Raw genomic sequence first — 57,671 nt, 5'->3', positions numbered from 1 at the left:
AGTTTAATAAAAAAAAGCTACCACTCAAACTGAAAAGTTGTGTGAACTATTTTAAATTTTTCTTTTAAATTGTGATTTATTTTATGTAAAATCTCTTCATAATCATCTAAATATTTTTTATCGATTTTCACATGAGCTGTCATATTATACATATCTTGAGTAATTTCCCAGATATGAACATCATGTAATTCTAAAACTTTTTCATTTTTTTCAATATACTCTTGAACTTCTTTTACATCAACAGGAGAACTTTCAAGTAAAGTATTTGTTGAACTTTTCAAAATATCAATTGCCCATTTTGCAATCACAAGAGCTACAATAACAGCTAAAATAATATCTATAAAATACCATGAAGTAAAATAGATAACTATATAACCTATGATAATTGCAACTGAAGATAAGGCATCTGTTAGCATATGAATAAATGCTGATTTTAAATTTATATTATCTTTATCGCCTTGCATTAAAATAACACCAGTAATAATATTTACAATAAGACCAATAATTGCAACTATCATTGCTGTTTTTATATCAATAATTTGTGGATTTAAAAATCTTTCAATAGCTTCATAAATAATCCAAATAATTGATAATACGATAGTAATTCCATTTATAAATGCAGCTAATACCTCAGCTCTATAATAACCAAATGTTTTAGAAATTGGTGCTGTTTTACTTGCAATTATTATTGCAAATAGTGAAACAATCAAAGCAAAAGAGTGAGTAAACATATGAATTGCATCAGAAATCAAGGCTAACGAGTTTGATAAAAATCCATAAAAAAACTCCAAAAACATTGTTATCATTGTTATTCCAAGAGCCCATTTTAAAACTCTTTTATCAGTTCCTCTATGATCGTGAGTATGTCCTGCTACTCCATGATCGTGTCCACAACCATGTTCATGAGAATGTATATGATTTTCTTGTTTTGCACTAAATACAAATTTTTGTTCAATATTTTGTTCTAAATTCTTATTTGATAATTTATGTTTATTATCATGATGGTGGTGATGTTCTGATTCTTTATTTAAAAAAGGTTTATGTTCATTTAATCCAAATCCACAATTTGCCATTTTATATCCTTTTATTTTCCATATACTTTTATAATTTCAAGCAAATTATCAATTTGTGCTTCTGCATCTGCTTGAGTTCCATTTTTAATATTTTCTATCATATGCCCTTTTGCAAAATGTTCAACATATGAAGTAATCATCCCTGTAACGGCTCCTTTTATCGCCGTTAATTGCCTAATAGTTTCATAAGGATCCTCTTCTAATTTAAATTTTTCATCATCAAATTTATTTTTTAAAGAGTGTATTTGTCCATGAATTCTGCTTATTCTATTTTGTAATTTTTTTCTTTCTACATCACAACAATATGCCACATCAATTCCTTTTTTTTATTTTATATACCATAAGGGGTATAGTATAACTTTAAAACTTAAATTTTTATTTAATATTCATTCTCAATTCTTTAAGATGCAACTAAGTTGCAAAATATATAATTGCATTGCAACTTAGTTGCATTAATTTATATTATAAAAGGAAAATAATGAAATCTAATCATAATAAAATCAAAAAACTCTCTCTTACACTTCTTGTTCCATGCATTTCATTCGCACAAACAACAGTTCTTGATGAAATAGAAATAAAAGAAAAAAAAGAGTTAAAAACAAATTCTATGAATATTGATTTAGAAAAAACTGAACAAGAACAAGCAAACTCTTTTAAAGAAATTTTTAAAAATAATTCATCAATTGAAATTGGTGGAGGTGCTATAAATGTGCAAAGAATATATTTAAGAGGAATTGAAAGTTCAAATTTGAATATTTCTTTAGATGGAGCCAAACAAGGTAAAAATATGTTTCAACATAGAAGTAATGAACTAGGAATTAATCCTGATTTACTAAAAATTGTTGATATAAAAACAGCACCTGATGCAACTAAAAATTCTGCTTTGGGTGGAAGTATAGAAATGAGTACAAAAGATGCCCAAGATTTTGTAAAAGGAAATAAAAATTATGGCTCTATTTTTAAAACAGGCTACAATACAAATGCCAAACAAAAATATGGAAATGCAACAACTTATCAAGTTTTTAATGATTATGTAGGAGCTTATGCAAGTGTAAGTGGAGTAAATAGCGATAATTATAAAGATGGAAATAATAATGAAGAGATAGCAACAGCTTATCATGATAGAGATTATTTATTTAAAATAAGTATGCTAAATGCAAATGATCACGATTTAAGATTAACTATAAATCATAATGAAAACAGTGGTGATACAAGATGGAGAGGAACAGAATATAGACCACTGCCATCAGAGCTTGAAAAGATTGTTTCTTCTACTACAAACTATGCTTTACAACATAACTATAATCCTAATAATTTAATAAATTTAGATACAGATTTAAATTTAACAAATATAACTTTAGAAAGAGAAGATGAAAATCAAAAATATGAAAATCAGAATATTGGATTAAAAGTACAAAATCATTTTGATTTTGATATTTCTTCAAGTTCAAATAGAGTATCACTAGGAGCTCAACTTCAAAAGGAAAATGGTGAAGGTCCACTTATTCCTCATAATTTAGATAAAAATATTACTCAATATTCAGATTTAGATTCATCAACAAAGTCATTATTTGTTCAAAATAGAACACAAATTAACTCTTTAGGTATAGATTATGGTTTAAGATTTGATAAATATGATTTTGAAACTGGTTTAGGAAAAGCAAGTGATGATACATTTTCTCCAAATATGGGAGTTGATTATTCAATAACTCCTAATTCTTTAATATACGCAAACTATGGAAAAGCAAGTAGAATGAGTGGTCTTATTCCTTTTACGTGGGCTTTAAATACTAAAAAAGGTTCTACTTATTCAAAAGATTTAGAAGCAGAAAAATCTACAAGATATGAAACAGGATATAAATATGAAAAAAGAGATACTTTTTTAAATGATGATTATATAACTTTCAATGTGAATATTTTTAAAACAACCATAAAAGATTTGATAGTATCAAAAGATACTAATTGTAAAAATGGTATTTGCGGAAGTGGAGAAGGAGGAAGAACTTTACAAGATATTTATAATCGTGAAGATGACTTTGAATCAAAAGGTTTTGAATTAAAACTTTCTTATAACTACGATATTTTTTCAACAAGTTTGGCTTATACTCAAATTGATACAAATAATGTAAATAGCGATACAAATGGTGTTGCTAATATAAATGAAGATCAAAATATAAGAAGAGTTGGTGGATATGATAGCAAAAAATTTATTTGGAATAGTGGTATTGAAATTACAAAAGATTTAGCTATTGATTATACTTTAAACGCAGTTGCAAGTTCTGATGTTTTAGATAGTAATAACAATGAAATAAATAGAGCAGGATATACAACTCACGATATAAATATGAAATATAAACTAAATTCAGATTGGACTTTATTTTTTGCAGTTAATAACTTGACAGATAAACAATATGCAAAAGCCACAACAATATCTACAAAAAATCAAGCAGATGTTTATAGATATGAAATGGGAAGAGATTATAGATTTTCTGTAAAATATGAGTTTTAAATATCTAGTATAATGTACTAGATATTTTAATAATAGTAATTTCTACTTTTCATAACATCTTTTGGGCGAAGACCAAAAAATTGAAAAAAAGCATTTGAAAAACTTTGTTGATATTTATATCCAACAAAGTTTGCAATTTCCAAAATAGAAAATTCACTTGTTTCTAAAAGCTGTTTTGCATGAATCATCTTATGCTCAAGAATCATTTGTCCAACAGTTGTATTAAAAAGTTTTTTAAATCCAAATTTTAGTTTAAATTCATTAATAGCTACTTTTCTAGCAAGTGTTGATAAATCTGGAAAATCGTGAGTTAAAAGTACAATATCTCTTGCTTTATAAAGTGCTTGTATATCTTCATTTGAAAGTTTTATTTTTTCACAATTACACTCTTTCTTACAAAAACATTTCTCAAACTCTTTAATTTGATTATAAATTATTTCTAATACTTTACTTTGTAAATAGATATTGTGTAATTCATTTGTAAAAGGTGAATTAAAAAGTTCATTTGCTAACTTTATATTAAGAGAATTATCTACTCTATGTATAAAAGAGGAAGAAGTTTTTATCTTATCAAGTAAATACGAATAAGTTGATAATTGCTTTTCTAAAAAGTCATTCTTTATAGATATTGCAAGTCCTTTAGAAAAAGAGTTTTTATCTAATGCTGTCATAGAATCAGCTTCATCTATATACTTTATATAAGTATCATTTTTTTTGAAAGTTTCTATTTTATCATCAGTATTTGACTGATATTGAACTTTTCCATCAAGTATTATATTTATAAATAAACTGTCAACTTTCGAATTTGTTTGTATCGAAAAATCTTTATTTGCTTGAGCATGAGTTTTAAATAAATATATATCATCACTTACTATCTCTTTTTTACAATTCATATAACCAAAATTATCTGGAAAAGTTAAATTAAACTCTTTATTTGAGGAAGAACTCATAAATTCACTTATATCATCTATTGTAAAATTGTGAGACATTTTTATCCTTTTATATTAAAAAAAAATCCATATATATTAAATTTACTCTTGAAGCTGATAATAGCTATCATTATAATTCAAACTTATTTAAAATTTGATGAAAAGGAAACAATATGTTAAAAAAGAAGAATATTATCTTATTTTCTTTATTTGTAAGCTCTTTATTATTTGCAAATGAAACAACAAAACTTGAAGAAATAACAGTAAGTGCAAATAAAATGGAAGAAAATATACAAGATGTTCCACAAAGTATAACTGTAATTGATGAAGAGACAATAGAACAAAAAGGAATTAAAAATATCTCTGATGTAATAAAAGAAGTTCCTAATATGAATATTATGGCAAATACGGGAATGGGAACAACTACTTCATTTAGAGGATTAAACGCTTCTATGTTTACAAATAATAACCCTGTTGTTATTTATATAGATGGTGTGCCATATTATGATAGATTTGATTTTAATCCAAGTTTAGCAAATGTTGAACAAATAGAAATTTTAAGAGGACCACAAGGAACACTTTATGGAAAAGATGCAATTGGTGCAGTTATAAATATAACTACAAAATCCCCATCAAATGAATGGCATGGAAACATTGGTGCAGAGTATGGAAATGATAATACTTTTAATACAAAATTAAATACAAGTGGAGCAATAATAAATAATAAATTATTTGCTGGGATTAATGGTTCATATAATCATTCAGATGGTTGGATTACAAATCATTATCCTGGAATGAAAGAAGATGCAAATGAAAAAAATGATAGAAAAACAAGCGGTTTTTTACTATATAAACCAACAGATGAACTTTCAGCAAAATTAACATTAGCAGATAACTATACAAAAAACTATTTTATGGATGGATTTAGTTCAGATCCAAGTCTTGACATAAATAGCTTAAAACGAAAAGATGCCGAAAATGCAAATTATGATGTGCCTGCTTGGGATAAACAAAAAGTAAAATCACAAGCATTAAATTTATCTTATGAACTAGAAAAAGTAAAAATTGATTCAACATCAACTCATAAAAAGTTTGATCTAAATGCAGAATTTGATTCAGATAATAGGGCAGATAATGCTAATGATGGATTAAGACAATGGAACTATACAAAGGTTGATACTTATTCTCAAGAGCTTAAATTATCAAGTAAAAATCAAGATATAAAATGGGTAACAGGTTTATACTTTGATAAAGAAAATAGAAAACAAGGTCCTTATGGTGCAGAACAACTCTATCTTGGAGCTGTTTATGTAGGAGATGCATACTCAGATTCTGATAGCAAAACTCAAGCTATTTTTGGTCAAACAATGATTCCATTAGGAGAAGATTTTGAACTTACTTTAGGTGGAAGATATCAAAAAATAAATAAAGAAATAGATGTTGTTGCAAAATCAAGTTGGGCAGGTATGTCAATACCTGATGTATCATATGAAGATGAAAAAACTTGGAATACTTTTTTGCCAAAAGCTGCACTTTCATATAAAATCAATGACAATTTAACAACCTATGTATCAGTTTCAAAAGGTTATATGCCAGGAGGTTTCAACTACTATCCTTCAACATCAAACGGTCAAGACAATACATTTGAGCCACAAAAATCTACAAATTATGAAATTGGAGCAAAATATATAGGAGATAGCTTTGCTTTAAATACAAGTATTTTTAGAATGGATATAGAAGATATTCATGTTTATAAACAACTTATGGGAGGGACTGTATTTGCTACTAGTAATGCTAAAAAAGCTCACTCTCAAGGTATAGAAGTAGATGGAACATACTTTTTAACTGACAATTTAAGTCTTTTTGGAGCAGTTGGATTAATCCAAGCAAAATATGATGATTATGATAATGGAACTAGAAAGTATGATGGAGAAAAGATAGAAAATACTCCTTCTTATACAGCAAACTTTGGAATATCATATTTAGCTAATAGTGGACTTTATGGTAGATTAGATTTTAATGCTAGAGGAAATACAAGTTATCTTGATGGAGGAAATAATGATAGATTGATTAGAGCAGATGGAGGAATAACTGCAAATACTAAAATCGGTTATAGAATCAAGAACTGGGATATTTATAGTTATGTAAATAATATTACAGACGAAGATTATGTAACTTCATACATGTCAAAATCTGGTTCTTCATGGGTTGGGTTTAATGATCCAAGAAGATTTGGAATTGGAGCAATTTACAAATTTTAATACTTATTAAATAAAAAATAATCCTTTTAAACTAAAGTAGATATTGATATATTTTATCAATATCTATAAACTTTTTATCTTAAAAATTTTTAGGAAATATTTATGAAAAAACAAAAAGTAGGACTTTGGGCTATTATGTCCCCAGTTAAATTCAAAATTAGATTAGCTATGTTATTAGCTAGTATTGGTGCGATAAGTTTGATTTCAAGTTTATTACTTCTTTCTCTTACCTTATCAAATATTTTAATTAACACTCCTTTGATTATTTTTTGTATTGAATTGGATTTAATCAAAACTATACTTTTATTAGCAATTCTAACAATTATCGCTTTTGTATCAAGATTAGCAGGATTTATAGTTTCACATTTAGGAGCTTTTCACTTAGAACAAATATTAAGAACAAACTTATCACAACATTTAGCAACCGTTCCTTTAGGATATATTATCTCAAATGGTTCAGGAACTTTAAAAAAAGTTATGCAAGATGATGTAAAAACTTTACATACTTTTGTTGCTGATAGTACACCAATGATTGCAAAAAGTATAGTTGCCCCAATAAGTACTTTAATCATACTTTTGATTATTGATTATAGATTTGCTCTTGCAACTCTTAGTGTATTTATTTTAGGTTGGATTACTATGGCATTTTCCATGAGAGATTCAAAAACTTTACGAATAAAATATGAAAAAAGTCAATCAAATATAAATAAAGCTGTTATTGAGTTTGCTCAAGCTATGCCAGTTGTACGAACTTTTGATGATGGAACAACTTCATTTAAAAGATATAACGATGCTTTATTGGAATATAAAACAAACCTTCAACATTGGATGAATATAAGTGCTTTTAGTGCAAAACTTGGAATGATTATTTTAAGTCCACTTCCTACACTAATTGCCGTTCTTATTACTGGTATTTATCTTTTAAATTTTGGAACTCTTGAATTATTTGCATTTATAAGCGCCCTATTTTTAAGTACAGGTATGGCAGATGCAATGATGCCACTTATGTGGATAAATAACCATATAAAAAAATCTCAAGCATCAGCACTTAGAATTCAAGAAGTTTTAGAAATAAAATCTCTTGAAATTCCAAAAGAGACAAAAACTATAAAAACCTATGACATTGAATTTGAAAATGTATCTTTTAAATATGACAGCGTTGAAAAATATGCTTTAAAAAATATAAGTTTCAAGGCAAAAGAAGGAAGTGTTACTGCGCTCGTTGGTCCAAGTGGCGCGGGCAAAAGTACAGTTGCAAAACTAATTCCTAGATTTTGGGATGTAACTAGTGGTGAAATAAAAATTGGTGATGTTAATATAAAAGAACTAAGTAGTGAAACTTTGATGAACACAGTCTCTTTCGTATTTCAAGATACTTTTTTATTTCAAGATACAATTTATAATAACATCAAAATGGCAAATGAAAAAGCAACTAAAGAAGATATAGTAAATGCTTGTAAAGCTGCACAAATTCATGATTTTATACAGAGTCTACCAGATGGTTATGAAACACTTGCAGGAGATAGAGGAACAAATCTTTCAGGTGGACAAAAACAAAGAATCACAATAGCAAGAGCAATTTTAAGAAATACTCCAATTATTGTTTTAGATGAAGCAACAGCTTTTGCAGACCCTGAAAATGAAGAAGAGATAGTAAAAGCATTAGCAAATTTAACTATAAATAAAACAGTTATTATGATAGCTCATCGTCTTTCTACTATAAAAGATTCTGATCAAATTATTGTATTTGATGAAGGAAAAATATCAGAAATTGGAAAACATGATGAACTTTTAGAGAAACAAGGTATCTATTCAAAACTTTGGAGCAACTATGAAAAAGCTAGTTCTTGGAACCTAGAAAAAATAGAAGATAAAAAAGGAAAAAACAATGTATAAAGAAAAAATTTCTTCATTTTGGAACTCTTATAAAATCACTCTTGAAGTCGCAAAAGGAAAAGAAGCTTTAATAAAAAGAAGTTATTTATACTTTATCATCTCTTTTATTTTTCAAGGTTTGGCATTTGCATTTTTTTATCCTTTATTAAATACTATTTTTAGTGATAATTTTGATTTAAATAAAACTATATTTTGGTTTGGTGTAATTGTACTTTTAAGTCTTTTTTCTTTTATTTTTAAATGGCTAGCAAGTAATTTTAACTATTCAGGAGATTTAGTTGAAACAACTCATGATTTAAGAGTAAGATTAGGTGAAAAGATAAAAACTATGCCTTTACAAAAATTGTACTCATATAGAACGGGCGAACTAAATTCAATATTAGCAAGTGATGTTGATGCTTCTGTTTTACATATGGGAATAATTGCAGGAATGTTTTTTGAAATAGCAATTGTACCTTTTGTTATTATAGTTGCTACATTTTTTATAAACCCAATACTTGCAATTGCGTTATTAATTGCCATTCCTTTATCAATTCCTATTTACAAATGGAGTAGAAAAGAGACAAAATGGGAGAAAACAGAAGTTACAAAAGCAAACGCAACACTTGAAGCTGATACTGTTGAATATTTACAAGGACTACCTGTTTTAAGAGCAGTTAATCAAATTGGACTTAATGCAAAACAACTTCAAAAATCAATAGCAACTGTAAGAGAAGTTCAAAAAAAAGGATTATTTGCTTCTTCTATACCAATGGTTATAATGAATACCTTAATAGAGTTTTTGTTTTTATTTATTTTAACAATAGGAACAATATTTATCTTAAAAGGTGAATTAACTCTGGCAACCCTTCTTGCTCTTTTAATCATTCTTTCAAGACTTAGTGAACCTTTGGCAAATTTTTTAGCAGTTACTGCTGTTTTAGATATTATGGAAGCTGGATTTAGAAATATCAAAAAATTACTTGATATAAAAGAGTTTGAAATACAAAAACCAATACAAAACCCAAAAAACTTTGATATCACATTTGATAATGTCTCATTTAGTTACGATAGCAACAATCAAAAAGTTTTGCAAAATTTATCTTTAAATATCAAAGAAAATTCTCTTACTGCAATAGTTGGTCCATCAGGAAGTGGAAAAACAACTATTACAAAACTTATTATGAGATATGCAGATCCTTCAAATGGAGATATAAAAATTGGAAATATCAATATACGACAAATGAAACAACATACTTTGATGAGCTATATTTCTGTTGTTTTTCAAGATGTATATTTATTTGATGACACCATTTTAAATAACATTAAAATGGGAAAACCAAATGCCACAAAAGAAGAAGTTTTAGTTGCTTCAAAAGCTGCTTTTGTACATGAATTTGTTTCAAGACTACCAAAAGGTTATGATACAAAAGTTGGAGAAATTGGAGGTAGTTTAAGTGGAGGAGAAAGACAAAGAATAAGTATTGCACGGGCAATACTAAAAGATTCTCCTATTGTAATATTAGATGAACCAACTAGTGCACTTGATACTCAAAGTGAAGTGGCAGTTCAAGCTGCTTTAGATGAGTTAATCAAAAATCGTACTGTCATTGTAATTGCTCATAGACTAACAACTATTTCTCATGCAAACAATATTTTAGTTATTGAAGATGGAAAACTAAAAGAGAGTGGAACTCACGAAAATTTAGTTTCATTAAAAGGGAAATATTACTCTATGTTTGAAGCTCAACAAAGAGTAAAAGAGTGGAATATAAACAATAAAGGAACTTTGTGAAAAAAAAATTAACTTGGTCAGCTATGACCTTGTTGTTTAGTTTATATACTACTCAATTTTTAGGTTTAGGCTTTTTTATGGAAGCCTTTATTGGTATTTTAAGACAAAATGGAGTTCCTTTAGAGAATCTTGGATTTATCTATATGCTTGGACTTTTTTGGGTATTTAGATTTTTGTGGGCTCCTTTTATTGATAGAATATATTTCAAAAAAATGGGTCATTATAGAGCTTGGATAATAATTTTTCAATCCTTAATGGTAATAACAATATTTGCAATTTCAATTTTGCATATAAATGAACACTTAAATATCATTATTTTTTTAGCAATATTTTTTGCTTTTTTTGCAGCTTCTCAAAATATTGCACTTGATGCTTTTGCATTTAAAATAACTTTCAAAAAAGAACGTTCAATAATAAATGCTATAAAAACATCAGGAGGATTGATTGGTATGGCTTTAGGTGGAGGAGTTGGACTGATACTATATTCTAAAATTGGTTGGCATTTTACTATGTTTATCATGACAATAGTTACAGCAATTTCTCTTCTTCAGATAATATTTTTTTCAGAACCAACAATGAAACATGATTATTTTATAGAAAAAATCAACTATAAACAATTTTTTACTTTTTGGAAAACAAAAGAAAAAAAACTTTGGTTTATTTTACTATTTGTATATCCAGTTACTATTAGCTCAGCTTTTGGACTTACAACTCCACTTTTAGTAGATTTAGGTTGGGCTTTAGACAAAATTGGTTTTGCAGTTCATATAGTTGGATATGGAATAGGATTTCTAGCATCTTTTGGTGCTTCTTATGTTATAAATAAATTTGGTAGAAAAAATATTTTAATTTTTGCTGCTTTTGGACAAGTTATAGGAATTTTAATGATGTTATTGCTATTTAATCATCATAACAATGATATTTTAGTGATGTTTGTAATAGGATTAGTTTTCATGTTTTATACTCCATCACAAGTTTTAATGAACACTATTATGATGGATTTATCTTCAAAAAAAACTCCAGCTTCTCAGTTTGCAATTCAACATAGTATTTATATGTTTTCAGGAATATTTTTTAGTTCTATGTCTGTTTCAATGTCTGGAATTTTAGGTTATGAAAAAATCATATTAATTTGTGCCGTAATTGGCTTAATATCTATGTATTTATCAACAAAAATAGAATATATAATAAAAGGAAAAGAATGAAAGAAATTAAACCTTTAATGGTTATTACAATTTTATGTGTATCATCAATGATGGCTTTTTTAGCAGTTGTTGGTCCAATAGTGCGAAATTTAGGCTTACAAGAGTGGCATGCTGGAGTTATGGTTGCACTTGCTGGAATTGCATGGATTTTTTTATCAAGATTTTGGGGCAAAAAAAGTGATATTTATGGAAGAAAAAACATTTTATTACTTGCAATTTTTGGATTTTTTATCTCTTATTTACTTTTAGCAATATTTGTAAATTATGCAGTTATAACTCCTCCACTTGTTATTATCTCTCTTTTAGTTTTAGTAGCTACAAGATTATTAATAGGAGTATTTTATTCAGCTGTTCCACCAGTTTCAAATGCCTTAATTGCAGATAAAGTAGAAGCACAAAAAAGAACTTCTTATATGGCAAGTCTTGGAGCATCAAATGGTTTGGGTATGATTTTAGGACCAGTCCTTGGTGGAGCATTAGCAAGTTTTGGACTAGCAATTCCACTTTATGCAGCTGCAATTTTGCCATTACTTGCAGTTTTTATGGTTCTTTTCTTTTTGGAAAAAGACAAAAAGATACAAAAAACAAAAGATACACCTTTACATTTTTTTGATAAAAGATTAAGACTTCCAATGATTGCTTCATTTATTACTATGTTTAGTATTGTTACTTCACAAGTATGTTTAGGTTTTTTCATCTTAGATAAATTTCAAATGAATGAAATAGATACTGCAAAAACTACTGGATATATTTTGGCAATAATTGGTGTTGTATTTATAGCTACACAAATTGTAGTTTCAAAACTAAAAAATGTAAAATCTATATCTTGGTTGATTTTAGGTTCAATCTTCGCAACAATAGGATATTTTTTAATAAGCCTTATATCTTCTAAAATTGAATTAACTCTTGCTTTTTGTATTGGAACTATTGGACTAGGTATGATAATGCCTGCATTTATGGCAATTACTTCAAATAGTGTAAATTCAAATGAACAAGGAATTGCAGCAGGAACTGTATCATCAGCTCAAGGCTTTGGAATAATAGTTGGTCCACTTCTTAGTACAGTTTTATATAAAATCTCTCCAGAGTTTCCTTTTTTATTCGCAAGTTTAATTTTTGCTATTTTGGTTATAATTTCGCTTTCATATAAAAAAAGAGGAATTTTATGTTAGAAGTTTTAATTTTGGCATTTGCTCTATCTATGGATGCATTTGCTGTTTCTATTGGGCTTGGAATAAAAAACAAGCAAAATTTAAAAGCTTTAGCTTTAAAAGCTGGATTGTTTTTTGGTATTTTTCAAGCACTTATGCCATTTTTAGGCTTTTTAGGTGGAATTGGATTAAGAGAGTATATTCAAGGGTACGATAAAATCGTAGCATTTATTTTACTTCTTGCTATTGGTGGAAAGATGATTTATGAAGCATTTAATGAAAATGTAGAAGAAGAGATAAGTCAAATCACAAATAAAATTTTATTAACTTTAGCAATTGCAACAAGTCTTGATGCTATGGCTGCTGGATATAGTCTTCATTTATTTAATCTAAATATATATTTATCACTATTTGTTATTGGATTTACAACGTTTATTATTAGCTATATTGGGGTTTATGTTGGAAGCCGTGGCGGTGAAAAATATGAAAGCAAAGCTGAAATTTTAGGTGGAGTTGTTTTAATATTAATAGGTCTTAAAATTTTACTTTTTTAAAATATCTTTAGGTCGTATTTTAAACTCTTTATAAAAAGCATTAGTGAAATTATTTGCAAACTTATAACCAACTTGCAAAGCTATTTCATTGATGTTATATTCACCACTTTCAAGCATATTTTTTGCAAGGTTCATTTTATGAGATACTAAAAGTTGATAAGGAGAAGTTTTATAAATCTGTTTAAAACCTCTTTTCAATTTTACCTCACTTAAATGAACCATTTTAGCTAAGCCAACAATCGACGGGGGATTTTGCAAGTTATTCAACAATATCTCTTTTGCTTTCAAAATTGCACTTCTATCATAATCATCTAAAAAAATATCATCTTCATTTTTTTGTAACTTTGAAATTTCTAAAGATAATAACTCAAAAATTTTACCTTGTTTATATATATTAGCTAACTCACCGACAAGACTGCAATTTAATATATCATTTAATAAAAACTGAGATTGAATAGAAGTTAATCTAAAATCTATCAACTGTAAATTTTGTTTATTAAAAAAATATTTTTCAACTAAGCTTTTTTGAAAATTTCTTCTTAAAAAACTTTCACTTAATATTAATCTAATTTGATTTATCTGTTTATCTTTAAACTCTCTAAAACCTTGTGTATTTTCAAAGAGTGATATTGTAGTAAACCCTTCTTTGAAAGGTATGATTTTTTTATCCCCACTATTTATATATGTAGTGTTTCCCTTGAGTGATATAGTGATTACAAATTTTCGCTCTTCTTGTTTTGCTTCTAAAAAGATAGGTTTTTCTATATTGTAATTTGTTTTTGAAAATAAAAATCCATCTTGAATATATATCTTTTCCATATAATCAGTTCCTATCTCAAGTGGAAAACTATTTTTTATGATATTTTTTTTGCTATTTAGATTTGAACTAATCAAATCCTTTAAATAATATTTAGTCATTTTTACCTTTTAGAATAGAAATAAAACCTTTTAGAATATTTTTGATATTGACTATCACTTTTCTGAAGTATATACTAGAGCAAATAAATTTTATATTAAAGGAAATAAACATAATGATAAAATCAAAAACTATTAACCTATCTTTTTTAGCTTTTATATTATTAACAAATAACCTAGTAGCAAAAGAAGAAACTACAACTTTAGAGGCAATCACTGTTACAGCTCAAAAAAAAGAAGAAAATGTACAAAAAGTACCTATTTCTGTCTCTGTTTTTGATGAAATGTCAATAGAAGATAAATCTATTGATAGTTTGGAAGATATTGCAAAATATACTCCCAACTTGATGCTTTACAATACTGGACAAGAAGGCTTAATAGTTCCTTCTATTAGAGGAATAAGTGGAAATGTTTTATCATATTCAACCCCTGTTGGGCTGTATGTTGATGGAGTTCCTACTACTAGTGCCTTTGGTTTTGATGATGCAATTGGTGATATTGAAAGAATAGAAGTTTTAAGAGGACCACAAGGAACTTTATATGGTAAAAATAGCGAAGCAGGAGTTATAAATATCATAACAAAACAACCAAATAATGAAACGAGAGGAAAAATCTTCTCAACAATAGGTAATGAAGGAAGAAAAGATATTGGATTAAATGTAAGTGGTCCAATAATAAAGGATAAATTTTATGCAGGAGTAGCTTATAAACATAAAGAAAAGGATGGATTTATAAAAAATACAGTTACAAATGAATATATAAATGACAAGAAAAGTGATTATGCAAAACTCATTTTAAGAGCTACACCAACAGATAATTTAGATGTATCATTAATATCTTCAATTAACAAAGAAGATAATGGTGACCATAATTGGGTGAGTTCAACAAACAACAAAAAAGAAGTTACTTCAAATTTAAAAGGAAGTTCTACTCCAAAAGATACAACTTTTGCTTTAAATGTAAATTATAATATTGATGAAAACTCTAAAATAAAATCAATAACTACAAAAAAAGAGTACAAAGATAAAGCGATAGTAGATGCCGATTTTACTCCTTTGACTTTAAGACATATTTATAAAAATAATGAATTAAATACAATCTCTCAAGAGTTTAGATATGAAACTATATTTAATAAAACAGAACTAATCTCAGGAATTTATTTAGATAAAAAAGATGATGACTTATATACAAGAATATTTGCACCTTTTAATCCAACAGGATTTGCAAATCCACAAGATATGAGTTCTAGAAGTATAGGGATTTTTACAAATATCATTCATCCTTTAAATGATTTTTGGGTTTTAAATGCAGGAATTAGATATGACAAAGAAAAAAAAGAGATGGAAGTTAAAAACACAACTATTGACTTAGAAAATAGTTATAGCAGTGTTTCTCCAAAAATCGGAATTCAATACAATATAAATGAAAATCAAATGAGCTATTTTACAATAGCAAAAGGTTATAGAAGTGGAGGATTTAATCCTTTTGCTACATCAAACGCACAAGCATATGATGAAGAAAATTTAATCTCTTATGAACTTGGATATAAAGGAATGTTTTTTGATAATCGTTTAAAATTTAACACAAATATCTATTTTATGGACATAAAAGATATGCAAGTAGAAGAAACACCAATGCTTGGTACTACTTATATGGTAAATGCAGCAACTGCAACTTCAAAAGGTTTTGAAGTAGAAATAGAAGGTGTAATTAGTGATGAAATAAGTCTATTTGCAAGTGCAGGAGTAAATGAAACAACTTTTGATGATTTTAAAGATTTGGCTGGTGATTATAGTGGAAATTATAACCCTCTTGCCCCAAAATATAACTTCAATATTGGAACTTTATATAGAGCAAACAATGGTTTATATGCAAGAGTCGATTTTAATGGTTATGGAAAAACATATTTTGACAAAGCCAATACGACTTCACAAAAAGCTTATAGTTTAGTTGATACAAAAATTGGTTATGAAGCAAATGATTTTGATATATATTTTTATGTAAATAATTTATTTGATAAAGATTATGATGCAATAGGTGCATATTTTAGTGGAACAACAACTATTTTAAGACCAGAACAAGAGTTTGGTATCAAATTAGCATATAGATTTTAGAGGTTTAAATGATAGAAAAGAAATATGAAAAACTTGTTTTTATTATTGTGATGAGTTTCATCATGAGTTGTATTATGAGCTTTATTGTGAGCTTTATAAATTTAGGACTTATTGATGATTTTTTTATAAAATGGATTGAAGCATGGATAAAAGCCTTTATTATTTCAATACCAATTGTTAGTGTTGTTGTACCAATTTCAAAAAAAATTGTTTTTAAAATAATAAAAGGTTAAAAATGCAAAATATAAACAACTATTTATCACTACTATTAGCTCAACAAAAAACCGAGATTTTAGAACTAGCTTTGGAGTTAAAAATCTTTAAATTAATAGAAGAGAATATAAATACAATTTTTATAATCTCTTCAAAAATAAATATAAATGAACATAAAACAAAAATATTATTAGATAGTTTAGTTTTTATGGAACTTTTGGACATAAATCAAGACAAATATCTCAATACAAAATTTGCTAAAGAATCTTTTATTTATGGAGCTTCTTCATATTGTGGTGATGTTTTTTTACATAGAAAACAGCTAGCTGAAAATGGTAAAAAAATGATGAAATCAATGTTTGAAGAAAAAAAAGAGTTAGAAGAAATAAAAATACCAAAACTTTGGGCAGATGCTTCAAAAAAGTTTTTAAAACAAGAACAAAAAAATTTAATCGCTCCAATGGCAGTTGATATTATAAAAAATCTAAAAGAGTTTTCTAGCTTAAATAAAATGTTGGATCTTGGTTGTTCTTCTGGAGTTATTGGTTTAGAAATTACAAAAAATCATCCAAATATAAAAACAACTTTATTTGATTATGAAGAGGTTACAAACATAACAAAAGAACATATAAATGAGTACAACTTACAAAATAGAGTTTTTGTTTTAAGTGGAGATATTGAAAAAAATGATATTGGAAAAAACTATGATTTAATTTGGTGTAGTAATATTTTCTATTTCTTTAAAGACAAAAAAGAGGTAATAAAAAAGATTTATGATGCTTTAAATCCAAACGGTATATTAGTAAGTTGTCATGTTGAAATCGATACAAAAAATAGTCTTGATGAGAATAGTTTTTTTTACTTTTTATCTTTAAATTTACAAGGTAAAAATATCTTAAAACCTATGGAATTATCTGATATATTTGAAGAAGTTGGGTTTAAATCAATAAATTCATACACAACATATAAAACACCTATGACACCAAGTCAAATCCATATTTGTAAGAAGTAAATTATGAATCAACTAACTAAAAAAAATATTCTGTTTTCAATTTTATTTACAGCAATTTTAACTCCTATGATTTTTTTTGTCATGGGACTTCCTATGATTTTACAAATAAAAGGTTTTGATGCATCATTAATTGGAATTTTTCAATTAGCAGGTTTACCAATGATATTTAAGTTTTTAATGTCTCCACCAATAGATAAAATAGTATTTGAAAAAAAACACTATAAAAAATGGACATTTTATATAGGAATATTATATATTTTACTTCTAACTATAATTAGTTTTTTATCTTTAGAAAATAGTATTTATCCTGTTTTTATAGCTATTTTGATAACTGCATTTATTTCAACTTTTATGGATATTCCACTTAATGCTTTGGCTATAAAAACTTTCACAAAAGAGCAAAGTTTAAGTGCAGGAAGTTATAAAATAAGTGCTTATAGTATGGCATCATTATTGGGTGGAGGAATCTTTTTACTTGTTTTTAATCATCTTGGTTGGAACTTAACTTTTATTTTAATGGCTCTTTTGGTTCTATTTTCATTATTTGCTTTGTATTTTATAGAAGAAAATGATGAAATAATATATGTAGAAAAAATCTCTTCAAAAAATATAATCACTTTTTTCAAACAAAAAGATGTTGGTATTTGGATTTTTATTTTAAGTTTCTATTTTGTCTCAATAAGTGCTCTTTGGGTATTTATGAAACCATATTTGATTCACAAAGGTGTAAAACCAGATGATGTAGCTATTTGGGTTGGAATTTATGGAAGTTTCATAGCTATTTTAGGAGGAGCTTTAAGTAACTATATTGGGAAGAAGTTTTCAAAAAAGAGTCTACTTATTATTTTTATGTTTTTTAATATTTTTAGTACAAGCCTTTTGATTTTTATTGAACAGTATAATCTAACATTTTATTATCTAATCATAAGTGTTACGTTTATAGCTTTAGCTATTGCTTTATCATCAGCTATAATTTTTTCTATGATTATGGATTATTCAAGAAAAGAATCACGTGCTATTGATTATTCAGTTCAATCAAGTATTTTTTCATTTACTAGAATAATTTCTGCTGTAATCGCAGGAATAATTGTTTCAAATTTTGGTTTTGACAAAATGTTTATTTTTGAACTATTTTGTTTAGTTTTAGTCACTTTTGTTATCTATAAAAAGTATATTTAGTAGCTGTATTAACTTTTAACTAAGTTGTATTTAGTAATATTTCATTCAATTTTGCAATTTAGTCGCGTTTAAAGGTCAAAAATATGAATACTACTTCAACAACACAACAACTAAATCAAAGACTCTTTTCGATAGATATTCTAAGAGGTTTTGTAATGGTTATTATGATACTTGATCATGTAAGAGAAACTTTTTTTCTTCATTATCAAATGATTGTTCCTATTGATATTGCATCAACAGATACTATTTTAATTATTTGTAGATTTTTAGCACATATTTGTGCCCCTACTTTTATATTTTTAACTGGACTTTCTGCATATTTATATATGCAAAAAGTTCAAAGTAAAAAAGAAACTTCTTGGTTTTTATTTACAAGAGGATTATTTTTAATCTTTTTAGAATTAACTTTGGTAAATTTCGCTTGGACATTTGAGTTCCCAATGGAAAAACTATATTTACAAGTAATCTGGGCTATTGGATTTAGTATGATTTTTCTTTCAGTATTGATTTATCTTCCAAAAAAGATTCTTTTTATTGTTGCTATTATCATCGTTTTTGGACACAATTTATTAGATTCTGTACATTTTGAAAAAGATTCTATTTTTTATATACCTTGGGCAGTTTTACATGAAAGAACTTGGATAGAGTTTTCACAAGATTTTAAACTTAGAACTTCATATCCTATTTTACCTTGGATTGGTGTAATATCTCTTGGATTTATAGCAGGAGAGTGGTTTAATAAAAATGTAAATTTCCAAACAAGAAAAAACTATCTTATAAAAACTACTCTTATTTTATTATCTAGTTTTATTGTGATTAGATTTATAAATGTTTATGGAGATACACCATATATAAATTATGATTCTATTTCAAATACTATTTTGAGTTTTATAAATGTTTCAAAATATCCTCCATCATTACTTTTTATTTTGCTTACTTTAGGAATTTGTACTTTTTTACTTATGCTTTTTGAGAAATATCAAAACTTAAAATCAATTTCATGGTTAAAAAATTTTGGTGCAGCTCCTATGTTTTTTTATCTTCTTCATTTGTATTTTTTAAAATTTTTATATCTTAGTGCAGTTGCAATTTATGGTTTAAATCAAGGTCAATATTTTGGGCTTTCGCAAACATGGCAAATGCCTTTATTATCGATTCTTTTCGCATTTATTTTATATTTTCCTACTAAATGGTATGCAAATTTAAAACAAAAAAGAAGAGATATAAAATGGTTAAAATATTTATAAAAAAATCTTATATGAGCTAAACTTAACAAATTTTTTTTAAGTTGCGACTAAGTTGCAGTAAGTAATATTCTACTTTTATTTTGCAACTTTGTTGCTTTTATACTTAAGGAAAACAGATAAAATGAAACCTATAAAAAAAACAATTACTTATTCAATTTGCTTATCGATGAGTTTGTTATCACAAACTTTTGCTCAAGAGACAACACTTTTAGATGAAATAAAAGTCTCAACTGAAAATAGCAATTATTCAACACAAAATGATAACTACTACAAAACAAAATCACAGTCAGCCACAAAAACTGATACTCCTATTAGAGAAACTCCTCAATCAGTACAAGTTGTTTCAAATGAAATTATCAAAGAACTTAACGCAGTTAAAATAGAAGATGTTTTAGATTATACAAGTGGTGTGTCAAGACAAAATAATTTTGCTGGTATGTGGGATAATTTTTCTATTAGAGGATTTGCAGGAAACGAAAATACTGGAATGAGTTTACTAAAAAATGGTTTTGCAGATAATCGTGGATTTAATGCTCCAAGAGATACAGCAAATATTGAAAGTATAGAGTTTTTAAAAGGACCATCAGGTTCTTTATATGGAAATAGTGAGCCAGGAGGAACTATAAATATAGTAACAAAACAACCAAAGTTTACAAGTGAACATTCAATTAAAACTGATGTAGGAAGTTATGATTTTTATAGAATGGCTTTAGATTCTACAGCTCCTATAAATGATAATTTAGCTTATAGATTAAATGTAGCTACAGAAAAAAAAGGAAGTTTTAGAGACCACATTGAAAGTCAAAGATATGTTGTTGCTCCATCTTTACTTTATTCTATCAATGACGATACTTTTGTATCTTATATGGGAGAATTTATTGAACAAAAAGCTCCATTTGATAGAGGAATTGCTTTAATAGATGGAAAAAATGTAATGAATCCTAAAAATTTTCTTGGTAATCCAGATGATGGTGATGTAACACTTAAAAATCAAACTCATCAACTAAAACTAGAACACTATTTTTCTGATAGTTGGAGCAGTAGAATGGGAGTTGCATATAAAAATAATAGCTTAAAAGGTTTTGGTTCTGAAGTTACTCCAGCAACAAAAATAACAACAGATAGCATAAATCTTCGTACTAGATATAGAGATTATAGCTCAGATGATATTCAATTTCAAGTTGATTTACAAAATGTTACTGATATAAAAGATGCTACAAATACTCTTTTATTTGGAGTAGAAACATATCGTTTTGAACAAGATTCAATACTTTACACTAACAAAGATACAGTAAGAGTTGATAATATTCGTTCGAATCCTACTTATACAGTTTTAAAAACTGGATTAGGAAGTTTAAGCACAGACAAATATGAAGAGCAAAAAGGCGTAGCTTTATTTGTTCAAGATGAAATAGCTTATAAAGATTTTAGATTTCTTACGGGACTTAGATATGATGAAGTTAGAATGGATAATGTAAATCATCTTGATAGTAGTTCTGTAAAACAAAATGATTATGCAGTTTCTCCAAGAGTTGGAATTACATACCTAATAGATGATATGTGGTCTGTTTATACAACATCTGGAACATCATTTAGACCAAATACAGGAACAGACATAGATGGAAAAACATTTGAATCTGAAAGAAGTGTATCAATAGAAACTGGTTTAAAATTTGAATCAGAAGATAAAAAAACTGGTGGAACTTTATCTTTATACCAAATTGAGAAAAAGAACGTGTTAACAAAAGACCCAAATGATGACTTATTTTCTATTGCAGCAGGAAAAGTTAAAAGTAAAGGTATAGAATTTGATTTTAATGGAAAAATCACAGACAATATCAAAGCAAATTTCAACTATACATATACAGATGCGAAAGTTGTAGAAGATTCTACTTATGAAGGAAAAGAACTTTTAAATATTCCAAAACACACTTCGAGTGTTCTTTTAATGTGGGAAGATACATTGTCTCTAAATAGCTCTTATGGTATAGGAACTGGTGTAACTTATGTTGGTAGAAAAGCAGGAAATGTAAATAATGATTTTTATTTACCAGATTATACAACAGCAAAAATTGTTTCTTACTATAAAGTAAATAAAGAGTTAAATTTTAGTTTAAATATTGATAATTTATTTGATAAAGAGTATATCGCAAGTAGCTATGATAGATCTTGGCTTACAGTTGGTAATCCACGAACTGCAACATTAAGTATGACTTATAAATTTTAGTAACTTTCGATATAATCCAAATAAAAAAAGGATTATGATTTGAGAATTTTATCAGGTATTCAACCATCAGGAACTATTCATATAGGAAACTACTTTGGTATGATAAAAAAGATGATAGAGTCACAAAATGAAGGTGAACTTTTTGCATTTTTAGCATCTTATCATGCTTTAACATCAGTAAAAGATAAAGAAGCTTTAGAAAATAATACTTATGAAGCAGCAATTAACTTTTTAGCGCTTGGAATGGACCCAGAAAAATCAACATTTTGGGTTCAACATGATGTAAAAGAGGTTCTTGAGTTATATTGGATACTATCAAATCATACTTCAATGGGATTACTAGAGCGAGCACACTCGTATAAAGATAAAACGGCACGTGGTATTGTTGCTGGGCATGGATTATTTTCATATCCTGTTTTAATGGCAGCAGATATTTTATTATTTGATTCAAATATCGTGCCAGTTGGGAAAGACCAAATTCAACACGTTGAAATGACAAGAGATATTGCAACTTCATTTAATCACGCTTATGGTAAAGAAATTTTTATTTTACCAGAAGCAAAAGTTGATGAAATCGTTGCAACAGTTCCAGGAACTGATGGAGCTAAAATGTCTAAATCATACAACAACACAATTGATATGTTTACATCACCAAAACAAAGAAAAAAACAAGTTATGGGAATCGTAACTGATTCAAAAGAGCTTGATGAACCAAAAGAGTGGGAAACTTGTAATATCTATACTTTATGTAAACTATTTATGAATGAAGATGAATTAAAAGATTTACAAAAAAGATATGCAACTCCAGGTGAAGGATATGGTCATTTTAAAATGACATTATTAGAAAAAATAAATCAATATTTTGCACCTTACGAAGAAAAAAGAGAATACTATTTAAACAACAAAAAAGAGGTAAGAGAAATTTTAGCTTTTGGAGCAAGTAAAGCTAAAAAAATTGCAAGTGCAAAAATGGAAATTATTAGAGATACAGTTGGTTTAATCTAACAAATAGATATAAAAGATTATTCTTTTATATCTATTTTTATAACTTCATTTATATTATTTGATATATCTTCAACTCTTTTTTGCCAAAGTTTAGCAAACTCTTTTTTTTCTTCATTTGTAGCATTTCCTTGAAGAGATTTTTGCATTAAAAAATTCATATCTTCATGAGGTTTTACACTCGAAGTATCATAAAAAACATCTACACTTTTTAAAGTATCAACTCTTGTAAATCTTACATTTGCACTATTTATATCTTGTTCAAATTTCATCAAATGATTTCTATCATATTTTCCAGCAAGTCCCTTAAAACCATTTGTAGTTGTTGCTCCTGTTATATTCATAATTACATTTCCAATTACACCAACAACTCCTACATTTTGTGCTTCTTTAAACTCAACTATTATTTCACCACGTTTTGGAATTTCATTTTTATATAAAGCTTCTAAACCTTTAAGTGTCATAAGATAAGCTCCTAAAACTGTAGGACAACTATGCCCTGCACTTTTTACAACATCCAAATATGAAAATTCTATTAATCCATCTTCAAAAGCACCTAAAAAAGAGGCTAAATCATCTTGTAGTTTTATTGTTGGAATTTTATTAAAAAATTGTGGATAAATCATCTTTAGTAAAACCTTTGTATTGAAATATTTTTATTTCAAAGTTTACTTAAAAAAAATAATTCAAACATTGATTTAAAGCAAGTAAGCTTTAAATCCTATTCTTTTTTTATACTAAAAAATAAATTTGGTTCACTAACAATATAAATGTTTCCTTCTTTATCTCTTGTGATACCTTCTGAGTTTTTCATTTTTGAAGAAATTTCATTATCCATCAAATCTAAATATTTTTTAAAATCTTTTTTATCATCAATTCGACCAAGAAGTGCAGATTCATCACTTAATACATACAATCGTCTATCTATATCATCAAAATGAATTGCTGATAAATCAGCCAAATAAAAGTTATTTTCTAAAAGTTCATCTTTAATATTAACTTCTAGTTGATTATTTCCTATAATACCTTTTACTGACACTATTTTTTTAGGATTTCGTTCATTTACCATATAAAATTTATCTTCAGTTTTGTCATAACTTATTCCTTCAAGTCCAAAATTCTCAAATTTTTTTATATCAAAAATAAACTTTTTTATACTATCTTCAATAGATATAAATTTTGTATCATCATTTATATCTACTATAAATAATCCATTTAGTTCTTCATCTAAAATAGCAAATTTATTATCTTTTATATATGTTATATCTTCGGTATCTTTAAAACCTTTTAAAGATATTTTTCGTAAAACATTACCATTTTTATCCAATTCATAAATATCTCTTGGTGAATTTGTTATAGCAAATAAAGTATCGGTATTTTCATTATATGTTATACCAGATAGATTTTTTTCAATCTCATTTATAACAACTAACTCTTTCTTATGGTTTTGTTTTAAAATACTAAATTCTTCTTCCCAATGAAAAAACTTATATAGTAATTTATCATCTAAATCCATAGAATGAATTACTACAAAAGTAATAATTGTTAGAAAAAATATAAGTAATTTTTTATTTATCAATAAAATTTTTTTCATCCACATCTTTAATAATCAATTTAGCTATATTATCAGTTGACAAAGCAATATCTCTTGTATGCGATGTAACTTGCGCATTTTCTTGTGTTTTTTGATCCAAAATTGAAACAGCATTATTTATTTGTTCAATTCCTAAAAGCTGTTCTTTACTTGAGTTCTCAAAATTTTTAATCAACTCTATTGTTTCCATTATATCTTTATTTAATTCTGTATAACCATTTATCATTTGTGTTGCTATTACTTTTCCATCATTTGCTTTTGAAGTTGCTGACTCAACTATCTCTTTTATCTCTCTTGCTGCTTCTGCACTTCTAGTTGCTAAATTCCGAACTTCTGCTGCAACAACAGCAAAGCCTTTTCCAGCTTCTCCTGCAGTTGCTGCTTCAACAGCAGCATTAAGTGAAAGAATATTTGTTTGGAATGCAATTTGGTCAATTACTGTTATTGCTTCATTTATTGAAGTAATTTGTGAATTTATCTCTTGCATTGATTCAACAGTTTGATTAGCCAATTCTTCACCATTTTTTGCTCTATTTGTTACACTTGAAGCAATACTTGACATCTTTTGTACATTTTCAGTACTACTTCTTAAATTTGAAGTCATCTCTTCTAGTGAAGCTGCTGTTTCTTCAAGATTTGCTGCTGTACTTGTAGAACTTTTATTTAATTTATCTACATTTTCTAAAAGTATATTTGAACTATGAGCTAAAGTTGTTCCATTTGTTTTATTCTCAACTAACATTTTTGTTATCGAATCACCAAGATTATTTACTCCATTGGCAAGTTTTAAAATATGGTTTGAAAATTTTGCTGTATCAACTTTATTTACATAATTATATTCACTATATTCATCAATTACTTTTAAAACATTTACTATATTTTGTTCTAACTCTTCTGCCATTTTGTTCATAACAGATTTTAATTTTACTAAATTTGGAACATCTACTTCAACATTTAATCTTTGAGATAAATCGCCATTTTGGAACTTACTTAAAATAGTTATTGTATTTTCAATAAAAATATTATTATCATCAATTTCTTTTCTTGCTATTTCAATATTTTTATCCAAAGTTTTCGACATTTGTCCAATTTCATCTTTTGAATAATTTTTTATTCTATGAACTTCTTTACTTTCACCATTTAAGTATTTGAAAAAAGTTTCAAGTGTATCTTGAAATATATTTAGTGGTTTTATAATAATTTTGTTTATAGATGGAATTATTATAAATACTAAAACTATACTAAGTAAAATTGTAACTATTATTGCTATCCAAAATAGTGTGTTTATATCTTTATTTATTTCAACAGTTAACTGTTTTATCTCTCTTTCAATATCATCAGCATAAATACCAGTAACTAAAACCCAATTAAATTGCGGAATATAGATAGATGATGCCATTTTTAAAACAACTTCTTTTGTTGCTGGATTTTGGTAATAATATGTTATATATTTTTGCTCTTTTGCATATTTTATTAAATCTTCTCTAAAAGCATAACCTTTTACATCAGGTGCTTTTATATCTGTTTTTGTATTGTTTAAAGCAGGATTTGCAGGATGAAACCCAAAATAATAATCATCGTCTCTTTTTTCGTAAGCAAAAAAGTATCCACTTTTATCATCTAAATATCGTATTCCACTTAAAAGCTCAATAACTTTTGCTTTGGCTACTTGCGTATCTTTTTCACTATTTATTACAGTTTGAATAAGTGTTTGAACAACTTCAAATTGATGTCTTATTAAAGATTCTTTTTCCCTTGTTATCGTATTTTCAAATTTTGATAAAGTACTATTTAAAGTATGTTGTGTTTTTTCAAAATTAATCCCCGAAAGGATAAAGATACCCAAAATAAAAGGTACCATTGTTATTATCAACAGTTTTAATTTTAATGAATTTTTATTCATTTATCTCTCCCAATTCTAAATAAAATTCATTATAGATATTTAAGTATTAATAAATAATTAAAATTATTTTTAACTTATCTTTTTTGTAAAATGTGTCAGTTTTATACACTAAAAGTAGTATTTATTTTTTACAAATAAAAATTAATTTATCTGCAATCTCATCAGTATGCAGATTAAACTCTTTTATTTCTATTAGTTTAAATCCTATTTCTTCAAGAATTTTTGTTAAAAACTCTTTAGAATGATATTCTTGAATTATAGAGTCTTGTTCTTTTGAAAACAATCCATTTTCTTGTTTTTCAAAAAGTGTGATATCAGTTTGAAGTTTATTATTTTCAAAATTTGCATCAATTGCTATAAATTTATCTTCAGCATCTATTGTTATTGTTCCTTGTGCAACCTCATCAAAACCAAAATATGAATTAACATCAAAAATAAAATAAGCATTTTGATTTAAAATCTCATAAGTTTGTTCTAAAAATATTTTTAACTCATTTTTTGGAATATAATTTAATACATCAAATATAGCTGTTGCACAATCGAATTTTTCTTTTACATCTTTTAAATCAATTGCTTGGGCATTTAAGTTTTTTTCTTGACAAACTTTGATTTGCTCAACACTTAAATCAATTCCAAAATACTTTTTTTTATTTACTTTTAGATTTTCTAAAAAATATCCTTGACCACAACCAATATCAATAATATTATCAAGGTCATTTACCATCACAAATCGTAAAAACTCTTTGTGTAAAGTATAAACTTCCTCTTCAAAGTCTAAATAAGGTTCAACTTTTGCGTATAAATCTAAACCCATTATAAAAACACTTCTATTTTTTCTTTTAAATCTAAAATCAAATCTTTTTTTGCATAAAAAGAGTTTTTGTTTGATATTAAGTGAGCGCTACTTTCCATAATAGTTGGTCCTACTTCAAGCCCGTTTTGTTTCATAGTTTCACCTGTTTCAACAATATCAACAATACAATCACAAAGTCCAACCAAAGGTGCAAGTTCGATAGAACCATAAAGTTTTATAATCTCAACAGCCATTGCTTTTTCTTCAAAATATTTTTTAGCTATTTTTTCATGTTTTGTAGCAATTGTAATTTTACTTTTATCAAAATTTAGTTTTTCACCAGCTCTAAGTCCAAAAGCAACTTTACAACGACCCAATTTTAAATCCAAAAGTTTGATTAAGTCATACTCTTTTTCTTCTAAAACATCAAGCCCAACAACACCTAAATCAGCAGCACCATGCATCACATAAGTTGGAACATCTTGATTTCTTACATTTAAAAAAGTAAATCCACTTTTCTTTAATATTAATTTTCTATCTTCAAAAACAAACTTTTCACCAAAAGCTTTTTCAAATCTATCAAGTGTCTCATCTGCAATTCTTCCTTTAGGCAATGCAATTGTTAGCATCAATTATCCTTTTCATATTTTCAAATATTAAATCTTTTTTATAAATACTATTTTCAAAATATTTACTTAAAAACTCTCCATCTCCACCTGTAAATATTATCTTCTTATTTAAACTTACTTCTTTTATAGGTAAAATGATAGATTTTAGCATAGCATATTGTATAGCATCAAACGTACGAAGCGGTATTTTATCTAAATTTATATTTTTTTCAAAATCAAATTTTAATTTTTTTGATATTTTAGGATAAGCATTTATAAAACTTTGAACTCCAAGAAGTATAAATCCTCCTTTGTGTTCATCATTTTCCATAATATCAACTGTTATTGCACTTCCTGCATCAACAACTATTACATCTTTTTGAAAACTACAAGCAATTTTTCTATCAATTCCTAAACCTTGATATTTTGTTTCAAAATTTAAAATCTCTTTTATATCTTTTGCTTTTGGATTTTTTTTAAGTAATTTTTTAGAAGCTTTTTCATTTACAGATACAAAATATATTTCCTCATCAAACTTTGGAACTTTTTCATCTAAAAAATATTTTTTATGTTTTCCATTTATCAAAAAGTGAAAAGTTGTATTTCCTATATCACATAAAATCAACTCTAACACTCCAATCATTTTGTTTTAAATACTCTTTTGCTTTTGAACATAATGGACTACTTACAAGTAACTCTTTTTTCTTAAAGTTGTGTCCAAGATAACTTGCAAGTTTTTCACAAAGTTCCATTAAATCTTGTGCATTTTTTCGTATAAACCTACTTTTTGAGTCAACTATAAATATTGCATAAAATTTAGAATCTATTGTAGTTGCACTATAAATATCAATTTTTTTTCTTGAATCTATCTCTTTTGGAAAAATTTGTTTAATCTCTTTAAAAAGTATATTTTTATTTGTATAGTATGTTGTTAGTTTTTTCATAAGTTTTATTATATCAAATCTTTGTATAATTCCAAAAAATCTCTATATTAAGAAAAATTTATGGAAAAACTATCTTATCAAGAACAAACTATAATCACAAGAGGTATTATAAAATCTGCTGTTTTAATGAGTGAATATGGTGCTGAAAGTATTTTAATAGAACAAACAGCTCAAAGACTAGGTCGTGCTTTAGGAGTTGATTCTGTTGAAATTTCAATGATTCCTTCAGCTATTGTTTTAACAACTTTAAATAATGGACAATCCGTTACAACAACAAGAAGAGTTCATCATAAACCAATAAATATGTCAATAGTATGCCAAATACAAAAAATCGTACTTAATATGGAAAAAAATGAACACGATATAAACTATCTTTACACTATTTTAAAAAATTTAGAACCAAACTATTACAATAGATGGTTGGTTATTTTTGTAGTTGCTTTAGCTTGTGGTTCATTTGCACATTTACAAGGTTCTGATTGGGGTGCTTTTTTTATCACTTGTTTGGCAGCTGGAACAGCTATGTTTGTAAGACAAGAGTTATCAAAAAAAAGATTCGTTATGATTATTACCTTTGGAGTTACTGCGTTTGTAGCAACTTTAATTGCAAGTATTTCCCAGTTAGATGGCATTAGCCAAACTCCACATATTGCTTTAGCTTCAAGTGTTTTATTACTTGCTCCTGGATTTGCCTTTGTAAACTCATTTTTAGACTCACTAAAAGGTTATTTGATGATGGGTTGGGGACGATGGATGGAAGGTTTTTTATTAACTATTGCTACATCTCTTGGAATTATTTTAGCAATGGCTGTTTTAAATATAAAAGGTTGGTAATATGGATTTTGTTTTAAAATTAATCGTAGAAGGTTTGTTTGCAAGTTTTGCTGCAGTTGGATTTGCAATAGTTTTTAATGTTCCAAAAGAGACTTTAAAATATTGTGCCATTGGTGGAGCAATTGCTTATGATGTTAGAACAGTTTTGTTAAATCTAAATTTAGGAATAGAATTATCTACTTTTTTAGCTTCAACTATCGTAGGAATTATTGCACTTTATTGGTCAAGAAAATATCTTATCCCAAGGCCTGTTTATACAGTTGCTTCAATTATTCCAATAATTCCAGGAACTTTTGCCTTTAGTGCGATGATTAGCCTAGTTGATATGAATACTCATGGTGTAACGCCAGAATTAATTCAAGTTTTTTTATATAATGGATTAAAAGCTGTAGCAATTTTAGGAGCTATCACATTTGGATTAGCGCTACCTTCTTTATATTTTATGAGATTTAATAGACCTATAATTTAGGCTATTAAACCTTTATCATAGTTATAAATAAAATTTATTTATAAACTCATCACTTACATCAATAATTTTTCTTTCTCTTAAAGAGTCAAGAACACTTTTAGTACAATCAACATCATCAGGCCATCTTCTATTGAAATTATCAAAACTATTTTTATCTGTTGCATCAACTCCAATAGTATGTCCATCTATAAAAATATCTCTATTTGAATCAATATTATTAGCAACTCTCCAAACAAGCATATAAGGATTATTTACATCATTTTTTGCACTATCAACAATGATTAAAATTTTTATATGTGAAAAAAGAGGTTTTAACTCTTCAAAAAGATATTTTTGATTTTTAGTTTTATCTATACTTATAACGCAAATTGGATTTTTTGTATCTTTGAAATATTGTTTTAAATCTTTTACTTCATTTGAAATATTTTGCATTTTTTGAAGCAATTCATCATCTTCTAAAAGTGTAATTCCAAGTTCTTTAACTTCATCACCTGTACAATCAAGTCCTAGTTTTCCACCAATTGCAAATTTTGGAGATGAGTGGTCAAGTGCATCAACAACACCTTTTGAGATTAACATATCTTCAATATTTATTCTATTTAAAATATATTTTATTATCTCTTCATGGTTAGTTAGTTCAGGTGCATCATCATTTACAAAAATCGCATGTTTAACAAAACTCATCTGCCCTACTCCCCAAAATGCATGCATCATTTGACTTGCATGTCCAGGATAAAGTGTTTTTATTTTTGCAATAATTAGATTGTGAAATACTCCATTTTCTGGCATATAATAATCAATCAAATCAGGTGCAGTTGTTTTAAGTAACGGCAAGAAAATTCTTTCTGTTGCAAATCCCATATATTTATCTTCCAAAGGTGGTTTTCCAACAACAGTTGCTAAATATGTAGGATTTTTCTTACTTGTGATTGCCGAAACTTCCATAAAAGGATACTCTTCTTCAAGAGTATAATATCCAGTATGATCTCCAAAAGGTCCTTCAATTCTCATTTTTGATGGGTCAACAAAACCTTCAATAATAAAATCATTATCTTTTGGAACATAAATATCATTTGTAATTGATTTTACAAGTTGGGCATTTTTATTTTTTACAAAACCATAAAGCATAAGTTCAAAAATTCCTATTGGAAGGGGAGCTTGTCCACACCAAATATACATAGGATCTCCACCTATTCCAATAGATACTGGCATTTTTTTACCAGCTTTTTTGTACTCATGAAAAAAGTGATTTGAATCTTTATGAATTTGCCAATGCATTCCTAAAGTTTGGTCATCATAAACTTGAAGTCTATACATTCCAAGATTTTTTAATTCGCCATTTAAAGAAGTTGTATAAACTTGCCCCATTGTTATAAATGGTCCTCCATCTTGTTCCCAAGTTGTAAGTATTGGTAAATCAGAAAGTTTAGCATCCGTCCCAAGTTTTATAACTTCTTGACACTCACCTTTTCCTTTTAATCTTTTTGGAACTACATTTTTTAAAGCAAATAACTTTCCAAAAGTAGATAACTTCTCACTAAATGTTGAAGGTGGTTTCATTTTAAGTAAACTTTCTATTTCAGCACCTATTTTATCTCCATCTCCAATGAAAAGTTTTACAGCTTTTTCATTACAAAATACATTCATTAAAACAGGGATATCAAACTTTTTATTACTCTTTTTATCAACAACATTTGTAAATAATAAAGCTTTTGAATCTTCCTTTTTTACTTCGATATATGCAACATGAGGAATTTCCAAATATATATCTAACTCATCATCAATAACTCTTAGTAAATCATTTTTTTTCAATAGTTCTATTGCTTTTTTCATTTTTCCCTCGAAATATTTTCATTAGTTAATTAAGTTGAAATCTTATATCATTTTATGGATTAATAATAAATAAGGCTTTTTAATATGATTTACAATTTTGATGAAGAAACAAATAGAAAAAATACGAATTGTGCAAAATATGATGGTTTAAAAAAATATTTTGGTTATGAGGATTTAAATCCTCTTTGGGTTGCAGATATGGATTTTAAAACTCCCTCATTTATAAATGATGCCATTGTAAAAGCAGCTTCTAACTCTTTATATGGTTATAGTGTCGATACGCCTGAACTTTATGCTTCAATTATAAATTGGCAAAAAAATGAACACGATTGGGAAATTGAACAAAAAGATATTTTTATGATAAATGGGGTAGTTCCAGCTTATAGTGCTTGTATTGAAGCATTCAGTGAAGTTGGTGATGAAGTTATTGTTCAAACTCCAATTTATCCACCACTTTTCAAATGTGTTAAAGCAAATGAAAGAAAATTAGTTATAAATGAACTAAAAAAAGATGAAAATGGTTATTACACTATGGATTTAGAAGATTTAGAAAAAAAGATAACTTCTAAAACAAAAATTCTAGCACTTTGTTCTCCTCACAATCCAGTTGGTCGTGTTTGGAGTAAAGAGGAACTTGAAAAATTAGCAAATATTTGTATCAAACATAATATCACAATAGTTTCAGATGAAATTCACAGTGATATTACTTTTAAAAAATTTACTCCTCTTGCTTCAATTTCAAAAGAGATAGCAAATCAAACAATAACACTTAATAGTGCTGGAAAAACTTTTAATATAGCTGGACTTAATTGTGCTTATGCAGTATGTAAAAATACAGAAATCTTAGAAAAATTTAAAAAAGTTGCAATCAAAAGAGAGATAAATTCAATAAACTTTTTTGGTTATGTTTCAACAAGAGCAGCTTATGAAAACGGTTCAGCTTTTGTAAAAGAACTAAAAGCTTATCTTATGAATAATATAATTTTTACAAAAGATTTTTTTGAAAAAAATAGTTTAAATATTGATTTTTTTATCCCAGAAGCAACATATTTATTATGGTTGGATTTTTCAAAAACAGGACTTTCTCATCTTGAAATAAAAAATATCTTGCTAACAAAATCTAAAATTGCTTTAAATGATGGTGTTTCTTTTGGTAGCAACGGAAATAAGTTTTTTAGATTGAATACAGCTTTGAGTAAAAAGGCTTTAAATATAGCTTTAAATCAATTTGTAAAAAATTTTTCAAAATAGATTTTTATAAAGTATTACCTTTTTTCTCACTATTATTTATAATTGCTTAGAATTTGGGGTAAAAACTTTGTTAACTTTAAAAAAAAAGTGTACAATCACTTTACGACTAAATTTTAGATAGGAAAAAGAAAAATGTCAACGGAATTAATATTAGCTTCCACAATTTTCATTGCAATAGCACTAGTTCTTGCTAGCGTATTTGTTTTAACAAAATTTATTGGTCCAAGAAATGAAAACTCTGAAATGAAAAACAGTGTTTATGAAAGTGGTATTACAACTCCAATAGGAACTACTAATATCAGATTTTCAATAAAATTTTATTTAGTTGCAATTTCATTTTTACTATTTGACGTAGAGATTATTTTTATGTTTCCATGGGCAATAAATGTTGTAGAATTAGGATATGCAGGATTGTTTAAAATGTTTGTTTTCATGGGATTACTATTTGCAGGATTAATTTATATTTATAAGAAAAAGGCTTTATCATGGGATTAGGAGTTGAGTCAAAATTAGGTGATTCTATTGTTACAACTAGACTTGATCATGCTGTAAACTGGGGAAGATCTTATTCTTTATGGCCAATGGCATTTGGAACAGCCTGTTGTGGTATTGAGTTCATGGCAGTTGCTGGTGCAAAATATGACGTTTCAAGATTTGGAGCAGAAGTTGTAAGATTTTCTCCAAGACAAGCTGATTTATTGATTGTTGCTGGAACAATTTCATATAAACAAGCACCTATTTTGAAAAAAATTTATGAACAGATGTGTGAACCAAAGTGGGTTATCTCTATGGGAGCATGTGCCTGTTCTGGTGGTTTTTATGATAACTATACAACAGTTCAAGGAATTGATGAAATTATTCCTGTTGATGAGTATGTAGCAGGTTGTCCTCCTCGTCCTGAAGCTGTTCTTGATGCTATTATGAGAATACAAGAAAAAGCAAAAACAGAATCAATTATAAAAGATAGAGTAAAAGAGTATAAAGGATTTTTAGATGCTTAATTGTGATATGTTAATTGATTCAAAAGAGTTAAAATCAACTATTTCAAAACTGAAAAATGAAGATAACTACACTATATTATTAGATGTTACTGCTGTTGATTATTTAAAATTTCCTGACGTTACTCCTTCAAGATTTGCAGTTATTTATATCTTAAGAGATTCAACTTTTACAAAAGAAATTACAATAAAATCTTATGTAGATGATAATACTTTAGAAATCGATTCACTTTATGATTTATATGAGTCAGCAGATTGGGCAGAAAGAGAAACTTTTGATCAATATGGAATAAAATTTGTTGGTCACCCAAACTTAAAAAGAGTTTTAAATCATCACCAATTTATTGGTCACCCTTTAAGAAAAGATTACAAAATCACAAAAGGTCAAATTTGTACAGAAACTGAAGATTTAATGGATGAAATGGTTCCAAAATTAAAATCTAAAGGTTATAAAAAAGAAGAAATTGATGATTTAATGCTTCTTAATGTTGGACCATCACACCCAGCAAGCCACGGAACAATTAGAAACTTTGTTGCAATGGAAGGTGAAACAATCACAGCTTGTGTAACAGAAATTGGTTACTTGCATAGAGGTTTTGAAAAAGCTTGTGAACATCACACTTATTCACAAATCATCCCTTACACAGATAGATTGAACTACTGTAGTGCTATTTTAAATAATATTGGTTATTCAAAAGCTGTCGAAGAGATGTTAGGAATTGAAATAACTCCTCGTGCAAAAATGATAAGAGTTATAATTGGTGAATTAAGTAGAATTTTAGATCACCTTGTTTGTAATGCTGCAAATATGGTTGACTTAGGTGGACTTACAAACTTCTGGTACCTTTTCTCACCAAGAGATATGGCTTACGATTTATTATCAAAATTAACAGGAGCTAGATTAACTAATACTTATACAAGAATTGGTGGTTTAGAGTTTGATTTATATGATGGATTTGATAAAGACTTAGAAGAAGTTTTAAAGGCAGTTGAAAAAGGTGTTGAAGATGCTTTATCTTTAATTGCTCACAATAGAATCTATCATGATAGAACACAAGATGTTGGAGTTATAAAAGCTGATTTTGCTTTAAGAAATGGTATTTCTGGACCAAATTTAAGAGCAGCTGGTGTTGCTTGCGATTTAAGAAAAGACAAACCATACTATGGTTATGAAAATTTTGATTTTGATGTAGTTATAGGAAGTCATGGTGATGTTTATGACAGAATGATGTGTAGATTTGAAGAGATGAGACAATCTACAAAAATTATTAGACAAGCTATGAAAAATCTTCCAGATGGGGCAATCAATGTTTATGCACCAGGTGTTATTCTTCCTTCTAAAAAAGATGTTTATGGAAACATTGAAGGTTTAATGAATCAATTTAAATTAACTTTTGAAGGGATCCAAGTTCCAAAAGGTGAATATTACAGCTTTAGTGAAGCGGCAAATGGAGAATTAGGATTTTTCATTGTAAGTGATGGAAGTGGTAGACCATATAAAGTAAAATGTAGACCACCATGTTTTTACTCTTTAGCAGCTTATTCAAAAATTGTTGAGGGAACAATGCTTGCAGATGCTGTTGTTACGATGGCTAGTATGAACTTTATTGCAGGGGAGTTTGATAGATAATGAATAGTTTTAAATATACAAGCGAAAATGAAATAAAATTCCAAGAATACGTATCAAGATATCCTAAAATAGATTCTTGTATGTTGCCTGCACTTTGGTTAGTTCAAGAACAAGAAGGTTGGGTTAGTCCAGAAGCTATGGTTTATGTAGCTGATAGATTAGGAAAAACTCCTATTCAAGTATATGAAGTTGCAACTTTTTATACAATGTTTAACTTAAAACCAATAGGAAAATATCACATCGAATTATGTAAAACAGTTTCTTGTATGGTTTGTGGAGCAAAAGAACTTAAACAATATATAAAAGATGTATTAGGTTTAGAATCTGGACAAACAAGTGCTGATGGTTTATTTACATTTACAGAAGTTGAATGTCAAGGTGCTTGTGGTGATGCACCAATGATTGCATTAAACAATGTTTATCATGGAAAATTAACAAAAGAAAAATTAGAAAAAATAATTTGGGAGTGCAAAAATGCTAACTAAAATCGTAAGTAAAAATTTTGATATCCCAAATTCTCATAAATTAGAAGTTGCTCTAGCAAATGGAAGATATTCTTCTATAGATAAATTATTTACTATGAAACCTGAAGAAGTAACTGCTGAAGTTACAAAATCAGGACTTAGAGGAAAAGGTGGTGGTGGAGCTGCTTGTGGACCAAAATGGGAACTTATGCCACCAGTTGATGAAAGACCAAGATATTTAATAGTAAATGGGGATGAGAGTGAACCAGGTACTTTTAAAGATAGACAAATTTTCCAATATGATCCTCATATTTTAATAGAAGGAATTATTTGTACTTGTTGGGCAATACAAGCAAATCACGCTTATATTTACATAAGAGGTGAATATAAATTTTTTATAGATAGATTAAATGAAGCTATAAAAGAAGCTTATGAAGCAAAAATTATTGGTGATAAAATCATGGATAAATATGATTTTAAAGTTGATATTACAGTTCATAGAGGTGGTGGAGCTTATATTTGTGGTGAAAAATCAGCACTTATTGAATCTTTAGAAGGTAAAAGAGGTCATCCAAGACTTAAACCACATGGAAAAGAGTGTGAATGGTTCTTTGATAATCCTGCAACTGTAAATAACGTAGAAACTATCTCTTCAGTTCCAAATATTGTAGAAAATGGAGCGGAAGGTTATACAAAATACGGTACAGAAAAATCTCCAGGAACAATGCTTTTTGCAATTTCAGGGCCTGTTAAAAATCCAGGTGTTTATGAAATGGCATACGGGAACAAAATGATTGATTTTCTAAATGTTCTTGGCGGAGGAATGCTTGAAGGCAAAAAACTAAAAGCAATTATCCCAGGAGGTTCATCATGTCCAATTTTAACAGCTTCAGAAGTTGAAAAAGCTGTATTGGACTATGAATCAATGTGGGAGATTGGTTCAACTTTAGGTACAGGTGGAATGATAGTAATAGATGAAGATACTTCAATGGTAGAAGTTGCAAAAAATATTATTGAATTCTATCACCATGAATCTTGTGGTCAATGTACTCCATGTAGAGAAGGAACTGGTTGGATTGATAAAATTCTAAAAAAAGTTATAGCTGGTGAAGCTTCAGATAAAGATCTGAAAACTATAATGGATGTTTGTGATACTCTAAATGGAAAAACAGTTTGCGTTTTTGCACCAGCAGTAAAAGATATTATTGCAAGTATCGTAAAAAAATTCCCTGAAGAATTTAAAGCATATCTAAAAAATTAATTTAATTAAAAAAGAGGAGAAAAAATGCCAAAGAATACAATGACTTTTACAGATAATAGAAATGGTAAAACTTATGAATATAATATAGTTGATGGTACAAGAGGACCTAGCGTTGTAGATATATCTACATTTTATAAAGATTCTGGAATGTTCACTTATGACCCAGGTTACACTTCAACTGCTTCTTGTGAATCTAAAATCACATTTATTGATGGAGAAAATTCTGAGTTAAGATATAGAGGTTATGATATTACTGAACTTGCTGGAAAACACTCATTTTTAGATGTTGCTTACCTTTTAATGAGAGGGAAACTTCCAACACCAGAAGCTTCAAAAAACTTTGATTTAGAAATAAGACATAGATCTTTTTTAAATGAAGGTATTATTAGATTATTTGATGCGCTACCAGATGGTGCTCACCCAATGGCAACTATGGGAGCAGCAACTATGGCATTATCTGCATTTTATAAAGATCACTTACATTTAGAAGATGAAGATGCTTTCAAAATGATGAGAAGAAGAATTTTAGCAAAAATGCCTGTAATTGCAGCTATGGCATATAGAAATTCTATTGGTACTCCGCTTATTTATCCAGATGTAAATAGATATTTCACAGAAAACTTCTTATATATGTTAAGAGCATATCCAGGAGGAAGAATGAAATATTTAGGTGATGGGAAAAATCAAGAAATTACTCAAATCGAAGTTGATGCACTTGATGCAATTTTAACTTTACATGCTGACCATGAACAAAATGCTTCTACAACAACAGTTAGAAATGTTGGTTCTACTGAAGCTCACCCTTATGTAGCAATTGCATCTGGTATCTCAGCTTTATGGGGAAGTGCACATGGTGGGGCAAATGAAAAAGTTATGGATCAATTAAAATTAATTGGTGATGTTAAAAATGTTCCAACTTATATTGCAAAAGCAAAAGATAAAAATGATCCATTTAGATTAATGGGATTTGGACATAGAGTTTATAAAAATAGAGATCCAAGAGCTGAAACTTTAAAAGGATTACAAGATAAATTAAGAGAAAAATTAAATCTTGATTCAAAACTTCTTGATATCGCAGCAGCAGTTGAAAAAGCAGCTTTAAGTGATGATTACTTCAAAGAAAGAGGTTTATATCCAAATATTGACTTCTATTCAGGTGTAATCTTAACTGCATTAAAAATTCCTGTTGAAATGTTTACACCAATCTTTGTTATTGGTAGAACTCCAGGATGGTTAGCACAATGGTCTGAATTAAAACAAGATCCAAAACATAAAATTGCAAGACCAAGACAATTATATACAGGTAATTAAAAAAAAATTAAACACAAAGTGTAAGGGGTATTATTTATGGCTGAAGTTGTTAATATTACAATTAATGGTGTTCAAATGCAAGCTACCAAAGGTAGTTTGCTTATTGATAAATTATTAGATGAAAATATTCATATCCCTCACTTTTGTTATCATCAAGCGTTGGGAAAAGATGGAAATTGTAGGATGTGTATGGTTGAAATTGAGGGACAAAAAAGACCTCAAATTGCTTGTGATACACCAGTAAAAGATGGTATGGTTGTAAGAACAAAAGGTCAAAATATTGAAAAAGTAAGACGAGATATTTTAGAGCTTGAACTTATAAATCACCCAATTGACTGTCCTACATGTGACCAAGCTGGTGAATGTAAACTACAAGATTATTATATGGAATCAGGATTTTATGACTCAAGAGTAAACCTTGAAGTAAAAAATCATGCAAGAAAAAGAATTGACCTTGGTTCTAATGTTATGTTAGATCAAGAAAGATGTGTACTTTGTACAAGATGTGTAAGATTCTGCTCAACTATAACAAAAACAAATGAACTTGGAGTTATAAGTAGAGCTGACCACTCTGTAATTGGAACTTTTCCAGGTCGTCCTTTAAATAATCCTTATGCAATGAATGTTGTTGATTTATGTCCAGTTGGTGCATTAACAAGCAAAGACTTTAGATTTAAACAAAGAGTTTGGTTTTTAGAAAGTTTTGATGCTATATGTAATGGCTGTTCTAAAGCATGTAATATTCATGTAGATCATCGAAAAGAAAAATATAAAGATGATGTAATCTATAGATTTAGACCTAGAGTAAATAAAGCAATCAATGGTTGGTTTATGTGTGATGAGGGAAGATTGTCTTATACAAAAGAGAATGAAAATAGATTTGAAACTCCATTAATTAACAAAAATGAATCAGATATGAATAGTGTAAATGCTTCTATTTTTAAAGAGTTATCAACAAATAAAAATATTTTAATTTTACTAAGTCCAAATCTTTCTTATGAAGAAATACTAAATGCTAAAAATCTAGCTTCAAAATTAAATATCTCTATTAGTGGATATTCTCCAAATACTATTGATGAAACTTTTGGAGATGATTATCTTAGAAATAGTGATAGAAGTGCTAATAGAGCTTCATTTAAAGAGTTAGAAATTGATGAAACTAAAGAATTTTTTGAAGAAAAATTAAATAATTCTTCTTTAGTTATTATAATTGAAAATAGCTATTTTGAAAATAACCTAAAACTTCTTGAAAATAAAAAAGTTATCTCTTTCTTTAGTCATCATTGTTTAACAATTGGTTATTCAAATATAGCAGTTCCTGTTGCATCTTTTTATGAAAAAACTGGAACATATATAAATTGTGATGGAATTAAACAAAAAGTGGTTTCAAAAATGAATAAAAATGAACCAATAAAAACTATAACAACAATAATAGAAGATTTAAAATCAATGATTGAGAAGGGAACTCTATGAGTGATATAATTATAATCCTTGTAAATATTATTCTAGCCGTAGTTCTTGCAGTTGGACTAACTCCTCTTTGGGTTTGGTGGGAAAGAAGAATCTGTGGTTTTATTCAAGATAGAAGTGGTCCAAATAGATGTAATATTGGGCCTATGAGATTAGGTGGACTTATCCAAGCTCTTGCAGATATGCTTAAACTTGTATTTAAAGAAGATTTTACACCTTCTCATATAAAACACAAGTTTTTCTTTACAATAGCTCCTGTTATTGTATTTTTATGTTCTTTTTTAACTTTTGCAGTAGTTCCTTATGCTGATGTTTTAGTAATAGATGACAAATCTCATATCATGCAAGCAATTCCAAACCAATTAGGTATTATGTGGTTTATTGCATTTGCAGGACTTAGTGTTTATGGAATAATCTTAGGTGGTTATTCATCTGGAAATAAATATGGACTTTTAGGTTCAATTAGAGCCTCAGCACAAGTTATTTCTTATGAAGCTGCTATGGGATTAGCAATTATTTCTATGATTATCTCTTATGGTTCAATTCATTTAACAGATATGGTAAATGCTCAAAGTGGAACTTATTTAGGTGTTATTCCAATGTGGGGAATCTTTATTCAACCACTAGCTGCTATTATCTTTATTGTTTGTTCTTTTGCAGAAACAAATAGAGCACCTTTTGACTTAGCAGAAGGTGAATCTGAAATTGTTGCAGGTTATCATACAGAGTATAGTGCTATGAAATTTGGTCTTTTCCAAGTTGGAGAATATGCAGCTATGAGTGCATCAAGTGCAATCATTGTAACTTTATTCTTTGGTGGATATCAAATTCCTTGGATGGATACACAAACAATTCAAGCAAATATCAATTACGTAATTTTAGCGATTATTATTCTACTTCCAATTAAAATATTCATCTTTACTAAATGGATGAAAAAGAATAATAAAGCTATCGGTGAAGATAAATCAAGATTAAAAGAGACAAAAATATTAACTGTTTTATTTTGGTCAATTTGTATAATCGTTGTAGGTTTCTTAATCTCTTTTTTAGTTAATGGACTTGGAACAAATGGTGTAAATATAGCAACTGCTGTTATTCAAATTGGAACTTTTTTAATTAAGTTTTTTATGATGGTTTTTGTTTATATGTGGGTTAGATGGACTGTTTTAAGATTTAGATATGATCAATTACAAATGTTGGGTTGGAAAGTTTTAATTCCGTTAGCTCTTTTAAATATCGTAATAACTGCGATTATAGTTGTTGTAGGAAATTAATATGGGAATAAAAGTAGTACAAAGACACGGTAAATCGTTTAAAGATAGATTATATTTACCTGGTATTGCAGGTGGAATGAAAACAACTTTTAAACATTTTGTTAAAAATTTAAAAGATGTAGAAAGTATCAATACTTTACAATATCCAGAAGTTCAACCAACAGATATTACTGATAGATATAGAGGTGTTCATAGACTTACAAAGTTTGATGATGGTAGTGAAAAATGTGTAGCTTGTTTTATGTGTGCAACTGCATGTCCTGCTGAATGTATCTTTATTGAAGCTGAAGAAAGATTCGATGAACACAATGAAAAAAGACCTAAAGAGTTTAAAATCGATTTATTAGAGTGTGTATTCTGTGGATATTGTGTTGAAGCTTGTCCTTGTGATGCGATTAGAATGGATACAGGAATTTTTTCATTTACAGCGTCAAAAAGAGAAGATTTTGTATTAGACAAAAAAGCTTTAATGGCTAATGAAAGATCAAAGGATTTAAAATAATGGTTGATTTAATATTTATTGCTTTAGCATTTTTTGCAATCACTGGTGCTATTGCTATGATTGTATACAAAAATCCAATGTTTAGTGCATTAGGTGTATTAATTACAATGTTAAGTGTTGCAGGTATGTTTGCACTTTTAAATGCAACTTTCTTATTTTTAGTTCAAATTATAGTTTATGCTGGTGCAATTATGACTTTAATTTTATTTATCTTAATGTTCTTAAATATTAAAGAAGAAGATTTACCACATGAACCAAATAAATATAAGTTAATAGCACTTGGTGCTGTTATTATGATTCCTTTGAATGTTTTAGTTTTAAAAGCAGTTTCAAATCTTCCACAAAAAGATTTCAACATAGTTCAAGGTGATTTTGGAGATATAAAACCTGTTGGAATAGAACTTTATAATCACTGGATTGTTGCATTCGAATTAATCTCAATTTTGCTTTTAATTGCACTTGTTGGTTCAGTTGTTCTTGCAAAAAAAAGAAAATCTAAAATTATAAGCAAGGAGGACTAATTTATGGTATCACTTACTTCTTATGCCTTTGTTTCAATGATGTTATTTTCAATTGGAGCAATAGGTGTTATAGCAAGAAAAAATATTTTTGTTATATATATGTCAATTGAAATGATGTTAAATGGTATAAACCTATTTTTAATAACATTTGCTAGATATCACTTTAATATTGACCCTCAAATTATTACGGTTATGGTTATTTCAATTGCTGCTGCTGAAGCTGCGATTTTCTTATCAGTAATAATTTTATTATTTAGATCAAAAAAATCTTTAAACACAGATGTATTTACATCTCTAACTCAAGGAGAAAACTAATATGAATACATCTGCTTTAGTTTGGATTATTTTAGCTCCTTTATTTGGTGCTATACTTAATGGTTCATTATATTTCTATCATATTAAAAAAAGCAAAATTTCAGAAAATTATTTTGCTTTAATTGGAACTATTACTCCATTAATTTCATTCTTAATTACTTTAAGTTTATTCCTAAGAATGCTTGAAGAAAAAATCATATTTAAACAACATATTTTTACTTGGTTAAATGTTGATAAATTAAATATTGAAATGGCATTTTTAGGTGATAATTTATCAATTTTTATGTCTATGTTTGTAACTTTTGTTGGTTGGCTAATTCATATTTATGCAATTGGTTATATGAAAGGTGATGATGGATTTGGTAAGTTCTTTGCTTACTTTAACCTTTTCTTAGCTTCAATGTTAATCCTTGTATTAGCAGATAATCCAATAATTTTATTTATTGGTTGGGAAGGTGTTGGAGTTTGTTCATATCTTTTAATCAAATTTTATTATGGTAGTAAAGACAATGTTATTGCTGCAAATAAAGCATTTATAGTAAACAGAGTTGGTGACTTTGGATTTTTACTTGGTGTTGTAACTTTATTTTTTGCTTTAGGTCAAGTTGATTTATCATTTGGAACTATTGAAGCAAATATAGGAAATACTACAAATAGTTTATTGATTCTTTCAGGTTTTTTACTTTTTGTAGGAGCAATGGGAAAATCAGCTCAAGTTCCACTTTATGTTTGGTTACCTGATGCAATGGCAGGACCAACTCCAATTTCAGCTTTAATTCACGCTGCTACGATGGTAACAGCTGGGGTTTATATGGTTGCAAGATTCCATTTCTTATATGCTGGAATTGAAGAAATTGGAATATTTATAGCTTATATTGGAGCAATTTCTGCACTATTAGCCGCAGTTATTGCAACTAAACAAACGGATATAAAAAAGATTCTTGCATATTCAACAATGAGTCAATTAGGATATATGTTTATTGCTGTTGGTTTAGGTTTTTATTCAACTGGACTGTTCCACGTATTTACACATGCTTTCTTTAAAGCAATGTTATTCATGGGAGCTGGTGGGATTATTATAGCACTTCATCACGAACAAAATATATTTAAAATTGCAAAGCATAGAGCAAATCTTCCTATTATTGGATTAACATTCCTAATTGGGGTTATTGCAATTTCTGGAATTCCACCATTCTCTGGATTCTTCTCAAAAGATGCTATTTTAGCAGCAGCTTTCCAAGAAGGACAATATTTAATTTATGGAATTGCTTTATTTACTGCATTCTTAACAGCATATTATATGTTTAGAATGTATTTTATAGTTTTTGTTGCACCAAATCATCATGATGTTGATTATGTTTATACTTCAAAAACTATCACTTTACCACTTCTAATCTTAGCTATTGGTGCAGTTGGAGCAGGATTTTTAAATCTTCCTTCTATTTTTGGAGGAAATCATTTTGTTGATACTTGGCTTGGACAATTAAATTCAAAAGTTATCCACTTAGACCATTCAACAGAATATATCTTAATGATATTATCTGTTGTTGTTGCAGCTTGTGGTATCTTTGTTGCATATAAAAAATATGCTAACTTTGATCTATCAAAAGAAGAAACTGAAACTGGTTTTGTTGGTAGAAAACTTTATGTTGATGAACTTTATGACTTCTTATTTGTTAAATCAGCAAAAGCTATTTCAACGTTTATAGATAAAGTTCTTGATGATAAAATAATTGATGCGTTTATTATGAAATCATCAATCTCTTTTGTAAATGTTGGTAAAAAAGTAGCGATGATACAAAATGCAAATGTTAGATTCTATGCTGTATTTATGCTTATTGGAATGACTTGTATTTTTGTATATTTATATATTACACTAGGATTATAGTATGAGTTCAGATATACTTTCGTTTATTATATTTTTACCTGCTGTTGTAGCATTTGGTTTAATGATAACAACAAGGGATGTTAATGCAATTAGAAATATAGCTTTTTTAACAACAACTGTTATTTTAGGTTTAGTTCTAAAAATTTATATTGAATTTGATCCAAATTCTACTATGCAATTTGTTACAAATGTATCTTGGATTGAAACTTATGGTATTAATTATTATGTTGGATTAGATGGTTTTTCTCTTACAATTTTAATGATGATTGCTATACTTATTCCTACTTCTTATTTATTATTATGGGAAGGAAAAACTAAAGGTTATTGGATAAATATGCTTTTAGTTCAAACGGGAGTTACAGGAAGTTTATTATCTTTAGATGTTGTTTTATTTTATTTCTTTTGGGAAGTTATGCTTCTTCCAGTTTTCTTACTTATTGGACAATATGGATTTGGAAATAAAGTATTTACAACAATAAAAGTAACTGTTTATACAATGGCTGGATCACTTTTAATGTTAATAGCAATTTTATATCTTGGTGTTGCTTATTATAGTGAATTTGGAACTTGGTCGTTTGCTTATGATAAATTAATGACAATTTCAACTCTTGATTATTCTACAAAAGCTTGGTTATTCTTAGCTTTTTTAGCTGCATTTGCAATAAAAATTCCAATTTTCCCATTACATACATGGATTATGGAAACTTATAAAAATGCACCAACAGGAGCAGTTTTTTTACTATCTTCTATTATGGCAAAACTTGGAGTTTATGCAATCGTTAGATTTATGATTCCAATCTTCCCTGATATTTATGTAGAATTTTCAACTTGGTTTGTAGCTATTGGATTATTTGGATTAATCTATTTTGGAATTGCTGCACTTATGCAAGATGATATAAAAAGAATGTTTGCTTATTCTTCAGCATCTCACCTTAGCTTTATCTCAGCAGGTATTTTTTCATTAAATGCTTATGGTATAAATGGTGCTTTATATTTAATAATTGCACATGCTATTGCAACTGGTGCTTTATTCTTACTTGTAGGATTAATGCAAGAACAAACAGGATTTAAAACAATCAAAGATTTAGGTGGAATTGCTAAAAAAGCTCCTATCTTTACATTTATTTTTGCAGTTATGTTATTTGCAAACGTTGGACTTCCTGGAACAAATGGATTTGTTTCTGAACTTTTAATAATCTTTGGTATATATGAATTTAATGCTTATTTAGGTTATATTTCAGCACTTACAGTAATAATTGGAGCTTCATATATGTTATGGATGTTTCAAAGAGCTATCTTACAAGATAGACCAGAAGGTGCACCTGAACTTACAATGAGAGATTTAAAAATTAAAGAAATTATAGGATTAGCTCCTTGGGTTATTCTAGTTTTTGTTATGGGATTCTATCCAGAAATTTTTATGGATAAATTTGAACCAACAGTTACACACTACCTACAAGATATTCTACAAATTGGAGCAGCAAAATGAGTCAATTTTTATATTTAGTACCAACACTTACTATTTTAGTTGGTGCATTAGTGCTTATGTTTATGAGCATGTATGATAAATTTAATATTAAAAATCATATTTTTGCATCTTCAGTATTTTTAATTATTGCTTTACTATTTGCACTTAGTAATGTAAGTAATTCATTTTCAGTTCAACCATATGAAAGTTTTTTAAATAATGTTTTAACTTTTGATAGTTTTTCAAATTTTTTCAATATTCTATTAATTGCTGGAACTTTATTGACTTTATTAATTGGTGAACATTATTTTCAACATAGAAGTTATTTTAAAGGTGAGTTTTTCTCAATTTTATTATTTGCTCTATTTGGAATGATGGTTTTAGCACAAGCAAATGAACTAATCACTGCATTTATTGCTTTAGAAATTGCATCATTTTCTATTTATATTATGGTTGGTTATAACTCTGATGATTCAAAAAGAGTTGAAGCTATTTTTAAATATTTAGTTTTAGGTTCATTTATTGGAGCTTTTTATCTTTTAGGTATGGTTTTAGTTTATGGAGCAACAACAAGTACAAATTTAGCTGATGTTTCAACATTTATAGCAACTGCAAATCAACAAGATATGATACTTGTGTACATTGGTTTGACTTTAATACTATTCACATTTTTATTTAAAATTGCAGCATTCCCATTCCAATCATGGCTTCTAGATGTTTATAGAGGTGCGCCTATGATTATTACTGCATATATGGCATCAACATTTAAAATTGCAATTTTCTCATTCTTCTTAAGAGTTATACTAGATTATATCTCTCCAATTATAGATTTCTGGGACACTATACTTTCAGTAGTTATAATATTAACTTTAGTATTTGGTACATGGTTAGCAGTAACTCAACAAATTGTAAAAAGAATGTTAGCTGCATCATCAATAGTTCACACTGGATATTTGCTTTTAGCTTTTATCGCATTAGGTTATAAAGATGGTCATTTAATAAATATTGACTCAGCATACGCTGTAATGTTTTATTTAATTGCTTATTTATTATCTGCTCTTGGAGCATTTGGATTGGCTTCTCACATTATTTCAGAAACTAATGTAAAAGTTACATTTGATGATTTTAAAGGTTTAGCAAAACAAAGACCATTTTTAGCAGCAATGATGACAATATTTTTATTATCACTTGCAGGAATTCCATCAACAATAGGATTTATTGGTAAAATTTATGTATTTACTGAAGCAATTGCTTCTGGATATACTCTTCTTACAGTTATTGCAATATTAGCAACTATTGTTTCAGTTTACTACTATTTTAGACTTATTGCAGTAATGTATTTTTATCCTGCACCAGATAATTGTGAAACTGAAGAGTTTGACGATAAAAGAGTTTCAACTTATGCAATAATGTTTGTTGCAATTTTAACAGTTTTAGGTGGAATTGGTTCAGCAATCGTATTCTTTATACCTGCAATGAATATTGATACTTTAATAAACTTCTCACAAGTAGCAGTACAATCTTTATTTATTAGATAATTGTGTTATAAAGTAACATAATTATCAATACTCATTATTAATTATAAATCTATAAAATCCCCCTTTGGGGATAATTTGTAACTTTTTTACCATTTTATATTGAAAAAAACTCAAAAAATAGCCTTTTCATTGAAGTAATTTTAAACTTATATTTTGCTATCATTTACTAAATCTAAAATCGCAAGAAAGGATAGCAAATGAGTGACCTAATAGAAGGTTATTTAGGGAAAACGGAAGAAGGGAAGAAAAGTAGATTACCTGCAAAACTTGATTTTATCCAAAGTTTTACTGGTGGTTTCTTAGCTTTATTTATGTGGGCACATATGATGTTAGTTGCTTCAATTTTAGTATCTAATGATTTTATGTATGCCGTTACAAAATTATTAGAAGGTAGCTTTATATTTGAAGGTGGAAATCCTTTACTAGTTACAATCGTTGCAGCTGTTATATTTACAATTTTTATTGTACATGCTGCTTTAGGAATGAGAAAATTACCTGGTAACTTTAAACAATACCAAGTTATGAAAGCACATGCAAAAAGTATGAACCATGATGATACTAAACTTTGGTTTATTCAAGCATTTACTGGTTTTGCAATGTTCTTTTTAGGTTCTGTTCATTTATATGTAATTATGACAAATTCTGCTGATATTGGACCTTACGAAAGTGCAGATAGAATTTGGTCAGAGTATATGTGGCCTTTATATATTCTTTTATTATTAGCAGTTGAATTCCATGGAACAATTGGTCTTTATAGATTGTGTGTAAAATGGGGTTGGTTTGATGGAGAAAATCCAAAAGCAACTAGAAAAGCATTAAAAAAAGTAAAATGGGTTCTAACAGTATTTTTCTTAGTTTTAGGATTTGCTTCACTTGCAGCTTATATGAAAATAGGTTATGAAAATGCTAAAAATGGAACAGTTGGTCAAAAATATACTCCAACTGCACAAATAATGAATTACAATCTGACAAATAAAAGTCTTGGAGGAATCGCATAATGAAAATTAATTACTGTGACGCATTAGTTATTGGTGGAGGACTAGCTGGACTTAGAGCTGCTGTTGCTGCACAAAAAAAAGGCTTAAGTACTATAGTTTTATCATTGGTTCCTGTAAAAAGATCTCACTCAGCTGCTGCTCAAGGTGGTATGCAAGCATCTTTAGGTAACTCAAAAATGTCTGATGGTGATAATGAAGATTTACACTTTGCTGATACTGTAAAAGGTTCTGACTGGGGATGTGATCAAGAAGTTGCTAGAATGTTTGTACACACTGCACCAAAAGCTATTAGAGAATTAGCCGCTTGGGGGGTACCTTGGTCAAGAGTTAAAGCTGGTACTAGAGAAGCTGTTATCAATGCTAAAAAAACTACTATTACTGAAGATGAAGATAGACATGGTTTAATCACATCAAGAGACTTTGGTGGTACTAAAAAATGGAGAACTTGTTATACAGCTGATGCAACTGGACACACAATGTTATTTGGTGTTGCAAATGAAGCTTTAAAACATAATGTTGATATTAGAGATAGAAAAGAAGCTTTATCATTAATCCACGAAAATGGAAGATGTTATGGAGCAATAGTAAGAGATTTAATTACAGGTGAATTAGAAGCTTATGTTGCAAAAGGTACATGTATCGCAACTGGTGGTTATGGAAGAATTTTCAAACAAACTACAAATGCAGTTATTTGTGAAGGAACAGGAGCTGCTATTGCACTTGAAACTGGAATTGCAACATTAGGAAATATGGAAGCAGTTCAATTTCACCCAACTCCAATCGTTCCATCAGGAATTCTTTTAACTGAAGGTTGTAGAGGTGATGGTGGTATTTTAAGGGATGTTGATGGACATAGATTTATGCCTGATTACGAGCCAGAGAAAAAAGAACTTGCTTCAAGAGACGTTGTTTCAAGAAGAATGATTGAGCATATTAGAAATGGAAAAGGTGTTCCTTCTCCTTATGGGTATCACGTATGGTTAGATATTTCTATTTTAGGTAGAGAGCATATTGAGAAAAACTTAAGAGATGTTCAAGAAATTTGTCAAATCTTTAATGGTATTGATCCAGCTGATGAAGGTCCAAAAGGTTGGGCTCCAGTTCTTCCAATGCAACACTACTCAATGGGTGGTATTAGAACAAAACCAACTGGTGAATCTCAAAAATTATCAGGATTATTTGCTTGTGGTGAAGCTGCTTGTTGGGATATGCATGGATTTAATAGACTTGGAGGAAACTCAGTTTCTGAAACAGTTGTTGCTGGTATGATTATTGGTAACTACTTTGCTGATTATTGTTTAGAAAATGATGTTACTATTCCTACTAAAACTGTACAAAAATTCTTAGATGAGCAAGAAGCTTATATCGATGAAATTCTATCTTATAATGGAAATGAAGATATCTTCAAAATAAAAAATAGAATGAAAGAATTGATGGATGAAAAAGTTGGTATCTTTAGAAGTGGAGAACCACTAAAAGAAGCTGTTGAAGAGTTAAAAGACTTATTAGCAAAAACTAAAAAAATCAACATTAAATCAAAAGAAAGATCTGGAAATCCAGAACTTGAAGAAGCATATAGAGTTCCAAAAATGTTAAAAGTAGCACTTTGTGTTGCTAAAGGTGCTAGAGATAGAACTGAATCAAGAGGAGCACATTATAGAGAAGACTATTTAAAAAGAGATGATGCAAATTGGTTAAATAGAACTTTAACATCTTGGCCTTCAAAAGATGCATTAGAACCAGAAATCACTTATGAGCCATTAGATATTATGACTATGGAAATGCCTCCAGCATTTAGAGGATATGGTGCTAAAGGTATGATTATTGAACACGATTTATCAGCAGTTAGACAAGCTCAAGTTGATGAAATAACAGAAAAAATGCAAGCTGAAGGAAAAGATAGACACGAAATTCAACATGCATTAATGCCTTTTGATTTACCAATGAACTACAAAGAGAAAAATGAAAGAGCAGGAGATAAATAATGAGCACACAAAAAGGTAGAGAAATTACAATATCAGTTCTAAAATTTAATCCAAGAAGTAAGGTTTCTAAACCTCACTTCGTTGAGTATAAATTAGAAGAAACTCCAGGGATGACTCTTTTTATTGCATTAACACAAATTAGAGAAAATTTAGATCCTGATTTATCTTTTGACTTTGTATGTAGAGCTGGTATTTGTGGAAGTTGTGGTATGGTTGTAAACGGTAAACCATCACTTGCTTGTAGAACACTTGTTTCAAATTATCCTTCAGGAAAATTACAGTTAATGCCTATGCCTGCATTTGAATTAATCAAAGATTTATCTGTAAATACTGGTAAATGGATGGATGGTATGAGTAAAAGAGTTGAATCTTGGATTCATAATGACCACGAAGTTGATATTTCTAAATTAGAAGATAGAATTGATCCAGATGTTGCAAATGATACTTTTGAATTAGACAGATGTATCGAATGTGGTATTTGTGTAGCTTCTTGTGGAACTGCTTTAATGAGACCTAATTTCGTTGGTCCAGTTGGATTAAATAGAGTTGCAAGATTTGATATTGATCCACACGATAAAAGAACTGCAGAAGATTTCTATGAACTAATTGGTGATGATGATGGAATTTTTGGTTGTATGTCATTAATGGCTTGTGAAGACCATTGTCCAAAACATTTACCATTACAAAACAAAATTGCTTACTTAAGAAGAAAATTAGTAGCACTTAGATAAATATTACGAAGGATTTTATCCTTCGTAACTAAAAAAATAGAAAAAGTTAAATATCATAATAACTGATATTTAACTTTTTTTATTTAGGAGATTTTTTATATGAGTTTAGTTAATGACTATTTTTTATTATATCATGGTATAACATTCGAACAAAATTTAGATACTGAAGAAATTGATACTATTTTAAATGAAGATACTTTTACAATATTTGCTTTAATTCTTAGTGCAACAAGAAAAAACTGTGATAAGTATTTACCACTTACTTCTTTTAAAACTTTATGCCAGCAAATCAATGTCAAATCTCCTTCAAACATAACTGAATTAAATCATCTTCAACACAATATTGTTGATACAATTTCAAGAAATAAAACAAAAAATAATATTACTATTTTACATTCATCATTTGAATATTTAAAAAATGAAAACATTTTAAATAGCGAGCATTACAACAAACTTTTATCTTTATTTGATTTAAAAGAGCTTAATGTAACTGAAGAACAAAATCATATTTCAGTACAAAAAATTGATGATGAACATAAATCTTCATTTAAAGATTTAAAACATAATTTAGAAAATATTATCAATGAATTAAAAACTGATTTGACAAATAAAGAGATTTTAGCTGAATTAGAAAATACTCATAATTATTTAAACAATCAAAAATTCTCTATTGGAATTACTGGTGTTATGAATGCTGGAAAATCTACAATGTTAAATGCGTTAATGGGAAGAGAAATTCTTGGAAGTGCTGTTGTTCCTGAAACTGCAAACTTAACAATAGTAAAACACAATCCAACTGACAATGCAAAAGTTTATTATTGGAATGAACAAGAGTGGGATAGAATAAAAAAATCAGCTTCTCAACTAGAATCTATGAAAGATTTTGTTGAAGAAACAAATAAAATTTTTGGTGATAATTTAAAAAACTATATTAGACCAGTTTCAAGATTTGATGAGATTGATATAAAAGATTTATCTTCATATACTTCAGCAGAAGCAAGTGGCAAAAAATGTAATCTAGTAAAATATGTTGAACTTGGTTCAAAACTTGATTTTTTAAGTGACGGAATAGAAATTGTTGACACTCCAGGACTTGATGATCCAGTTATTCAAAGAGAAGAAATAACAAAAGAATATATCAGTCAATGTGATATGATGATACATCTTATGAATGTAAGTCAAAGTGCAACATTAAAAGATGTAGAATTTATAATTGATGCCCTACTTTATCAAAATATTTCAAAACTTTTGGTTGTTATTACAAGAGCAGATACAGTTTCAAAAGAGCAATTAGAAGAAGTTATAAAATATACAAAAACTTCGATTGAAAAACAGCTAAAAGCTCAAAATAAAGATTCTCAACTTGACTATATTTTAAAAACAATAAGATTTATTCCAATTTCAGGAAGAATGGCACTATTACATAGAACAGGTAGAGAAAAGGAAGCGCTTGATGCTGGATTTACTATTGAAGATACTGGTATTTTAGAAATTGAAAAATATCTAATGGATACACTATTTGGTACAAATTCACAAAAAGGTGAGTTAGTTGTTCAATCTACAAAAAATCAACTTCAAAAAGTTATAGAAAAACAAATATCATTTAATAACTATGAATTAACTTTATTGTCAAAATCTAAAGAAGAATTAGAAAAAGAGTTAGAAGAGTTTAATAAGAAAAAAGCTGTAAATACTAGAATATTTCAAGCAATGAGTGAAGATATAACTTATTATAAAAATGATGCAAAATCTTATATCGATTCATTAGAAACTTTTTTAGAAAGTGAACTTATTGATTTACAAACTGTTATTAAACAAAGAGTAGTAAGTGATGTTAAATACTCTTTTGAAAAAATGAAAAAAAGACCTGAAAATAGTAGAATAAAAGTTATAGTTGAAACTGCAATAAAAGATGGAATTATCGATGTAATTAGAGACTATCGATATAAATTTATCAAAAAATCTCAAACTATTGGTGAACAATGTGAACAAAAATATCATGATTTAGGTTTTGCAATTGGACATAAAAATGAAAATTTTGATGCTCGAGGATTTTTCCAGGAAGATTTTAAATCAGGATTTTTAACTTCAAATAATGAAGTTTTAATTTCTCAAATAATTGATGCTGTTTCAAAATCTAAAGATTCAAGAATTAATGAACTTGATAGAGAAATAGAAGCTTTAATTTCAACTCAATTTACATCAATTGAAGATGATTTAAAAGTAAAAGCTAAAAAAGTAAGTAATATGTTAATAGATTCATTTTTTACAACATTAAATGCTCCACTAAAACAGTTTGAACAAAAGTTAAAAAATGATGAAGAGACTTTACAAAATCAATTAAATTCATTTGAAGAAAATGATAAAAATAAAGATGTTATTTCTATCAATATTCATAAAAATATTAAAAAGCTTGAGAATATCTCTGCAACTATTAAAGGACTAAACTAATGAGTGCAAATTTAAATATATTAAAAAGTTTTGTTAATGAATTTAAAGAAACTTATACGGTTGTTGAAGCAATTTATGAAGATGGTTTAGTTGGAGATATAAGAAAAATTCAAGATAAACTTCTTGATGAAAAATTCTTTCCTTCAACTCAATTAAAAGCGATTTTAAATAAACAAATCAGACGTGCTCGTTATCCTATGGAAGTTGCTATTACTGGACAATTTAGTGCTGGGAAATCTACATTCTTAAATGCTTTGCTTTCAAGAAATATTTTACCAACAGGAATTACACCAGTAACTTCAAAAGTAAATTTTATAAACTATGGTGAAGAGTATAAACTAAAAATCACTTATTATTCTGGTGCTCAAGAATATGCGCCAATTGAAAGTATTGCTGATTTTACAGACCAAAGAGAACATGAGATGAAAGATATAAAATATCTTACTCTTTATGCTCCAATGGATATTTTAAAAGATATCTCTTTTGTTGATACTCCAGGACTTAACTCTCAATCGCAAAGTGATACAGATACAACAAGAAAAGTTTTAAGAGATGTTGGTGGAATTATTTGGCTTACTCTTATAGATAATGCAGGAAAACTATCTGAAGCTGAAGTTTTAGAAGAGTATATGCAACACTTTAAAAATAAATCTTTATGTGTTTTAAATCAAAAAGATAAACTAACACCAGAACAAGTTGAAACAACAACAAAATATGTAAGTGAAAAATTTGGAAAATACTTTGCTAAAGTTGTTCCTATTTCTGCAATGATGGCACTAGAAGGAAGAGCTCAGCACAAAGATATTTTACTTGAAGATGAATATACAAAAATTGTAAATCAATTTAAAAAAGATTTATTAGAAAAAAATGTTGATGAAATAGATTTTTTTGATAAAAGTTTCAAAGATTATAAAAATAAAATTAATTCTATTAAAAATCTTGATGCTACAACAAATACAGAACTTTTAAAAGAATCGAATATTCAAGATGTTTTAGATTTTATCAATGATACTATAAGACCACAAGCAGCAGAAGCAAAAGAGTTTGCTATTAAAAAAGATTTAAAAAGCTTTTGTGATATTTTAATAAAAGAGTATGAAACAATTATAAAAGTTTATGATGCTTTAGTTGATGTTTTAAAAAATTGCGAACCACTTGTAATTGAACATTTTGATACTATTCAAAAGAAATATTCTAAAGAACTTTTTACTATCTACAATTCATTAGAATCAATTATGGAAAAAATTGCTCATGAAACATATAAAAATATTAAAAGAAAAAAATCAATTAGATTTGAAGAATCAAAAAGCCTATTTGGAGAAAAAATAGAGAAGTTTGAATATGAAACTTTTTGGATTGATTCTGATGCAATTTATAAAGTTTTATTCTATGATGATCAAACAATTGACAAAATGTTTAAACGTTCAATCAAGCTACTTAAAAACGTAGAATTAAATAGTGATGAAGCTTTTAGAGAGGCTTATAGAATAATAAAGAATGATGTAGTTAAATGGCAAGAACCTTATGAACTTATAAGAAAACAAAGAGAAATTGCATCTGATATAGAATTTTCAAATACAAGACATTTTGCAGCTAAAGTTTATGAAAATGTTTTAAAATCTTTCCATAGAGCAATATTAGAAAATATTTCAGCATTAAGAAAGAAATTTGCATATTTTAATGGTGCTTTATCATATTCATATATCCAAACTACACAAGCAACAATTGCTCATTTTGAGCAACAAATTAGTGAATCTGAAGAGTTATATAAAAAAGAGCCTACAAGATTTGCAATTTCGCATCCAAGAGAAGATGAAATTATTGCTAAATTAAAAGCAAACTTTGGTTTTGAAAAAATCGAAGATTTTTTAACTTCAAAAAGAAACTATTTATTTAAGATTGTAAAATACTCAAAAGAGCAATATTTGGAAATAAATGAAGATAGAATCAAGTTTGTCCTATCTAAAAAAGAACAATATTTAAATAAAATAAAAGATTTAGAAAGAATAAAAGAGGAGATATAAAATGATAAAAGATATTATAGAAAATCCTAACTATAAAGAATTAATTGAAAAACAAATTCATGATATTATAGTTTTTCTATTAGATAACAATCAAGAGTTTTCAATAACAGCAAATATCACTCCAATTTCTTTTAATCCTGCTTTACCAGAAGAGATTAAATCACAACTACATAAATTCTCGCTATTTGTTTTAAGTAACTATACATACACAACTATTGAAATAAATGAAGAGTTTTTAAGTTTTGAAGCAGGTTTTGGAAGTGAAAACTTTGGAAGTATTGTAAAAATACCACTTCATGCAATCTTTCAAATAATCGTTGAAGATTCAATTTTATATTTAAATTCTATAGCAACAGTTGAAAAATTTAATAGAGATTTAGAGAAAAACTCATTCAATATATTTAAGAATAATCCGAATAATAAGAAATTTAATTAAAAGATGAACTTATTTTTCATCTTTTAATTGGAGCAAATTTAAATAAAGCACTACCCCAAGTTAATCCACCACCAAAGGCATCAAAAAGTATTGTGTCTCCAGCTTTTATTTTACCTTGTTCAAAAGCGTAGTTCATGGCCATAGGAATTGAAGCAGCTGAAGTATTTCCATATTTATCAACAGTAACTACAGTTTTTTCATCACTTAAATCTAAAGCTTCACCAACTGCTTTTATAATTCTATAATTTGCTTGATGAGGAATAAAATGATTTATATCTTCATTTGTAAGATTGTGTTTTTCAAGCATTGTTTTTACATCAGAAGTTAATGTTTTAACTGCAAGTTTGAAAGTTTCATTTCCTTTCATTTTTATACATGCCATTTTATTTTCTAAAACTTCTTGACTACAAGGATTTTTACTTCCTCCACCAGGAGTTTTAATTAAATCTTCATAGTTTCCATCGCTAGAGCAATTGATATCTATAATTGATTCACTTTTATCATTTGTTGCAGAAATTATAGCTGCACCAGCTCCATCACCAAATAGAAAACAAGTTGTTCTATCAGTATAATCTAAAATTGCGCTATATTTTTCTGCACCAACAATAAGTACATTTTTTTTCATTCCAGATTCAATAAATGCTTTTGCAACATTAAGTGCATATACAAATCCTGTACAAGCTGCACTTACATCAAAAGCCATAACATTAGAAAGTCCTAGTTTTGCAGCGATTAAACAAGCTGTTGAAGGCATACACAAAAAATCAGGAGTTACAGTTGCACAAATTACTAAATCAATTTCTTCTTTAGAAATCGCTGCTCTTTCAATAGCAAGTTCTCCTGCTCGTGCACCTAAATCTGACGAAGCTTCACCTTCATTTGCAATTCTTCTTTCTTTAATACCTGTTCTTTTTGT

50 protein-coding genes (1 of these 50 running past the window's edge) are annotated in these 57,671 nt (G+C 27.8%); 37 read left to right on the top strand and 13 right to left on the bottom strand.

Going from position 1 to position 57,671, the window contains the following annotated elements; translation table 11 throughout:
* Positions 1–17 precede the first annotated feature (17 nt).
* Together CKV87_RS01720 and CKV87_RS01715 are read right to left on the bottom strand one after the other, a co-directional pair.
* Positions 18–1,073, bottom strand: coding sequence for a cation diffusion facilitator family transporter (locus tag CKV87_RS01720; RefSeq protein ID WP_012012178.1), 1,056 nt, complete (start codon positions 1,071–1,073; stop codon positions 18–20).
* A gap of 11 nt (positions 1,074–1,084) precedes the next feature.
* Positions 1,085–1,384 (bottom strand): metal/formaldehyde-sensitive transcriptional repressor, encoded by a 300-nt coding sequence (locus tag CKV87_RS01715; RefSeq protein ID WP_004510401.1) that lies wholly within the window; start codon positions 1,382–1,384, stop codon positions 1,085–1,087.
* Positions 1,385–1,551: 167 nt separating this feature from the next.
* Between CKV87_RS01715 and CKV87_RS01710 the strand changes: the two genes are divergently transcribed.
* Positions 1,552–3,582, top strand: coding sequence for a TonB-dependent receptor domain-containing protein (locus tag CKV87_RS01710; protein WP_012012177.1), 2,031 nt, complete (start codon positions 1,552–1,554; stop codon positions 3,580–3,582).
* A 26-nt stretch (positions 3,583–3,608) separates the two neighbouring features.
* Here the strand turns inward: CKV87_RS01710 and CKV87_RS01705 are convergent, their stop codons facing one another.
* Positions 3,609–4,571 carry a helix-turn-helix domain-containing protein gene (locus CKV87_RS01705; protein ID WP_012012176.1) on the bottom strand — a complete coding sequence of 321 codons (963 nt, stop codon included), beginning with the start codon at positions 4,569–4,571 and terminating at the stop codon, positions 3,609–3,611.
* 113 nt (positions 4,572–4,684) lie between these two features.
* On the opposite strand from CKV87_RS01705, the gene CKV87_RS01700 reads away from it, so the two are divergent.
* The 6 genes from CKV87_RS01700 to CKV87_RS01675 all read left to right on the top strand — a co-directional run bounded on the left by CKV87_RS01700 (position 4,685) and on the right by CKV87_RS01675 (position 13,352).
* Positions 4,685–6,772: a TonB-dependent receptor gene (locus CKV87_RS01700; RefSeq protein WP_012012175.1), complete on the top strand. Its 2,088-nt coding sequence runs from the start codon at positions 4,685–4,687 to the stop codon at positions 6,770–6,772.
* A 102-nt stretch (positions 6,773–6,874) separates the two neighbouring features.
* Complete coding sequence (locus CKV87_RS01695) at positions 6,875–8,668, top strand: ABC transporter ATP-binding protein (RefSeq protein ID WP_012012174.1); 1,794 nt, start codon at positions 6,875–6,877, stop codon at positions 8,666–8,668.
* Positions 8,661–10,442 (top strand): ABC transporter ATP-binding protein, encoded by a 1,782-nt coding sequence (locus CKV87_RS01690; RefSeq protein ID WP_012012173.1) that lies wholly within the window; start codon positions 8,661–8,663, stop codon positions 10,440–10,442. Before CKV87_RS01695 ends, CKV87_RS01690 begins: the two co-directional genes overlap by 8 nt.
* Positions 10,439–11,647, top strand: a complete 1,209-nt coding sequence (locus tag CKV87_RS01685; RefSeq protein WP_012012172.1) for an MFS transporter — start codon at positions 10,439–10,441, stop codon at positions 11,645–11,647. Before CKV87_RS01690 ends, CKV87_RS01685 begins: the two co-directional genes overlap by 4 nt.
* A complete protein-coding gene (locus CKV87_RS01680; protein WP_012012171.1) occupies positions 11,644–12,819 on the top strand; it encodes an MFS transporter in 1,176 nt (391 codons plus the stop codon). The genes CKV87_RS01685 and CKV87_RS01680 overlap by 4 nt, the downstream gene beginning before the upstream one ends.
* Positions 12,813–13,352 carry a manganese efflux pump MntP gene (locus CKV87_RS01675; RefSeq protein WP_012012170.1) on the top strand — a complete coding sequence of 180 codons (540 nt, stop codon included), beginning with the start codon at positions 12,813–12,815 and terminating at the stop codon, positions 13,350–13,352. The genes CKV87_RS01680 and CKV87_RS01675 overlap by 7 nt, the downstream gene beginning before the upstream one ends.
* On the opposite strand, the gene CKV87_RS01670 is transcribed toward CKV87_RS01675, so the two are convergent.
* A complete protein-coding gene (locus CKV87_RS01670) occupies positions 13,341–14,270 on the bottom strand; it encodes a helix-turn-helix domain-containing protein (protein WP_012012169.1) in 930 nt (309 codons plus the stop codon). The genes CKV87_RS01675 and CKV87_RS01670 overlap by 12 nt on opposite strands.
* Before the next feature lie 113 nt (positions 14,271–14,383).
* Here CKV87_RS01670 and CKV87_RS01665 point away from each other — a divergent pair, with 113 nt between their 5' ends.
* From CKV87_RS01665 to trpS, 7 genes are all read left to right on the top strand, one after another.
* The gene (locus CKV87_RS01665; protein ID WP_041644861.1) at positions 14,384–16,381 is read left to right on the top strand and encodes a TonB-dependent receptor; all 1,998 of its coding nucleotides are present in this window, start codon (positions 14,384–14,386) and stop codon (positions 16,379–16,381) included.
* An 8-nt stretch (positions 16,382–16,389) separates the two neighbouring features.
* Positions 16,390–16,614 (top strand): DUF2798 domain-containing protein, encoded by a 225-nt coding sequence (locus CKV87_RS01660; RefSeq protein ID WP_012012167.1) that lies wholly within the window; start codon positions 16,390–16,392, stop codon positions 16,612–16,614.
* A 2-nt stretch (positions 16,615–16,616) separates the two neighbouring features.
* Positions 16,617–17,606, top strand: a complete 990-nt coding sequence (locus tag CKV87_RS01655; RefSeq protein ID WP_012012166.1) for a class I SAM-dependent methyltransferase — start codon at positions 16,617–16,619, stop codon at positions 17,604–17,606.
* A 3-nt stretch (positions 17,607–17,609) separates the two neighbouring features.
* On the top strand, positions 17,610–18,785 hold the full coding sequence (locus tag CKV87_RS01650) for an MFS transporter (RefSeq protein WP_012012165.1): 1,176 nt from the start codon (positions 17,610–17,612) through the stop codon (positions 18,783–18,785).
* An 83-nt stretch (positions 18,786–18,868) separates the two neighbouring features.
* A complete protein-coding gene (locus CKV87_RS01645; protein ID WP_012012164.1) occupies positions 18,869–20,032 on the top strand; it encodes a DUF1624 domain-containing protein in 1,164 nt (387 codons plus the stop codon).
* Positions 20,033–20,153: 121 nt separating this feature from the next.
* Positions 20,154–22,259, top strand: a complete 2,106-nt coding sequence (locus CKV87_RS01640) for a TonB-dependent siderophore receptor (protein WP_012012163.1) — start codon at positions 20,154–20,156, stop codon at positions 22,257–22,259.
* 39 nt (positions 22,260–22,298) lie between these two features.
* On the top strand, positions 22,299–23,264 hold the full coding sequence (gene trpS / locus CKV87_RS01635; RefSeq protein ID WP_012012162.1) for a tryptophan--tRNA ligase: 966 nt from the start codon (positions 22,299–22,301) through the stop codon (positions 23,262–23,264).
* 17 nt (positions 23,265–23,281) lie between these two features.
* Here trpS and CKV87_RS01630 read toward each other — a convergent pair whose 3' ends face one another.
* The 7 genes from CKV87_RS01630 to CKV87_RS01600 form a co-directional block, all read right to left on the bottom strand.
* Positions 23,282–23,887 carry an FmdE family protein gene (locus CKV87_RS01630; RefSeq protein WP_012012161.1) on the bottom strand — a complete coding sequence of 202 codons (606 nt, stop codon included), beginning with the start codon at positions 23,885–23,887 and terminating at the stop codon, positions 23,282–23,284.
* Positions 23,888–23,982: 95 nt separating this feature from the next.
* The gene (locus tag CKV87_RS01625) at positions 23,983–24,855 is read right to left on the bottom strand and encodes an SdiA-regulated domain-containing protein (protein ID WP_012012160.1); all 873 of its coding nucleotides are present in this window, start codon (positions 24,853–24,855) and stop codon (positions 23,983–23,985) included.
* On the bottom strand, positions 24,830–26,758 hold the full coding sequence (locus CKV87_RS01620) for a methyl-accepting chemotaxis protein (protein WP_012012159.1): 1,929 nt from the start codon (positions 26,756–26,758) through the stop codon (positions 24,830–24,832). The genes CKV87_RS01625 and CKV87_RS01620 overlap by 26 nt, the downstream gene beginning before the upstream one ends.
* A gap of 121 nt (positions 26,759–26,879) precedes the next feature.
* The gene (locus CKV87_RS01615; protein WP_012012158.1) at positions 26,880–27,572 is read right to left on the bottom strand and encodes a class I SAM-dependent DNA methyltransferase; all 693 of its coding nucleotides are present in this window, start codon (positions 27,570–27,572) and stop codon (positions 26,880–26,882) included.
* On the bottom strand, positions 27,572–28,180 hold the full coding sequence (hisG, locus tag CKV87_RS01610; protein ID WP_004510380.1) for an ATP phosphoribosyltransferase: 609 nt from the start codon (positions 28,178–28,180) through the stop codon (positions 27,572–27,574). The genes CKV87_RS01615 and hisG overlap by 1 nt, the downstream gene beginning before the upstream one ends.
* Complete coding sequence (locus CKV87_RS01605) at positions 28,158–28,802, bottom strand: type III pantothenate kinase (protein WP_012012157.1); 645 nt, start codon at positions 28,800–28,802, stop codon at positions 28,158–28,160. The genes hisG and CKV87_RS01605 overlap by 23 nt, the downstream gene beginning before the upstream one ends.
* The gene (locus tag CKV87_RS01600) at positions 28,771–29,103 is read right to left on the bottom strand and encodes a hypothetical protein (protein ID WP_012012156.1); all 333 of its coding nucleotides are present in this window, start codon (positions 29,101–29,103) and stop codon (positions 28,771–28,773) included. The genes CKV87_RS01605 and CKV87_RS01600 overlap by 32 nt, the downstream gene beginning before the upstream one ends.
* A gap of 60 nt (positions 29,104–29,163) precedes the next feature.
* Between CKV87_RS01600 and CKV87_RS01595 the strand changes: the two genes are divergently transcribed.
* Together CKV87_RS01595 and CKV87_RS01590 are read left to right on the top strand one after the other, a co-directional pair.
* Positions 29,164–29,937 (top strand): threonine/serine exporter family protein, encoded by a 774-nt coding sequence (locus tag CKV87_RS01595; RefSeq protein ID WP_012012155.1) that lies wholly within the window; start codon positions 29,164–29,166, stop codon positions 29,935–29,937.
* 1 nt (position 29,938) lies between these two features.
* A complete protein-coding gene (locus CKV87_RS01590) occupies positions 29,939–30,406 on the top strand; it encodes a threonine/serine exporter family protein (RefSeq protein ID WP_004510376.1) in 468 nt (155 codons plus the stop codon).
* 21 nt (positions 30,407–30,427) lie between these two features.
* Here CKV87_RS01590 and CKV87_RS01585 read toward each other — a convergent pair whose 3' ends face one another.
* Complete coding sequence (locus CKV87_RS01585; RefSeq protein WP_012012154.1) at positions 30,428–32,239, bottom strand: menaquinone biosynthesis decarboxylase; 1,812 nt, start codon at positions 32,237–32,239, stop codon at positions 30,428–30,430.
* Between the two features lie 84 nt (positions 32,240–32,323).
* Here CKV87_RS01585 and CKV87_RS01580 point away from each other — a divergent pair, with 84 nt between their 5' ends.
* The 21 genes from CKV87_RS01580 to CKV87_RS01480 all read left to right on the top strand — a co-directional run bounded on the left by CKV87_RS01580 (position 32,324) and on the right by CKV87_RS01480 (position 56,755).
* Positions 32,324–33,490, top strand: a complete 1,167-nt coding sequence (locus CKV87_RS01580) for a MalY/PatB family protein (protein ID WP_012012153.1) — start codon at positions 32,324–32,326, stop codon at positions 33,488–33,490.
* Between the two features lie 132 nt (positions 33,491–33,622).
* Positions 33,623–33,985: an NADH-quinone oxidoreductase subunit A gene (locus CKV87_RS01575; protein WP_004510373.1), complete on the top strand. Its 363-nt coding sequence runs from the start codon at positions 33,623–33,625 to the stop codon at positions 33,983–33,985.
* Complete coding sequence (locus CKV87_RS01570; RefSeq protein WP_004510372.1) at positions 33,976–34,491, top strand: NADH-quinone oxidoreductase subunit B; 516 nt, start codon at positions 33,976–33,978, stop codon at positions 34,489–34,491. Before CKV87_RS01575 ends, CKV87_RS01570 begins: the two co-directional genes overlap by 10 nt.
* Positions 34,484–36,118 carry an NADH-quinone oxidoreductase subunit D gene (locus CKV87_RS01565; RefSeq protein WP_012012152.1) on the top strand — a complete coding sequence of 545 codons (1,635 nt, stop codon included), beginning with the start codon at positions 34,484–34,486 and terminating at the stop codon, positions 36,116–36,118. The genes CKV87_RS01570 and CKV87_RS01565 overlap by 8 nt, the downstream gene beginning before the upstream one ends.
* Positions 36,118–36,603 (top strand): complex I 24 kDa subunit family protein, encoded by a 486-nt coding sequence (locus tag CKV87_RS01560; protein ID WP_004510370.1) that lies wholly within the window; start codon positions 36,118–36,120, stop codon positions 36,601–36,603. Before CKV87_RS01565 ends, CKV87_RS01560 begins: the two co-directional genes overlap by 1 nt.
* Positions 36,593–37,843, top strand: coding sequence for an NADH-quinone oxidoreductase subunit NuoF (nuoF, locus tag CKV87_RS01555; RefSeq protein ID WP_012012151.1), 1,251 nt, complete (start codon positions 36,593–36,595; stop codon positions 37,841–37,843). Before CKV87_RS01560 ends, nuoF begins: the two co-directional genes overlap by 11 nt.
* Positions 37,844–37,867: 24 nt before the next feature.
* Entirely contained in the window at positions 37,868–39,154 is a 1,287-nt protein-coding gene (locus tag CKV87_RS01550) for a citrate synthase (protein WP_004510368.1), read from the top strand.
* Between the two features lie 36 nt (positions 39,155–39,190).
* Positions 39,191–40,627 carry a 2Fe-2S iron-sulfur cluster-binding protein gene (locus CKV87_RS01545; RefSeq protein ID WP_012012150.1) on the top strand — a complete coding sequence of 479 codons (1,437 nt, stop codon included), beginning with the start codon at positions 39,191–39,193 and terminating at the stop codon, positions 40,625–40,627.
* On the top strand, positions 40,624–41,898 hold the full coding sequence (locus CKV87_RS01540; RefSeq protein ID WP_012012149.1) for a complex I subunit 1/NuoH family protein: 1,275 nt from the start codon (positions 40,624–40,626) through the stop codon (positions 41,896–41,898). The genes CKV87_RS01545 and CKV87_RS01540 overlap by 4 nt, the downstream gene beginning before the upstream one ends.
* A 1-nt stretch (position 41,899) precedes the next feature.
* Complete coding sequence (locus CKV87_RS01535; protein WP_004510365.1) at positions 41,900–42,400, top strand: NuoI/complex I 23 kDa subunit family protein; 501 nt, start codon at positions 41,900–41,902, stop codon at positions 42,398–42,400.
* Positions 42,400–42,921 (top strand): NADH-quinone oxidoreductase subunit J family protein, encoded by a 522-nt coding sequence (locus CKV87_RS01530; RefSeq protein ID WP_004510364.1) that lies wholly within the window; start codon positions 42,400–42,402, stop codon positions 42,919–42,921. Before CKV87_RS01535 ends, CKV87_RS01530 begins: the two co-directional genes overlap by 1 nt.
* Before the next feature lie 3 nt (positions 42,922–42,924).
* On the top strand, positions 42,925–43,236 hold the full coding sequence (gene nuoK, locus CKV87_RS01525; RefSeq protein ID WP_004510363.1) for an NADH-quinone oxidoreductase subunit NuoK: 312 nt from the start codon (positions 42,925–42,927) through the stop codon (positions 43,234–43,236).
* A 1-nt stretch (position 43,237) separates the two neighbouring features.
* Entirely contained in the window at positions 43,238–45,124 is a 1,887-nt protein-coding gene (gene nuoL, locus CKV87_RS01520) for an NADH-quinone oxidoreductase subunit L (RefSeq protein ID WP_012012148.1), read from the top strand.
* Between the two features lies 1 nt (position 45,125).
* Complete coding sequence (locus CKV87_RS01515; RefSeq protein WP_012012147.1) at positions 45,126–46,613, top strand: complex I subunit 4 family protein; 1,488 nt, start codon at positions 45,126–45,128, stop codon at positions 46,611–46,613.
* Entirely contained in the window at positions 46,610–48,130 is a 1,521-nt protein-coding gene (locus CKV87_RS01510; protein ID WP_012012146.1) for an NADH-quinone oxidoreductase subunit N, read from the top strand. The genes CKV87_RS01515 and CKV87_RS01510 overlap by 4 nt, the downstream gene beginning before the upstream one ends.
* A 197-nt stretch (positions 48,131–48,327) precedes the next feature.
* Positions 48,328–49,128 (top strand): fumarate reductase cytochrome b subunit, encoded by an 801-nt coding sequence (locus CKV87_RS01505; protein WP_004510359.1) that lies wholly within the window; start codon positions 48,328–48,330, stop codon positions 49,126–49,128.
* Entirely contained in the window at positions 49,128–51,113 is a 1,986-nt protein-coding gene (locus tag CKV87_RS01500; RefSeq protein WP_012012145.1) for a fumarate reductase flavoprotein subunit, read from the top strand. The genes CKV87_RS01505 and CKV87_RS01500 overlap by 1 nt, the downstream gene beginning before the upstream one ends.
* Positions 51,113–51,844, top strand: coding sequence for a fumarate reductase iron-sulfur subunit (locus CKV87_RS01495; protein ID WP_012012144.1), 732 nt, complete (start codon positions 51,113–51,115; stop codon positions 51,842–51,844). The genes CKV87_RS01500 and CKV87_RS01495 overlap by 1 nt, the downstream gene beginning before the upstream one ends.
* A gap of 99 nt (positions 51,845–51,943) precedes the next feature.
* Positions 51,944–54,295, top strand: coding sequence for a dynamin family protein (locus CKV87_RS01490; protein ID WP_012012143.1), 2,352 nt, complete (start codon positions 51,944–51,946; stop codon positions 54,293–54,295).
* Positions 54,295–56,319: a dynamin family protein gene (locus CKV87_RS01485; protein WP_012012142.1), complete on the top strand. Its 2,025-nt coding sequence runs from the start codon at positions 54,295–54,297 to the stop codon at positions 56,317–56,319. The genes CKV87_RS01490 and CKV87_RS01485 overlap by 1 nt, the downstream gene beginning before the upstream one ends.
* Before the next feature lies 1 nt (position 56,320).
* Positions 56,321–56,755, top strand: a complete 435-nt coding sequence (locus CKV87_RS01480; protein WP_012012141.1) for a hypothetical protein — start codon at positions 56,321–56,323, stop codon at positions 56,753–56,755.
* Positions 56,756–56,771: 16 nt separating this feature from the next.
* Here CKV87_RS01480 and CKV87_RS01475 read toward each other — a convergent pair whose 3' ends face one another.
* Positions 56,772–57,671, bottom strand: partial view of a beta-ketoacyl-ACP synthase III gene (locus tag CKV87_RS01475; RefSeq protein WP_012012140.1) — the 3' portion only. 102 nt of this gene lie beyond the right edge of the window; 900 of the gene's 1,002 nt are visible here — the last part of the coding sequence; the start codon falls outside the window, past its right edge; it ends in the stop codon at positions 56,772–56,774.

The sequence above is a fragment of the Aliarcobacter butzleri genome (genome assembly GCF_900187115.1).
Lineage (GTDB): Bacteria > Campylobacterota > Campylobacteria > Campylobacterales > Arcobacteraceae > Aliarcobacter > Aliarcobacter butzleri.
Note: the sequence above shows the minus strand (reverse complement) of the source record. Positions and strands in the feature narration are given on the sequence as shown.

Excerpts from the sequence above, each read along its gene's own strand:
- CKV87_RS01605 (WP_012012157.1), bottom strand. The coding sequence starts at position 28,802 with ATGATTGGAGTGTTAGAGTTGATTTTATGTGATATAGGAAATACAACT.
- CKV87_RS01650 (WP_012012165.1), top strand. The coding sequence starts at position 17,610 with ATGAATCAACTAACTAAAAAAAATATTCTGTTTTCAATTTTATTTACA.
- CKV87_RS01600 (WP_012012156.1), bottom strand. The coding sequence starts at position 29,103 with ATGAAAAAACTAACAACATACTATACAAATAAAAATATACTTTTTAAA.
- CKV87_RS01595 (WP_012012155.1), top strand. The coding sequence starts at position 29,164 with ATGGAAAAACTATCTTATCAAGAACAAACTATAATCACAAGAGGTATT.
- CKV87_RS01480 (WP_012012141.1), top strand. The coding sequence starts at position 56,321 with ATGATAAAAGATATTATAGAAAATCCTAACTATAAAGAATTAATTGAA.
- CKV87_RS01485 (WP_012012142.1), top strand. The coding sequence starts at position 54,295 with ATGAGTGCAAATTTAAATATATTAAAAAGTTTTGTTAATGAATTTAAA.
- CKV87_RS01560 (WP_004510370.1), top strand. The coding sequence starts at position 36,118 with ATGAATAGTTTTAAATATACAAGCGAAAATGAAATAAAATTCCAAGAA.
- nuoL (WP_012012148.1), top strand. The coding sequence starts at position 43,238 with ATGAATACATCTGCTTTAGTTTGGATTATTTTAGCTCCTTTATTTGGT.
- CKV87_RS01720 (WP_012012178.1), bottom strand. The coding sequence starts at position 1,073 with ATGGCAAATTGTGGATTTGGATTAAATGAACATAAACCTTTTTTAAAT.
- CKV87_RS01505 (WP_004510359.1), top strand. The coding sequence starts at position 48,328 with ATGAGTGACCTAATAGAAGGTTATTTAGGGAAAACGGAAGAAGGGAAG.
- CKV87_RS01530 (WP_004510364.1), top strand. The coding sequence starts at position 42,400 with ATGGTTGATTTAATATTTATTGCTTTAGCATTTTTTGCAATCACTGGT.
- CKV87_RS01690 (WP_012012173.1), top strand. The coding sequence starts at position 8,661 with ATGTATAAAGAAAAAATTTCTTCATTTTGGAACTCTTATAAAATCACT.
- CKV87_RS01695 (WP_012012174.1), top strand. The coding sequence starts at position 6,875 with ATGAAAAAACAAAAAGTAGGACTTTGGGCTATTATGTCCCCAGTTAAA.
- CKV87_RS01580 (WP_012012153.1), top strand. The coding sequence starts at position 32,324 with ATGATTTACAATTTTGATGAAGAAACAAATAGAAAAAATACGAATTGT.
- CKV87_RS01615 (WP_012012158.1), bottom strand. The coding sequence starts at position 27,572 with ATGGGTTTAGATTTATACGCAAAAGTTGAACCTTATTTAGACTTTGAA.
- CKV87_RS01565 (WP_012012152.1), top strand. The coding sequence starts at position 34,484 with ATGCTTAATTGTGATATGTTAATTGATTCAAAAGAGTTAAAATCAACT.
- CKV87_RS01680 (WP_012012171.1), top strand. The coding sequence starts at position 11,644 with ATGAAAGAAATTAAACCTTTAATGGTTATTACAATTTTATGTGTATCA.
- CKV87_RS01590 (WP_004510376.1), top strand. The coding sequence starts at position 29,939 with ATGGATTTTGTTTTAAAATTAATCGTAGAAGGTTTGTTTGCAAGTTTT.
- nuoF (WP_012012151.1), top strand. The coding sequence starts at position 36,593 with ATGCTAACTAAAATCGTAAGTAAAAATTTTGATATCCCAAATTCTCAT.
- CKV87_RS01535 (WP_004510365.1), top strand. The coding sequence starts at position 41,900 with ATGGGAATAAAAGTAGTACAAAGACACGGTAAATCGTTTAAAGATAGA.
- CKV87_RS01700 (WP_012012175.1), top strand. The coding sequence starts at position 4,685 with ATGTTAAAAAAGAAGAATATTATCTTATTTTCTTTATTTGTAAGCTCT.
- CKV87_RS01625 (WP_012012160.1), bottom strand. The coding sequence starts at position 24,855 with ATGAAAAAAATTTTATTGATAAATAAAAAATTACTTATATTTTTTCTA.
- CKV87_RS01550 (WP_004510368.1), top strand. The coding sequence starts at position 37,868 with ATGCCAAAGAATACAATGACTTTTACAGATAATAGAAATGGTAAAACT.
- CKV87_RS01675 (WP_012012170.1), top strand. The coding sequence starts at position 12,813 with ATGTTAGAAGTTTTAATTTTGGCATTTGCTCTATCTATGGATGCATTT.
- hisG (WP_004510380.1), bottom strand. The coding sequence starts at position 28,180 with ATGCTAACAATTGCATTGCCTAAAGGAAGAATTGCAGATGAGACACTT.
- CKV87_RS01620 (WP_012012159.1), bottom strand. The coding sequence starts at position 26,758 with ATGAATAAAAATTCATTAAAATTAAAACTGTTGATAATAACAATGGTA.
- CKV87_RS01575 (WP_004510373.1), top strand. The coding sequence starts at position 33,623 with ATGTCAACGGAATTAATATTAGCTTCCACAATTTTCATTGCAATAGCA.
- CKV87_RS01710 (WP_012012177.1), top strand. The coding sequence starts at position 1,552 with ATGAAATCTAATCATAATAAAATCAAAAAACTCTCTCTTACACTTCTT.
- CKV87_RS01495 (WP_012012144.1), top strand. The coding sequence starts at position 51,113 with ATGAGCACACAAAAAGGTAGAGAAATTACAATATCAGTTCTAAAATTT.
- CKV87_RS01545 (WP_012012150.1), top strand. The coding sequence starts at position 39,191 with ATGGCTGAAGTTGTTAATATTACAATTAATGGTGTTCAAATGCAAGCT.
- CKV87_RS01540 (WP_012012149.1), top strand. The coding sequence starts at position 40,624 with ATGAGTGATATAATTATAATCCTTGTAAATATTATTCTAGCCGTAGTT.
- CKV87_RS01585 (WP_012012154.1), bottom strand. The coding sequence starts at position 32,239 with ATGAAAAAAGCAATAGAACTATTGAAAAAAAATGATTTACTAAGAGTT.
- CKV87_RS01510 (WP_012012146.1), top strand. The coding sequence starts at position 46,610 with ATGAGTCAATTTTTATATTTAGTACCAACACTTACTATTTTAGTTGGT.
- CKV87_RS01665 (WP_041644861.1), top strand. The coding sequence starts at position 14,384 with ATGATAAAATCAAAAACTATTAACCTATCTTTTTTAGCTTTTATATTA.
- CKV87_RS01570 (WP_004510372.1), top strand. The coding sequence starts at position 33,976 with ATGGGATTAGGAGTTGAGTCAAAATTAGGTGATTCTATTGTTACAACT.
- CKV87_RS01640 (WP_012012163.1), top strand. The coding sequence starts at position 20,154 with ATGAAACCTATAAAAAAAACAATTACTTATTCAATTTGCTTATCGATG.
- CKV87_RS01655 (WP_012012166.1), top strand. The coding sequence starts at position 16,617 with ATGCAAAATATAAACAACTATTTATCACTACTATTAGCTCAACAAAAA.
- CKV87_RS01500 (WP_012012145.1), top strand. The coding sequence starts at position 49,128 with ATGAAAATTAATTACTGTGACGCATTAGTTATTGGTGGAGGACTAGCT.
- CKV87_RS01670 (WP_012012169.1), bottom strand. The coding sequence starts at position 14,270 with ATGACTAAATATTATTTAAAGGATTTGATTAGTTCAAATCTAAATAGC.
- CKV87_RS01515 (WP_012012147.1), top strand. The coding sequence starts at position 45,126 with ATGAGTTCAGATATACTTTCGTTTATTATATTTTTACCTGCTGTTGTA.
- CKV87_RS01490 (WP_012012143.1), top strand. The coding sequence starts at position 51,944 with ATGAGTTTAGTTAATGACTATTTTTTATTATATCATGGTATAACATTC.
- nuoK (WP_004510363.1), top strand. The coding sequence starts at position 42,925 with ATGGTATCACTTACTTCTTATGCCTTTGTTTCAATGATGTTATTTTCA.
- CKV87_RS01660 (WP_012012167.1), top strand. The coding sequence starts at position 16,390 with ATGATAGAAAAGAAATATGAAAAACTTGTTTTTATTATTGTGATGAGT.
- CKV87_RS01630 (WP_012012161.1), bottom strand. The coding sequence starts at position 23,887 with ATGATTTATCCACAATTTTTTAATAAAATTCCAACAATAAAACTACAA.
- CKV87_RS01705 (WP_012012176.1), bottom strand. The coding sequence starts at position 4,571 with ATGTCTCACAATTTTACAATAGATGATATAAGTGAATTTATGAGTTCT.
- CKV87_RS01645 (WP_012012164.1), top strand. The coding sequence starts at position 18,869 with ATGAATACTACTTCAACAACACAACAACTAAATCAAAGACTCTTTTCG.